Below are 40,875 nucleotides of genomic sequence, written 5' to 3'. Positions count from 1 at the left end.
GTCGGTGTGCTCCCAGGGCAGGTCGACGTCGGTGCGGCCGAAGTGGCCGTACGCGGCGGTCGGCGCGTAGATGGGGCGCAGCAGGTCGAGGTCGCGGATGATCGCGCCGGGGCGCAGATCGAAGACCTCGGTGATGGCCGTGGCGATGCGCGCCGGATCGGCCTTCTCGGTGCCGAAGGTTTCGACGAACAGGCCGACCGGTGCGGCCTTGCCGATGGCATAGGCGACCTGGACCTCGACCCGGTCGGCAAGTCCGGCCGCGACCACATTCTTGGCGACCCAGCGCATGGCGTAGGCGGCCGAGCGGTCCACCTTCGACGGATCCTTACCGGAGAACGCACCGCCACCGTGGCGCGCCATGCCGCCGTAGGTGTCGACGATGATCTTGCGGCCGGTCAGGCCGGCATCGCCCATCGGGCCACCGAGGACGAACTTGCCGGTGGGGTTCACCAGCAGGCGAATATCGGAAACATCCAGCGGCGCGGGCAGATCCAGATCTGCGAGCACCACATCGACGACCTTCTCGCGGATATCGGGTGCCAGCAAGTTGTCCAGGTCGATATCGGCGGCGTGCTGGGTGGAGATCACGACCGTATCCAGCCGGACCGGACGGTCGCCGTCGTATTCGATGGTGACCTGGGTCTTACCGTCGGGACGCAGGTACGGCAGCACGCCGGACTTGCGGACCTCGGTCAGCCGACGCGAAAGCCGGTGCGCGAGCGCGATCGGCAGCGGCATCAGCTCGGGAGTATCGGTGTTGGCGTAGCCGAACATCAGGCCCTGGTCACCGGCGCCCTGCCGCTCGATCTCGTCATCCGATCCGGCGGTGCGCGCCTCGTGCGAGGTGTCGACGCCCTGGGCGATATCCGGCGACTGTGCACCGATCGCGATATTCACACCGCAGGAATTACCGTCGAAACCCTTTGCCGACGAGTCGTATCCGATTTCCAGAACCTTTTCACGGACGATTTTCGGAATATCCGCATAAGCCGATGTGGTGACCTCACCCGCGACGTGGACTTGGCCAGTGGTAACGAGAGTTTCCACCGCGACCCGGCTGCGCGGATCGGCCGCGAGCAGTGCGTCGAGGATGGAATCGCTGATGGCGTCACAGATTTTGTCCGGATGACCTTCGGTCACGGACTCACTGGTGAAAAGGCGGCTGCCGGACGTGGGCACAGTTCTTCCCTCTCCCTCAACGGGTTACTCGTATCGGATTGCGACGGTAACGCGATGCGGCCACCGCACAACCCTTCATTCAGACTATTCCAAACCACCGACGCGACGGGGTTGACGACAGGCAACTGTCTCAGACTATTGAAATCCGTCGACATATCGGGCCGGGGCTCCAGCCTCCAACACATCGACCAGTCCGGGTTGCGGTCGACAACAGCCTAACCATCACTCGGCGGCGTATCCACCGGACACCCTCGGTGCCCAGCAAACCAAGCGCCGCAACGGGTCTCAGTGCAGCAGCGGACCGAGCGCGTCCAGCACCCGGCTCGCGAGCAATGCCTTCGATCCATGGTCGAGCGCCTGTTCGGTGCCGTCGGCACCGAGTAGCCAGCCGTCGTTGGTGTCGACCTCGAACGCCTTGCCCTCGCCGACCGCATTGACGACCAGCAGATCACAGCCCTTGCGCGCCAGTTTGGCCCGCGCGTGCGTGAGCACATCGCCGTGTTCGTCACCGGTTTCGGCGGCGAAGCCGACGATCGCGGTTCCCGGTAGCTGACCATCGCGCCGCGACTGGACCAGTCCGGCGAGAATATCGTCGGTTTTGGTCAACGGGATCACGTCGGGCTCGTGTGCGCCCTTCTTGATCTTGGCCGCGGCCACGGTGGTCGGCCGGAAGTCGGCGACCGCCGCGGCCATGATCACCGCGTCGGCACCGACCGCATGCTTCTCGACGGCGGTCTTGAGCTGTTCGGCGGTGGTGATGTGCACGAGGTCGACGGCGGCGGGTGCGGCCATCTCGATCGTATTGCCCGCGATCAACGTGACGTGGGCGCCGCGTTGCGCGGCGACTCTGGCCAATGCGTAGCCCTGCTTGCCGGAGCTGCGATTGCCGAGGAACCGCACCGGATCCAGCGGTTCCCTGGTGCCGCCCGCGGTGATCACCACGCGGCGGCCGACCAGATCACGCGGGATGGCATCGGCGCGTTCCAGCAGTAGCGTCGCCAGCCCGAAGATCTCCTCGGGCTCGGGCAACCGGCCGGGACCGGTGTCGGTGCCGGTCAAGCGGCCCGACGCGGGTTCCATGACGATCGCACCGTGCGCGCGCAGCGTCGCGACATTGGCGACGGTGGCCGGATGCTCCCACATCTCGGTATGCATAGCGGGCGCGAACAACACCGGACATCGGGCCGTCAACAACGTGGCGGTGAGTAGATCGTCGGCGCGGCCCTGTGCGGCGCGCGCCATCAGATCGGCGGTCGCCGGGGCGATGACCACGAGGTCCGCCTCCTGGCCCAACCGCACATGCGGCACCTCGGGCACATCGGTGAACACATCGGTGTGCACCGGGTTCCCGGACAGCGCCTCGAAGGTTGCCTTGCCGACGAACTGCAGCGCCGACTCGGTGGGGATCACCCGTACCTGATGCCCGGTCTCGGTGAACCGGCGCACGATCGAACAGGCCTTATAGGCGGCGATCCCTCCGCCGACGCCGACGACGATCCGTGTGGTCACTACGCCTCCGGCCTAGATGTGGTTGTTACTCGCCTTCGGAGTGCTCGAGCAGGTCGGAGTGGATCTCACGCATCGCGACCGACAGCGGCTTTTCCTGCAGGCCGGGCTCGACGAGCGGGCCGACGTATTCGAGAATGCCGTCGCCGAGCTGGTTGTAGTAGTCGTTGATCTGACGGGCCCGCTTGGCCGCGTAGATCACCAGCGCGTACTTGGACGAGGTGCGCTCGAGCAACTCGTCGATCGGCGGGTTGGTGAGGCCGACCGGAGTGTCGTATGCGGGCGCGGGCTTGATGTCCGTACTGCTCACTGAGAGGGCTCCTGCGGGGATCGGTTCTTCGGGCTGGGGGATTTTCCGAGAGTGCGAGTCACGAACTCGAATTTGTGCTAGCGAACAACGATACCAAGTGCTCACAGGCGCTGGTCACCTCGTCGTTCACTATGACGATGTCGAACTCGTCACAGGCCGCCAATTCCGTCCTGGCGGTCTCCAACCTGCGGGCGATCACCTCGGGTGATTCGGTGCCTCGCGCGGTCAGCCGGGAAACCAGTTCCTCCCAGCTCGGCGGGGCGAGAAATACCAGCAGCGCCTCCGGCATGGCCTTGCGCACCGACCGCGCGCCCTCGAGGTCCACCTCGACGAGCACCGGCAGCCCGGCCGCGAGTGCGGCACGCACCGGTGCGGCCGGAGTGCCCGAGCGCTGCAGTCCCCCGTGGATATCAGCCCACTCGAGGAGTTCACCCGCCGCGATCATGGCGTCGAACTCCTCCCGGGACACGAACCGGTAGTCGCGGCCGTCGACCTCCCCGGGCCGGGGGGCCCGGGTTGTCGCCGACACGCTGAAGACCAGTTGGGGAAGTCTCTCGCGGACGCAACGGACCACGGTCGACTTGCCCACGGCCGAGGGGCCGACCAGTACTACCAGTCGACCCTTCCGCGTGTGTTCGACCACCTTGGTGGTCAGGCGAAGTCGAATCGGGCGAGCAGCGCCTTGCGCTGCCGATCACCCAGTCCGCGCAAACGCCGGGTGGGGGCGATCTCCAGCTCGCTCATGATCTCCGCCGCCTTGACCTTGCCCACCTTGGGCAGGGCCTCCAGCAGCGCCGACACCTTCATCTTGCCGAGGATCTCGTCGGTTTCGGCGTCGGTGAGGACCTGCTTCAGGTCGGTGCCGCCACGCTTCAGGCGCTCCTTGAGCTCCGCCCGAGCACGGCGAGCGGCAGCCGCCTTCTCCAAAGCAGCGGCGCGCTGCTCGTCAGTCAGCTGGGGAAGGGCCACGGTTCCTCCGTCTCATCGTTCATTGCATCAACTCCTGCCGGTAACCCAGCAGTCTCAGCGACCGTACCCACGACGTTGCTCGATTGCGAACCCACCCCCCAGGTCAGCGCATGATTCGCCGATGTCGTAGGGGTGGGCCCGGCGGGATGCGCGCAGCGCGTCGATCGCTGCGGTGATCCTACCGCCGAAATCTCGAAATGCCCCGCTAGCAGGGCTTTTTCCGACCGAAAGCGGGTTAGCGAGATGGTTGCGGCGACATCCCGCATCGGACCAGCAACCGGTCACCTGTCCGACCTGGAATTTTCTAGGATTTTCCCGCGTGTCGCGTTGTTCTTGCGCGTGTCGGAGGTGGGAAATAACCGATTTCGGGCTCCGGCCATTCGCATCGACCGCAGCGCGACAAGTACGCACGGCACGCTGTGCCGGTCCAGTTGGCTCCGAGATCGATCAGGAAGCCGCCATGGCCATCGGGGTGCCGAATGGCAGGGAAATCGGCGCAGCGGGCCGCACAGCTGTTCGATATGACACGTCATGCCCGCTCAACGCGGCCTCCGGCCCGGAAATGCGAAATGGACCGACACCGAAGCGCCGGTCCACCGCAATCGTCACCGCGTCATCGCCGCAGGAACGCGAACTCCTCCTGCAGCGCGCTCACCTTGGCACGCAGTGCCGAGACGGACGGACCGGCGCCGAGCACCTCCCGCGAAACATTCGGCACCGCGGCGTGCAACAAATGCTCGGGCACCAGCTCACGCACGGTTTCCGGCCCGCCACCCTGGGCGCCGACGCCCGGCATCAGGATCGGGCCGTTGAGCTCGGCGAGATCCGGCGCCTCGGTGAGGGTGGCCCCGAGCACGATGCCGACCGAGCCGAATTCCTGGCCCGCATTGCACTGCGCCGCCGCGTCGACCATCGTCTGCGCGATCGTGCGACCGTTCGCCGTCTGTGCCCGCTGAACCTGTGCGCCTTCGGGATTCGAGGTCGCCGCGAGGACGAACAGACCCCGGCCGTTCGCCTCCGCGAGCGTCAAAGCCGGTGCGAGCGAACCGAATCCGAGATACGGCGAGACCGTCAGCGCGTCCGAGCCGAGCGGTCCGTCGCCGAGCCAGGCGCGGGCGTAGGCGTCCATGGTCGAGCCGATATCGCCGCGTTTCGCGTCGGCGAGCACAAGGGTGCCCGAGGCGCGCAGCACCTCGATGGTGCGCTCCAGTACCGCGATGCCACCGGAACCATAGGCCTCGAAGAAGGCGACCTGCGGTTTGATCAGCGCCACCCGGCCGTCGAAGGCCTCGACGCAGATCTCGGCGAATTTCTCGATACCGTCGACATCGTCGCTCAGGCCCCACGATTCGAGCAGGCCGGGATGCGGGTCGATGCCGACGCACAGTGGCCCGAAGTGCCGCATGGCGTGCTGCAGTCGGGCACCGAACGTCTTCATCGCTGCGTCTCCTCGGTCAGCCACGCAGCACCGAATGCAGTTCCTGCAGCGAGCGCACCCCGATGCCGCCGTTGATGCTCGCCTCGATGCCCTGCACGGCCGCGGCCGCACCCTGCACGGTGGTGATGCACGGGATGTTCACACCGACCGCCGCCGTGCGGATCTCGTAGCCGTCCACGCGCGGCCCGGAGTTGCCGTAGGGGGTGTTGAACACCATGTCGACCTCGCCGTCGCGGATCTGCTCCACGATGGTCGGCTGGTCAGCCGGACCCTGCTCGGAATGCTTGCGCACCTGTTCGCACGGAATTCCGTTGCGGCGCAGCATTTCCGCGGTGCCCTCGGTGGCCAGGATGCGGAAGCCGAGATCGTTGAGGCGCTTGACCGGGAACACCATGGCGCGCTTGTCGCGGTTGGCGATCGAGACGAAGACGGTGCCCTCGGTCGGCAGCGAACCATAGGCCGCGGCCTGACTCTTGGCGAAGGCGGTGCCGAAATCGGCGTCGATTCCCATGACCTCACCGGTGGACTTCATCTCCGGCGAGAGCAGCGAATCCACGCCGCTGCCGTCGGCCTTGCGGAACCGATGGAACGGCAGCACCGCCTCCTTCACCGCGACCGGTGCGTCGAGCGGCACATGGCCGCCGTCGCCCTCGGCGGGCAGCATGCCCTCCTTACGCAGTTCGGCGATGGTGGCGCCCATGGTGATCCGCGCGGCCGCCTTGGCCAGCGGCACCGCGGTGGCCTTCGAGACGAACGGAACCGTCCGGCTCGCCCGCGGATTGGCCTCGAGCACGTAGAGCACATCGTCCTTGAGCGCGTACTGCACATTGAGCAGGCCCTTGACGCCGATGCCCTTGGCCAGCGCGATCGTGGAGCGACGCACCGCTTCGATATCGCTGCGGCCCAGGGTGATCGGCGGCAGTGCGCAGGCGGAGTCACCGGAGTGGATGCCCGCCTCTTCGATGTGCTCCATCACACCGCCGAGGTAGACCTCGTCACCGTCGCAGAGCGCGTCCACGTCGATTTCGATGGCGTCTTCCAGGAAACGGTCGACCAGCACCGGATGTTCCGGGCTGAGTTCGGTGGCCCGGGAGATGTAGCCCTCCAGTGAGGCCTCGTCGTAGACGATCTCCATACCGCGCCCGCCCAGCACATAGGACGGGCGCACCAGCACCGGGTAGCCGATGCCCGCGGCAATCTTCTTCGCCTGCGCGAAAGTGGTGGCGGTGCCGTACTTCGGCGCGGGCAGACCGGCGGCGACCAGCACATCACCGAACTCACCGCGGTCCTCGGCCAGGTCGATGGCGGCGGCACTGGTGCCGACCACCGGCACACCGGCGTCGGTGAGGCGCTGTGCCAGACCCAGCGGAGTCTGGCCGCCGAGCTGCACGATCACACCGGCCACGGTGCCCGATTCGGTCTCCGCGTGGTAGACCTCGAGCACGTCCTCGAAGGTCAGCGGCTCGAAGTACAGCCGGTCGGCGGTGTCGTAGTCGGTGGAGACAGTCTCCGGATTGCAGTTGACCATCACGGTCTCGTATCCGGCCTGCGAAAGCGTCTGCGCCGCATGGACACACGAGTAGTCGAACTCGATGCCCTGGCCGATCCGGTTCGGGCCGGAACCCAGGATGATCACCTTGTCGCGTTCGCGCTGCGGCGAGACTTCCGACTCGGCAGCTGGGTCGAGCTCGTAGGTCGAGTAGTGATACGGGGTCTTGGCCTCGAACTCGGCAGCGCAGGTGTCGACGGTCTTGAACACCGGACGGATACCGAGCCGGTGCCGCAGTGCGCGCACGCCGGTCTCACCAGCCAATTCCGGTCGCAGCGCGGCGATCTGGCGATCGGAGAGGCCATAGTGCTTGGCGCGGCGCAGCAGCGGCTCGTCGAGCACGGGCGCGTCGATGACCTCTTGGCGCAGCTCGACCAGTCCGGCCACCTCGGCAACGAACCAGGGGTCGATGCCGGAGGCGGCCGCGACGTCCTCGATGCTCGCGCCCAGGCGCAGCGCCCGCTCGACCTGGTAGATGCGTCCCTCGGTCGGAGTGCGCAGGTCTGCCAGGATGGCCTCGGTATCGGTCCAGTTGCCGTCGTCCTGGGTCCAGAACCCCGCGGCCTTGGTCTCCAGCGAGCGCAGCACCTTGCCCAGCGCCTCCGCGAAGTTGCGGCCCAGCGACATCGCCTCGCCGACCGACTTCATCGTGGTGGTCAGCGTGGCGTCGGCGCCGGGGAATTTCTCGAAGGCGAAGCGCGGCGCCTTGACGACCACATAGTCCAGGGTCGGCTCGAAACAGGCCGGGGTTTCCTTGGTGATGTCGTTGACGATCTCGTCCAGGGTGTAGCCGATGGCCAACTTGGCCGCGATCTTGGCGATCGGGAAACCCGTTGCCTTGGAAGCCAATGCGGACGAGCGCGAAACGCGCGGGTTCATCTCGATGACGATCAGGCGGCCGTCACGCGGGTTCACCGCGAACTGGATATTGCAACCGCCGGTATCGACACCGACCTCGCGCAGGATGTCGATGCCAAGGTCACGCAGCCGCTGGTATTCCCGGTCGGTGAGGGTCATGGCGGGTGCGACGGTGACCGAATCACCGGTGTGCACACCCATCGGGTCCACATTCTCGATCGAGCAGACCACCACGACATTGTCGCGGCCGTCGCGCATCAGCTCGAGTTCGTATTCCTTCCAACCCAGGATGGATTCCTCGATCAGCACATTGGCCGTCGGCGAGGCGGCCAGACCGCCGCCCGCGATCCGATCCAGGTCCGCCTCGTTGTAGGCCATGCCCGAGCCGAGCCCGCCCATGGTGAACGACGGCCGCACGACCACCGGAAAGCCGAGTTCCGCAACGGTTTCGCGGACCTCGTCCATGGTGTGGCAAACCCTGGAGCGCGCGCTCTCGCCGCCGACCTTGGCGACGATGTCCTTGAACTTCTGCCGGTCCTCACCGCGCTGGATGGCCTCGAAATCGGCGCCGATCAGCTCGACATTGTATTTCTGCAGCACACCGCGCTCGTGCAAGGCGACCGCGGTGTTCAGCGCGGTCTGCCCGCCGAGCGTGGCGAGAATGGCGTCGGGACGCTCCTTTTCGATGACCTTCTCGACGAATTCCGGGGTAATCGGTTCCACATAGGTGGAATCGGCGAATTCCGGATCGGTCATGATGGTCGCCGGGTTGGAGTTCACCAGCGATACCCGCAGGCCCTCGGCCCGCAGCACCCGGCACGCCTGGGTGCCGGAATAGTCGAATTCGCACGCCTGGCCGATGACGATCGGGCCGGAGCCGATCACCAGGATGTGCTTCAGATCCTCGCGGCGAGGCATCAGGCTCCTTCCATGAGACCGGCGAAACGGTCGAAGAGATAGGCGGCGTCATGGGGTCCGGCGGCGGCCTCCGGGTGGTACTGCACCGAGAATGCGCGGCCGTCGACCAGGCGCACGCCCTCGACGGTGCCGTCATTGGCGCATACGTGGCTGACCTCGGCCTTGCCGAACGGGGTGTCGAACTGTTCGCCCTGTTCGCCCTCCAGCGCGAAGCCGTGGTTCTGCGCGGTGATCGAGATCCGGCCGGTTTCGTGTTCGACGACCGGGATATTGATGCCGCGGTGACCGAACTTCATCTTGTAGGTCTTGCGGCCGAAGGCGCGACCGAGGATCTGGTTGCCGAAGCAGATGCCGAACAGCGGCAGCCCCTTCTCCAGCACACCCTGGGTGATGGCGACCGCGCCGTCCTGGGTGGCCGGGTCGCCCGGACCGTTGGACAGGAAGACGCCGTCCGGCTTCAGCTCCAGGATCTGGTCCAGCGAGACGGTCGAGGGCACCACATGCACCCGCATGCCGCGCTGGGCGAACATGCGCGGGGTGTTGGTCTTGATGCCGAGGTCGACCGCGACGACAGTGAAGCGCGGGTCGCCGTTCGGTTCGATCGTGTACACCGCGTCGGTGCTGACCTCTTCGGCCAGATCCGCGCCGAGCATCGAGGGCTGACCGTTGACTCGGGCCAGCAGTTCGTCGGCGTCGGCGAGCGCCGAACCGGAGAAGATGCCCGCCTTCATCGAACCGCGGGTGCGCAGGTGGCGCACCAGCGCGCGGGTATCGATACCCGCGATGCCGACGATCTGCTGCCGATCCAGCTGGTCTTGCAGGGTGCCGGTCGAGCGCCAGTTCGACGCGACGCGCGCGGCGTCACGGACCGCGTATCCGGCGACCCAGATCTTGCCGGATTCGTCGTCCTCGTCGTTCCAGCCGGTGTTGCCGATCTGCGGTGCCGTTGCCACCACGATCTGCCGGTGGTAGCTGGGGTCGGTGAGGGTCTCCTGGTACCCGGTCATCGCGGTGCAGAACACCGCCTCACCGAGTGTTTCGCCGACGGCGCCGAAGGCCGTGCCGCGGAAAACCCGGCCGTCCTCCAACACCAACGCTGCTGCTTCTTGCATCATCCCTCGTCGTCTCCCGTCATAGCCCTGGCCCACGCCGGGTACACCGTCTTGTCGTCACCTCGGAAACCGGTATCTATCTCGGTTCCGGTCGGCAGCTTCCAGCGAATTACCAGCACACCACCTTCCGTCATCACCTTGCCCGCATGTCCGCGTTCGGTCCGCACGGCGGTAATGGATTCCTGCGGAATCCAGAGCACCGTCGCACCGTCGCGCTCGAGCAGGATCCCCCGTTCGAACCGCGTGAGTTCCGCCGTGGCCCGGAAACCCAAGTCGCCCACCGTGATCCGGTCCTGCCAGCTGGGTGCGATGGTGCTGCCTAGATACAGTCCGGTGGTCGGCTCCAGTACCTGGGCGCCGAGATCACCCGGCACATGCGGTAGTTCGCCGATCCGTGCCGCCTGCCGCGCGGCACGGTTCTGCCAGCCTCGGTACATCGACCAGACGCACAGAACGAACAGTGCGATCAGCCCGACCACCAACAGAACTCTCATTTACGAACCTCCCACCGCCGCGCCCTCACGGGCGGTTACCCGGCCTCGCAGCAACGTCATGGTCACCCGAGCCGGGAACGTCATGTCCTCGAACGGCGTGTTGTTCGAAATGCTGGCGAGTTCGGCGGCCCGCACCGTCCAGGTCGCATCCGGATCGACCAGCGTCAGGTTGGCCGGTTCGCCGACCTCGATCGGGCGGCCGTGGCCGTCGAGTCCGACGATTTCGGCGGGACGCTCGCTCATCACGCGGGCGACCCCGCGCCAGTCCAGCAGGCCGGGTTCGACCATGGTCTGGACGATGATCGACAGCGCGGTCTCCAGCCCGAGCATGCCGGGGCGGGCAGCGGCGAATTCGCAGCACTTGTCCTGTTCGGCATGCGGGGCATGGTCGGTGGCGACGCAGTCGAGGATGCCCTCGGCGAGTGCCTGCCGCAGCGCGATGGCGTCGGATACCTCGCGCAGCGGCGGATTCACCTTATTGACCGCGTCATAGGTCTCCAGGCGCGAGTCGTCGAGCAGCAGATGGTGCGGGGTGACCTCGGCGGTGATCGAAATGCCCTGCGCCTTGGCCCATTTCAGCAATTCGACGGTGCCCGCGGTGGATGCGTGGCAGATGTGCACGCGGGCACCCGCGTCGCGGGCCAACAGTGCGTCGCGGGCAACGATCGACTCCTCCGCGGCGCGCGGCCAACCGGCCAGGCCGAGGCGGGCCGCGGTCGGGCCTTCGTGTGCGACAGCACCTTTGGTCAGGCGCGGCTCCTCGGCGTGCTGGGCGATCAAGACGCCGAGGGAGTTCGAGTACTCCAGTGCACGGCGCATGAGCAGCGGATCGTAGACGCAGTGTCCGTCGTCGGAGAACATGCGTACCGCGCCGACACCGGCCGCCATGGTGCCCATTTCGGCGAGTTGCTTCCCCTCCAGGCCGACCGTGACCGCCCCCACCGGATACACATCGACCAGGCCGACCTCCTGACCGCGCCGCCACACGTGATCGGTGACGACCACCGAGTCGGCGACCGGGTTGGTATTGGCCATGGCGAAGACCGCGGTGTAACCGCCGAGTGCGGCCGCGGCGGAACCGGTTTCGATGGTCTCGGTGTCCTCGCGACCGGGCTCGCGCAGATGGGTGTGCAAATCGACGAAGCCGGGCAGCAGTATCTGGCCCTGCGCGTCGACGACCTCGGCGTCGATAATGCCGAGATCGGTTCCGATCGCGGCGATGACACCGTCGCGCACGAGTACGTCGACCGGCTCGCCCTCGCCGTACGGCCGAACACCCTTGAGCAGCAGACTCACGCGGCAGCCTCCTGGGTACCGACCAGCAGCCGGAACAGCACGGCCATCCGCATATGCACTCCGTTCGTCACCTGTTGCAGGATCGCCGCCTGCGGGGAATCGGCCACGGGCGAGGCGATTTCCATGCCGCGCAGCATCGGACCCGGATGCAGCACGACCGCGTTCTCGTCCAGTAGTGCGAGCCTGCGCTCGGAAAGCCCGTAGTTGACCGAATATTCGCGGGCCGACGGGAAGAAGCCGCCGTTCATCCGCTCCTGCTGCACCCGCAGCATCAGCACCGCATCGGCGCCGGGCAATTCGGCGTCCAGCGAAGGCGAGATCCGGGCGGGCCACAGGTCCGCGCCGACCGGCAGCAGCGTGCGCGGCGCGACCAGCACCACCTCGGCGCCAAGAGTATTGAGCAGGAAGACATTCGAGCGCGCGACCCGGCTGTGCAGGATATCGCCGACGATGACGATCCGCTTGCCCTCGATTTCGCCGAGGCGCTGACGCAGCGTCAGTGCGTCCAGCAGCGCCTGCGTCGGATGCTGGTGGGTACCGTCACCGGCATTGATGATGGCCGGGCCCTGCCGTCCCTCCGCGACCGCCCAGCTATCCATCCAGCGCGCGATCTGGTGCGCCGCACCGGAGGCCGGGTGCCGGACGATGAGTGCGTCGGCTCCCGCCGCGTGCAGAGTCAATGCGGTGTCGCGCAGTGATTCGCCCTTGGCGACCGAGGAGCTGCTCGCGCTGACATTGATCACATCGGCGCTCATCCACTTGCCCGCGACCTCGAACGACACCCGGGTACGGGTCGAGTTCTCGTAGAAGACCGTCATTACGGTGCGCCCGCGCAGCGTCGGCAGCTTCTTCACCTCGCGGCCGAGCAGCGCCTGTTCGAAGCGTTCGGCCTCGTCGAGCAGTTCGGTGGCGATGGCGCGATCGAGATCGGTCACCGTCAGCAGATGTCTCACGACCGCACCTCGCTGACACTCGCTCCGGCGAGCCGGTTCACTGCGCTTCCTCCTGGTGCAAATAGACGCCGTCGCGGCCGTCGTGTTCGGTGAGCAATACGGAGATGTCCTCGCTGCGGGAGGTCGGCACGTTCTTGCCGACGAAATCCGCGCGGATCGGGAGTTCGCGATGGCCGCGGTCGATGAGCACCGCGAGTTGGACGGCGCGAGGGCGGCCCAGATCGCGCAGGCCGTCCAGCGCGGAGCGCACCGTGCGGCCGGAGAAGAGCACGTCGTCGACCAGGACGACGAGTGCGTCCTCGATGCCACCCTCGGGCACCGAGGTGCGCTCGAGCGGGCGGTGCGGACGGCTGCGTAGATCGTCGCGATAGAGGGTGATGTCGAGCGAGCCGAGGGCCGGGCGGACGCCGGAGAATTCCTCGATCTTGTCGGTGAGTCGCGCGGCCAGGGTGGTGCCGCGGGTGGGAATGCCGATCAGCACCACCCGCGGTGCGTCCGACTCGCCCGCATCCAGTGCGGTCTTTTCGATGATCTGATGCGCGATACGCGCGATGGTCCGGCCGACGTCGGAGGGAGACAGCAACTCGCGTCCCGCGCTCACCCACTCCGGGGTGTGTCGCTGCGACGTTTCGGCAGCGCCGGACTTGGCGGCCCGTTCCTCGGGCACGGCCATGCCGACCTCCTTCCCCGCCTCACCGGACGGTCCGTTAAAGGATGTCTTTACGGCATGCAGCCTAGCAGCGCCGTTTGCACCGCTTTAACCAGGCGTATCCCGCTGTGAGCGGGGCCACGCGCGGTTCGGGCACTCCGGACATTCCGGGGAGCATTCCGGAAAGTTCACGGTTCGCGGACCGCGATGACGACTCCGATGTCCGGATCGTGCAAGGCGACGGGCCGGTCGAGGGCGGCGACCATATCGTCCCAGCTACGGAATTCGGTGTGCCAGCCGTGTTCGTCCAGCCAGGTTCGGGCATCGACGCCGAGGCCGGTGCGCGGACGGTCCGCGCCCACGCCCGCACCGACCAGGCGTTTGAGTTCGGCATAGGGCCGGGCATTTTCGTCGACGGCGAAGCGGCTGACGCCGAAACGGCTTCCCGGAGCGGATAATTCGGTCAGCGTGGTGACCACGTGCAGAGCGTGTTCGTGGGTCAGATAGCCGAGAACGCCCTCGTCCACCCAGTGCGTGGGCAGATCCGGCCGAAATCCGTGCTCCCCGAGCAACTTTGCCCAGTCCTCGCGCAAATCGATGGCGAGCACCGCGCGGCCGCAGCGGGGTTGCGCATGTGCCGCGGCCAGGACCGGTTCCTTGAATGCGAACAGCTCCGGCAGATCGATCTCGAACACTCGGACGTCGGCGGGTAGAGCCATGCGGAATGCCCTGGTATCCAAGCCCGCCCCGATCAGCACGATCTGGCGTATCCCCTGTTCGACCGCCTCGGCGACCCGGTCGTCGACGAGCCGGACGCCGACCGTGCGGCCTTCGAAGAACATATCCGCGACCTCCTCCAGCCGCGCCCAGCGCTCGATTCCGCCGTCGACCTCGCGGTATGCGCGGCGGGCAGCATCGACGAACAGCTGCGCGAACGGATCGTCATACAGGCGGTCGGTGCGCACGGATTCCTTCGCCCGGATGACCGCGACGCCGACCGCCGTCAGTGCGACGCCCGCCATCGGCGCCTTCGGATGCCTTTCGGTCACTGCCGCCTCCCCAATAGATAACTTGCCGCCCGGCTAGTAATTCGGGCTCAGCGAAGACGCTAGGCTTCCGCTAGCCGGTCGTCAAGCAAAAGAGAAGGACGCCATGGACGGACGCCGCAGCGATACGCGGGAGCGGATTCGTACTGTCGCAATGGAATTGTTCTCCGAACGGGGCTACGAGAAGACCTCCCTGCGCGAGATCGCCGACCGCCTCGGTGTCACCAAGGCCGCGCTGTACTACCACTTCCGCACCAAGGAAGACATCGTCGCGAGCCTCTCCGACGACCTGCGTCGCGGCATCGATGAGATTGTGACCTGGGCCGAAAGCGCACCGCCCGGACCGGAACGAGCCAACGAAATCCTCACTCGCTACGGCGCGCTACTGCACGGCATCGGCCGCAGCATGGTCCGCTTCTGGCACGAAAACCAGCCCGCCTTCCGCCAACTCGACTTCGGCTCCAGCATGCGCTACCAATTCCGCGTGCTCGCCGACCTGATGGCCGGACCGAACCACCCGCCGCTCGCCGTCTTCCGCGCGCGCGAGGCCCTGCTCGCCATCAGCTGGAGCACTGCCATGATGGGCGACCTCCCGCTCACCGACGACGAGTGCTACGCCGCTGCCGTCGATATCGCGCGCAACATTCTCGGCAAGGATTGAATGACCGTTTTTCGCTAGCACATATGTTCGATAAGGCGTAGATTCGGCGGCATGTCGACACCGCTGCAGGGATCATTGCTCGACGGCTTCGGGGACATCGAGGTGGGAGGGCTCGATGGCGTGCATCGGACGGAGTTGACTCGTGGCGCCTGGGTGGACGTGCTGCCCGGATGGTTGTCGGGGGCGGATGTGCTGTTCGAACGGTTGGTGGATGAGGTGCCGTGGCACGCCGAGCGGCGGCCGATGTACGACCGGGTGGTCGATGTGCCCCGGCTGCTGTGCTTCTACGAGGAGGGTGCGCAGTTGCCGGATCCGGCGCTGGACGAGGCACGGGAGGCACTGACCGCGCACTACCGCGAGGAACTCGGTGAACCGTTCCGCACGGCCGGATTGTGCTACTACCGCGACGGACGCGACAGCGTGGCCTGGCACGGCGATACCTTCGGGCGCGGGGCGACCGATGACACCATGGTCGCCATTGTTTCGATCGGCGCGCCGCGTGCACTCCTGCTGCGACCGCGCGGCGGCGGGGCGAGTCTGCGATTTCAGGTCGGACATGGGGATCTGCTGGTCATGGGCGGCTCATGCCAGCGCACCTGGGAACATGCCGTACCGAAGACCCGCAGGCCGACCGGTCCGCGAATCAGCATCCAATTTCGGCCGCGGGGCGTGCGCTGACGCGGAGACGGAAGCGACGACCAGTTGACCTCAACCATGGTTGAGATAAGAAGCTGATCTCCATGAGCGCAACGACAATTCAGCCCGTGGTCGCGGATACCACGGTCGATCACACCGACGACATCGCGGCGATCGAGCAGATCATCGCCAATGCGCAAACCGCGTACAACACCAACGATGCCGAACTCATGACCGCCGACTTCACAGCCAATGCCGCGGTGGTCAATGCGGTCGGAGCGCTCATGGTCGGGAAAGACGCACTGCTGGAGGCGAATCGGCGGGGGCTGGCGGGATTTCTGAAGGATCAGTATGTCCGCTACGAGGTCGTCGACATCGTATTCCTGCGGCCCGATATCGCGATCGCGCACAAACTCGCCCGGGCGACGACGGCCGAGGGTGAGCTGATCGATCTCGATCACGCGATGATCGCGCTGTACGTCCTGGTCAAAGAGAACGGTCGGTGGTGGACCGCGGCACGGCAGAACACACTGATCCCGCAGGCGCAATAGCCGTCAGTTCAGAGGCGTGGCGAGCCGTTCCTCGCGTGTCGGGTAGCGACGGCGGCGAACGGTCGCCCCGTGCGACCAGATGGCCCGCTGGACCTCCTCCGTCGAGGCATGTCCGTCGAACCGGACGAGCATTTCGGTGCGGGCCTGCCGTGCGATGTTCACCTTCCTGCGGTACTGCCGGAAGATCTGCACCTCACCGTTGCGATCCTTGTCCAGGTACTCGTAGTCCATGCCGTAGTAGGCGTAGGTCCCGAGTGTCGCGAGCGAGGTTGCCCAGGATCGCAGCTGATCACGCGCGCCGAAGATCGTGACCATGCCGCCGATGCGGTCGATCCGCTCCCAGCCGGTCGGCACGTCGACGAAATTCCAGTCGCGCTCCCCCGGCCCCTTCGCGCGCCACTCCTGCAGCTCGGCCACCGCGGCATCCAGACCGAACGTCTGCCAGCGCACTGTGCCCTGCGATCCCTCGCGGAACGGCAGTCGCCTCCGCAAAGCGACGGCGGCGGCCCGGGTGAAGACGGTCAGGTCCGCGGGCACCAGCACGATCGGATCCGACGGTGCGGCATCGAACGGGTTGGGATCCAGATGCGCCGGATCGATGACGACAAGCGTGCCCGGCCGCCGCTGATAGGCCAGACCCCACAGCAGCCGAGCCAGCATCCGCGCACCGCGCCAATCGGAAAGCACATGCCAGGTCTGGTGGAAATGGTTGGTGGCGAAGCGGAAATCGCTGCCGGGCCGCAGGCTCAGCACCGTATACACCCGCCCGTCGAGCACCATGGTGCGGCGATGCAGTTTCGCCATATTGTCGGTGGCCGAACCGGGGCGCGGCCGTTTGTTGTGCGTGGCCACATTCACCTCCAGTCCTGCCTCGCGTGCCTTTCAGGAGACCACGACGGCCACCGCGCGGCAACGGATTATTTTCGCGCAGTTGAACAGTGGTCCAGAGCACAGCGGTGAGCGGCCGCCCCCGATAGATTGGCTATATGAGCAATCCCGGGGCGGGGGTTTTGGCCGTGATGCCGCTGCATACGATCAGCGAGGTCTACGGCGAAAGCGGACTGCGCGAACGATTACTGCTGGAAATAGCCGAATTGTCCGACACCGAACGGCTCACCGAGGCATTGGATCTGGCTACCGAATTGCACCGCGACGATCGCTACGGCCGCGAACCCTATCTGAGTCATATACTGCGCGTTGCCATTCGGATCGTCAGCCACTACGAGGTGCGGGACCCGGACGTCGTCGCGGCCGGACTGCTGCACGATTCGGTCGAAGATCACCCGGTCGAACTGGCGGGCGCGCGTCCGGGTGCGCCGACCGATGCCGCCCTCGCCGAACTCTCGGCTCGATTCGGCGCCCGGGTCGCGGAGCTCGTCGCCGCCGTCACCAATCCGGAACCCGATCCGGATAGTGATCGGCTCGCGCAATACCGCGAACACGTGGCGGCCAATCTCGATCGCGCCCCGTGGGCGCGCATCGTCAAATTGTCCGACTTCACCGATAACGGCGTCGGCATCCTCTACGCCGACGGTCCGGCGATGCGCAAACTCGCCACCAAGTACCGCCCGCTCACCGATATCTACCGCGACCTCGTCACCCGCGCGGACACTCCGCTCGCGGAGCACGTCAAACGGCATATCCTGCACCAACTCGACAGCGCCGACGAACGTTTCGCCGCCATCCTCGCAAGGGACTAGGGCGCGCGCAGCACCGATTCGACGAGTTCACGAACCGCCGCAAGCAGCCGCTCGGTCTGCCCCGCACGCGCCAGTCGCGGCACCTGTTCGCCGCCCAGTGCGCCGAGCAGCAGCCTGCCGACCACCTCGGCATCCAGGTCGGGCCGAGCCTCGCGCAGCAGCGCGGTGATGTGGGCGTCCCAGAATTCGTGGATTTCGGCGGCGCGTGGATGCGGAGGACCCTGTAGGTAGGCGACCGTCACCTCGATGTTGTCGGTCATCATTCGCACGAAAGCGTCGAAGAAGGCCAGCAGTCGCTCACCGGCAGGTGCCCCTGGGCCCAGCGGCGGCGGTCCGCTCCGGACGGCGTCCATTACGGCGAAGGTGCTCTCGGCGATCATCTCGTGCAGTAATCCGGCGCGATTGCCGAAGCGATGGAAGATCGTGCCTTTGCCGACCCCGGCGGCGGCCGCGACCCGGTCCATGGTGAGCGCGTCGGCGCCGTGTTCGGCGAGCAGCGCGGCGGTCGCGGTCAGAATCGCCTGCCGGTTACGTGCGGCATCCGCCCTTTCCCTCGGGCGTTTGTCGGTCATTCCACCACCTTCATTGACAACTTGACCGACGGTCCATATGGTTCGAATCATCTGGACCGTCAGTCAAGTTATGGAGTCAGCAATGAAGGCAATCGTAATGACCGGCGTCGGCGGACCCGAGGTCCTGGTCGCCCAGGATGTCACCGTGCCGCACCCAGGCCCCGGCGAACTCGTGATCCGCGCCGAGGCTATTCCGGTGCTGTTCCCGGAGACCAAACTGCGTTCGGGCGAATTCCCGATGCCTGCGGAACCACCGGTTGTCTTCGGTTTTCAGGCCGCCGGAGTGGTCGTCGAGATCGGGGACGGGGTCGACACGGCACTGCTGGGTCGACGGGTCGCGGTGGCGACCATGGGTTTCGGCTCCTACGCCGAATTCGTCTGCGCACCAGCGGCCGCCGCGACCGCGATACCGGACGCCCTGTCGTCGGTCGACGCGGCCGCCGTCCTGATGGACGGGTCGGTGGCACTGCCGCTGCTCGCGACCGCGGCACTCACCGGCACCGAAACAGTCCTCATCGAAGCCGCCGCGACGGGAGTCGGCAGCGCGCTTACCCAACTCGCCAAGGAATTCGGCGCCGCGCGCGTCATCGCGACCGCTGGCGGCCCCGAAAAGTCGGCGCGTGCACTGGCATTGGGCGCGGACACGGTCATCGACCACAATGCGCCGGACTGGCCGAACCGGCTGCGCGAAAGCCTCGACGGCACAACTCTCGACGTAGTCTTCGATTCCATCGGCGGCACCACCGCCCGCGACCTACTGACGGCCATGACACCGGTGCGCGGCCGAATCCTCAGCTACGGCTGGCTCTCCGGAGCTCCGGCTCAGATCTCCACCACGGATCTACTCCCCAACGGCCTCACCCTCACCGCCTGCGCCGGTCCGGCTTGGCTCGCCGAAGTGTCCCGCTGCGGCACCGCCGCCCTAGACCGAGCCGCCACCGGAACCCTCGCTCCCCAAGTCGATTCCGTACTTTCCCTCGATGAGGCGGCCAATGCCCACCAACTCATCGAACAGCGCTCCCCCATCGGCAAAATCGTCCTGCGTCCCTGACGCAACGCACACCAAACCGCCACGACGCAAGGCATTCTCCCTCGGATTCCCCTCGAAAGCGCCCATCAGCGGAGCGATTCCGCGGAACGGGCGGAATCCCGCAGGACCGCGCCGCCTACCGGATTGGAATCCACTGTGGCCGTTGCTGTTTCCCGTGGACCATTCGATGCGCGGACTGCATCGTTGCACCGAGTGCATCCACTGAGTCAGCGACGAGCGAAAGCGGGCGCGTGTTCGGGGAGTATTCCTCGAGCAATCAGAAAAGGAGGGAAGGTGCGGAGGACGGGGATCCGGCGCAGGATGCGTAGCGGTAAGGGAGTCGTTGCGGCGTTGGCGATATTGATTCGGCCGGAGAGGGCGGGACGGATCACGGCGGCGTGCAGGATGCGTTGTAGACCCTGGGTGACGGCGGTTGGGAGGGCGCGGCGACGCTGTATCCTGGCCAGGTCGCGGGTGGTCAGGTTGCCCGAAGCCAAGACTGGCGCAAGGATTCTCGCGGTGGCGACGGCATCCTGGATGGCGAGGTTGATCCCGACACCACCGGCAGGGGACATGGCGTGGGCGGCGTCGCCGATGCAGAGCAGACCGTCGGTGTACCACTTGGTGAGGCGATCCAACTTCACGTTGAGCAGTTTCACCTCGTCCCAGTCCCGCAGCGCATCCTGCCGGTCACTGAGCCAGGGTGCGGAATCGGCCATGCTGCGCACGATTTCGGTGACCGGACCGCGGCGGGCTGCCGCATCGCTGCCCTTGGCGATGAGGGTCGCGACCTGCCAGTAGTCGCCGCGGTCGAACATGACCGCGGCGCGATTGGCGCTGAGCAGTGCGATCAAACCGGTAGGGTCGATTTCGGTGCGTGGCAGGCGGAACCACCACACATCCATCGGTGTCGGCCAACTGCGTGAGCCGAGGCCGACTTCGGCCCGCAGCACCGAATCGCGGCCATCGCAGGCAACGGTCAGGTCGGCGCGGATCTCGCCGGTTTCGCCGTCACTGGTCCGGTAGGCGACACCGGTGACCCGGCCGTCCTCCCGGATCACTCCTGTCGCTTCGGTATTCATGCGCAGCCGGAAGTTCGGCTCGCGATCGGCGGCCCCAGCCACGAGGTCCAGCAGATCCCACTGCGGCACCATCGCGATGTATTTGTGCGTACCCGGCAGGTGTTCCAGGGTGAACACGGTCTGCACCGAACCGCGGATCGGCAGCTGGATCTGTCGCAGTTTGCGCGCGGGCAGTTTCGCGAATTCCTCGCCGAGACCCAATTCGTCGAGCAGGTCCAAGGTTGTGGGATGTACTGTGTCGCCGCGGAAATCGCGCAGGAAATCCTTATGTTTCTCCAGGACAGTGACATCGATACCGCTGCGGGCAAGCAGCAATCCGAGCACCATGCCAGCCGGTCCCCCACCGACCACCAGACACGTCGTAGGTTCCATTGCCCGACCTCCCTCCGTGCGCACGCGCCGGACGGACCTTCCGCGGGCGCGGATGCATCGGCCTGTCCTGGGCCGACTCCAGGGGTATGCCCGGAAATCGAGCCCAGAACCAAACCGAAATAACCGGATCAGCGACGCAGAACGAAAAAGTACGGCTCGGTCATTCCCCGCATATCCATCACCCCGAGCAGCGTATCGATATCCACCCGACGGAAGTGATCGATGATCGGCAGATGGTCGTAAACCATCGCGGCACTGGCCACACGGCGGTATTCGATATCGCGCAAACGCGCGGCCGACCTGTGAGTTCGGATTGCCGGGCCGAGCACCGGCAGCAGCTTGCGCACCGCCCGCACGCCCGAGGGCGGTACCTTTCCGGCCAGACCGAGCGGTACCCGGCGCGGATCGACCGCGAAGATATTTCCCGGTTCGTCGGCAAACAGCAATGGATGCACCGACTCCGGGTCATCGAATTGCTTGCCGTACCAGCCCGAAGCGACCAACACCCCGGCGAACGGATGCCCGGTATCGAGTTCCTCGCCCCGCCACCGGCCGACAGTCACCTCCGCGACCCTGGCCGCGGGCAAACTGTCGAACAGCTTCCACGCCTGCTCGGTCGTGCACCTACCATCGAGCAAACCCGCCAGCTCGGACTGCGCACTCTCCTCGGCCATCACCGATCTCCTTACTGACGCAATGCTGTGAGAGTAAGGCTATCAATCTCTCATTTCGACCTGCTCAGAAGGGCGCGTCGGCCGCCAACTGCCGCACTTCCGGCAAGTAGGGATCGAGCTCGCCGGATTCGAACCGCGACATGCCGATGACATGCCAGAACTGCCCGGCGATATTGCCCTCGAATTTGTATCGACCATCCGGTGCGAGCGCCGCCCATCCTTCGGGCAGACCGAGCAGGATCGCACGGATCGATGGCGCGTCGTCGTCCGGCCGCGACCACAGCAGGATGTTGCCGTCATCACCGCCGCTGGCCAGCAGCTTGCCGGAGGGGTCGAAGCTCAGCGACCAGACTCGGCGCTTATGCCCTTCGAGGGTATGCAGATGACGTCCGGATGCCATGTCCCACAACCGAACAACCAGATCATCGCCCCCGGTCGCCAATGTGCCGGTTCCCGGGTCGACCGCAGCGGTCCAGAGCCTGCCGGTGTGCCTGGTCAGCGTATGCAGCACAGCGCCCGATTCGATATCCCAGATGCGGGCGGTGGTATCCCAGGACACGCTGGCAAGGCGGTCCTCGTGAAAGGCGACCGCGTACACCCGGTCGCGATGTCCGTGCAGTGCCCGCAGGAATCGTCCGGAGCGCACATCCCAGAGCCGAACCACTGAGTCGTCGCAGCCGGTGGCCATCAGCGCACCGTCGGCACTGAATGCGATCGAGCGCACCCGCCCGCGATGTTCGGCGCAGACGGCGTGCAGCGCGCCGGTGGTGCGCACCCAGATGATCACCGTGTCGTCGTCATTGGCGGTGGCCACATAGTCGCCGGTCGGGTCGAAGGCGGCGGCCCAGATCGGTGCCGATTCGACATTGATGTGCCGCTCGTACAGGTCGGCATCGAGGTTGAACAGACTGAGCCGCCCGTCGTTGACGACCAGACCGAGCTGATGGCGGCCGAGTTTGCTGAATATCGCCGATTCGAAGGTGAGCAAGCGGTCTTCGCTGCCGATCAGTCGGCGAACCAACCGCCCGGTCACCGGGTCCCACAGTCGAACCACACCGTCGTTGCCGACGCCGGAGAGCAGGGTGCCATCCGCATTGAAGCTGACCGTGCGGACCTGGCGGCCGTGGCCGGTGAGCGTGTGCTTGCAGGCGCCGGATACCGGATCCCAGAGCCGGGTGGTGAATTGGTCGTCGGTAATGGCCAATTGCGAACCGTCCGGGCGAAAGGCGAATGGCCAGATCGAACCGGTATGGGCGGTGAGCCGGTGTCGGAGTTCGCCGGTCTCGCTTTCGTGCAGACAGACGAGTCCGGCGCTGTCGCCGGAGGCGAGCAGATCACCCGCCGGATCGAAGGCGAGCCAGTAGATGGCCGCGGTGTGTTCGGTGAGCGACTGCCGTTCCACACCGGTCTCCGCATCCCACAGCCGCAACCCGCCATCGGTATCCCCGCTCGCCATGATCGGGAGGCTGGGATGGAAGGTCACCGTATAGACCCGCCCGGTATGCCCTGATAGATCGCGAACCTTCCGGCAACTCGATGGATCCCACAGCGCCAGCGTGCCGCCGACGCCACCGACCGCGAGCAATTCACCGGTCGGATTGAACACCACCCGGAACACCGAACCGGATGCCCCGCTGAATTCGCCACTCTGCCTGCCGCTTTCGATATCCCACAGCCGCACGGTGCCATCCCGATAGGAAGCGGCGACCAGCGGTCCGCGAATATCCAAGCTGTAGATGAGTTCCCGGCCGCCACCTGCCGGACGGCATTCGTGTCGCAGTTCGCCGCTCGGCAATGTCCACAGCCGCAGTACACCGTCGGCGTCTCCGGTGGCCAGCAGATCACCATCGGGACTCAGTACCACCGGCCACGGCCAGTTCTTGTGCCCCAACAGGATTCGGCGCAGCTCACCGGTGTCGGCATCCCAGATGCCGACGGTACCGTCGCCGGATCCGGTAACCAACACCGTATCGGTGAACGCGACCGCGAAGGTGCGGGCACGGTGGGTCTGCAAGGTACGCAGCGGTCTGCCGGTTTCGGCATCGCAGATGAGCACACCGCCGTCATCGCTGCCGATGGCCAGCGTGCCACCGTCCGGATTGTAGGCGACCGGTTGCGGCAGTCGGCCGTGTCTGGCATGGAAGCCGTGCCGGACTCCGATTGCGGCAGGCCCGAATTCGGTCTGCGCCGCCACCCCCGGCACCCAGGCCGCACCGCGCAGATCGGTGCCGGTGGGGGTGCCGGTGACCTCGATGAGCGCCGCACGCGACCAGCGGCTACCGCTGGCCCGCGATCCGGTCAGATCGGTGTGCACCAGGCGAGCGCGGGTGAGATCGGCCTCGCCCAGATCCGCACCGACCAGGCTGGCCTCGTCGAGTCGGGTGCCGACCAATCGTGCACCGCGCAGTACGGCGCGGTCGAGGTTCGTGCCGACCAACCGGGCGCCGCTGAGATCCGCTCCGGTGAGATCGACATCGCGCAGATCTCGATAGGACAGATCCTCCCCGGCCAAACTCGCACCGCGCAGATCCGCGGTCGGTGCGGTGCGCAGCCGGGTCGCCACCCGGATCGCATTGATGCGCGACATCTCGTCGGCCGCCTGGTCGGCGAGCACACCCTCGGCCCACGTGCGCAGCGCCCGGTTATCGGCGAGGTCACAGAGGAAGTCGATCGACAGTTGAGACAGCGGCGACTGGGTCAGTTGGGCGGGCACGGGGGTGCCGACTTCGAATTGTTCGGCAATGTGGTTGGCCACCAACCATTCCATCACCGAGGAATGGATGAAGCCGAACAGGTTGTCCTCGGTGCGCACCAGCAGGCTGCCGGAGCCGATGGCATGCGCCGACTGCTGCACCGACATCCGGCTCGATCCGGTCAGCTCCGCCAGATCCGCTGCCACCTCGGTCAATTCGGACAGTCGCAGATACGGCTCGCCGGTTTCCCAGACGCGTAGGGCGAATGCCGTGACACCGAGCCACAATTCGTGCAGGCGCAGCCCGGGTAGCGCACCGGCCACGCCCGCGGTCCGGTCGGCCTCATAGGTGAGCCAGGACTCCAGGATCTCCCGGTACAGCCCGGCCGGACCCACCGTCTGTTTCGCACCTGCCGCGGCCCGTAACCGCCGCTCGTCCAGATCGGCGATGAAGCCGAGCATCCTGGGATTCTGTGCCAGTCCGAGCAGATCCTCGATCCCGGTGATCAAGCCCATTCTGGCGTCGGCGCGGCGGATGTCGCCGCCGTAGCGGTTGGTCAGGAAGGCGTGGATCTGCGCGGGCGCGAAATCCTCGATGCTCACGATGCGCCGGTCCTGCAGCAGTCCGACGCGTTCGCCGAGAGCGGTGAGCACCTGGGCGCGGGATTCGAAGTGCTGGGTGCGGCTGGCCACGATGATCTTGGCCTTGCCGACAGCGGCCTGCAGCAGGGTTTCGAGGTGGTCGGCGGCGAAGTCGTAGCTGATCCGAGTGACGAGTTCGTCGAAGCCGTCGAACAGCAGCACCACCCGCCCCTCGCGCAGCATGTAGTGCAGCGCCTTCAGATCGATCCGGTCCTCGCCGTGATTGGCCAGATGTGCGGCGACCAGACCGTCCACCGAATGGGTTTTGTCCAAGGTCCGCAGGTCGATCAGGATCGGAATCAGCGCGGGCATGGTTTCGGTGATGCGACGGGCCAGCTCGCGCAGCGCGAAGGTTTTCCCGCGCCCGAAGTCACCGAGTATCAGGATGAATCGGCCGTGGTCGGCGGCGATCACCTTCATCAGTTCGCCGACCAGATCATCGCGGATCTGCTGGTCGCCGTGTTCGAGGATCCGGAAGCGCTGCGGCACATACAATTCCGGCGGATAGGTGCGATCCGCGCGCAACCGCGCCGCCTGGTGCGTGAGGTAGTCGTCCAGATCGAGCAGGCCCTGGAATTCGGTGAAGCTGCGCACCCGCAGCCCGTGGCTGGCCGCCTCCTCGCGCAGCGAACGCGGCGGCGCCGCACCGCGATACACGAGTTCGGAACCGTATTCCGGATCGTGGCCGAGGAAATCCTCCACCACCTGCCTGGTCATATCACCGACATGCACACCGACGCGCCACTGGGCGATGACCTCGTCGTCCTCCCTGGTGATCAACAGGTGTGGCGGCTCCACCTCGACCCGCCGGACTTTCGCGCCGGGATAACGGGTCTCGCACACCTCGGCGACGCGCTCGAGCAGACGCCCGTGCGGATCGACCGCCGGTGATTCGGCGGGGGGTTCGGCAAGCTCGGGCTCGTCCGATCCGAGGAGCTCGGGCTGCTTGTCCGTCGGCAGCGCCGCGGTCACCTTCAGCCAATCGAATTCGAGTTGTGCGGTGGACTCACCGCGTCCGGAGAAACGCGCCAGGCCAGCGGCGGTGAGCTGGATGATCTCATCGCGCCCCGGTGCGGCAGCGGGCAGCACGGGCAGTGCGTTGTCGAGCCGATCCAGATGCGGCCCACCGGGTCCCGGACCGTGCAGCAGCAGATTCAACCGGCCGCCGAGCAGCCGGGACAGCGTATCCGCATCGCGCAGCAGCTCCGGATCATGGGCGGGCGTGCCCGCGCCGGGCAGCGGATCGTGCCGGACAACGCCCAGTCGCAACCACCCGTTCTCCTCGAACGGGCGCAACCGCTCGGCGAACCAGGACGCCTGCGGTTCGCCGATTCGGCCGTAATCGTCCTCGGGCAGATGGGTCGCGGCCATGGTGGAATTGAGTCCGGCGACCACCATCCGCAATTCGGGAATCGGGAACAGCGTCCACGGCTGACCGACATCGAAGACGAGATGGTCCAGGCCCTGGTACAGCGCGCCGAACATCCGCGCGAACTGCTCGAGCTTGGGAAAGTACGGCGGCTGCGGTTTGCGGTCGCGGGCCTCACAGCTCAGGAAGTACGCGTGGCAGGCCGGTTTGGAGACATCGTGATTGCCGGGCACCACAATCAGCCGCTCCGGACCGAGGCCGAGCAGCGTGCGCAGTCCGCTCAGAAATGTCAGCGCCTCCTCGACCTCGCGGGGACGGCCGGATTCGGTCATATCCCCGGACACCACGATCAAATCCGGTTTGGCCACGCCCTGATTCACCAGGTGGGTGACATTGGCGTGGATGCGTGCCTGCAATTCGGCCGCGGTGCTCGGCTCGTCCGGCGCGAGCAGCCCACGACCGAAGCGCGGACCAGCCACATGCAGCACCGAGACGCTGGTGCGCGGCTCGTCATGATCGGTGGCACCCGGAAATGCCGGGGCCGCAACCGGTGTGCGGCGCGGGAGTGCGGATACGGGTGTGTCCGTGAGGGTTTCGACGGCGAAGCGGTCCGGCCCCTCGTGCGGGAACCCCGGCTCCGAAGGTGGCTTCGCCCGCCCCGCGAGCAGATGTCCGACCCGCTCCAAAACGATTCGCCGCGCCTGTTCAGCGGTGGACACCCGCACCAGGTCGACATAGGTGATGGTGGCGAGCAGACCCTCGAGCGTGCATTCGGCGATGCGTACCGGCATGAGCTTGCCCGGATCGGTGCGGTAGGCCGCCTGCCATTCCATGGTTCCGTAGTAGGAACCGAGATAGTTCTCCGACAGCACTACCAGCACCACCGCCGAATCGCGCACGCCGCGATCCATGAAATCGATGAAGTTGGTGCCCGGCACGAAATCCCAGGCCTGGATGAGGGTGCTGTAGCCCGCGGTCTCCAACTGCCATGCCAACCATGTGGCCCATCGCTCGTCGGCCGGTGAATAGCTGATGAAGAAGTCCCGCCGCCCGCCCGAAGTCACAGCATCAGTATGCCCCGGTGGCTGGCCACGCCAAACGGCAGAAGATCATTACGACGCGGACCGAAGGCGGAAGTGGCCCAGCCGATATGCTGCATGATGGGCATGTGTCCGAACAACAGGTCGATTCCGCCGCGGAGAACCCGCCGTCGAGTGCCCTGGTGTCCGCGCCGCCGAGACGGGCGCTGAGCACGCTGGATTGGGTCCGGCTCGGGCTGTTCGCGGCCGGACTGCTGTGCGTGGCGACCGGATTGCTGCCGCGCGCCGAGGCCGCGGACAATATGCGCCGGATCGGTCCGCTGCTGCTGTTCCTGTGCAGTGTGATCATTCTCGCGGAGCTGACGCGGCAGGCCAAGGTGTTCGATGTGATCGCACACCGGCTTGCCATCCTCGGGCGCGGCTACTATCCGGCGCTGTTCCTGCTCTGTGTGCTTTTCGCGTCGGCGACAACGATTCTGCTCAATCTCGATACCACTGCCGTCCTGCTGACTCCGATCATGCTCGCGCTGGCGGTACCGGCCCGGATTCCATCGCTGCCGCTGGCGATGACCACGCTCTGGCTGGCCAATACCGCGAGTCTGCTGCTGCCGGTCTCGAATCTCACCAATCTGCTCGCCGCCGATCGGGTTGCCTTGCGCGCCACGGATTTCGCGGCGCGGATGTGGGCGCCGCAGCTGGTGTCGATCACGGCGACCATGGTGTGCCTATGGGTCTGGTATTGGCGGCGCGGTCGACGTGAAACCGACCGATATACGCCGCCGGAACCGATTCGTCCGGCTGATGCCAGGGAACGCACACTGTTCTACACGACGGCAGGCGCGTGTCTGCTGTTCATTCTGGCGATCCCGTTCGTGGGTGACCGGATCGGTATCGCCGCCACCCTCGCCGCCGCCATCGCGGTGATCGCCTTCGCGATCTTCGACCGATCCTCGCTGCGACTATCGCTGATCCCGTGGCAGTTGCTGGTTTTCGTGATCGGGTTGTTCCTGGTGGTGCCGACACTCAGCAGGTTCGGACTCGCCGACGTCATGCAAGCGCTGATCGGGCACGACTCCGGAGTAGTCGGGGCATACCGGGCGGCGGGCGCGGGCGCCGGATTGTCCAATGTGGCCAATAATCTTCCGGCTTACACCGCGGGTGAGGCAGTGGTGCCCGCGGAGAATCGAAATCAGTTGCTGGCCTTGCTCATCGGCACCAATGTCGGGCCGATCGTGACGCCATGGGCGTCGCTGGCGACGCTGCTGTGTCTGGAGTTCTGCCGGACCCACGGGGTTCGGGTGCCGATGCGGCGGTTCGTGCTCACCGGACTCGGACTCGCCATCGTCGCTACGACCGGTGCCGTGGCTACGCTGCTGGCGACGGGTTAGCTCACCGCCCGTTCAGCCCGGCAGCCCAGTCACACTCACCTCGGCGGCGGCCTTCACCAGCAAAGCCAGCTCGGGCAGCATCTCGGCACTGGCGGCAATGAAGTTCACTTCGCCGCCCGGGAGGTCGAGATGGTCGTCGAGCGGTGCGCCGTCGAAATCGGTGATGTGGATGCCGGATTCGCGGGCCAGCAGGGTGCCTGCGGGCAAGTCGACCAAACCCGCTCGGTAACCGACGAATCCGTCGATATCGCCGCGGCTCAACATGACCCAGCACAGCAGCGGAGACCACAGTTGGATCAGGCGACGGGAGCCGGATTCCAGGGCCAGGCGCAGGGCACGTGCCGTGGTGTCGGTGCGGGCCACCGGATAGCCCTGCAGCCAGGCCAGGGTCGGGGCGGATTCGCTGGGACGGTGCGGCGGTCGCCAGAGCGGGCCGTCCGGACCCGTCGCGCCGGAACCGCGCACGGCGGACCAGGTGCGGTCGGCCAGAGGTTCGTGGACGATGCCGAGTACCGGAACTCCGTTGTGGCACAGTGCGATACCGATGGTGCATACCGGCAGGCCGATGGCGATGTTATTGGTGCCGTCCAGCGGATCGACGACCCAGCACCAGGAATCGTCGACCCCATGCAGCCCGGATTCCTCGGCGAGGATGCGATGGTGCGGGAAGACCCGGCGGATATGGCCGACGATGATATGTTCGGCACGCAGGTCCAGATCGGTGACCAGATCACCGCTGGCGTCCTTCGTGCGGACCGTGAGCGATCCGGCCAGACCCTCCCGAATCGCGCGCCCGGCCTCGATCGCCGCCTCCCTGGCAACCTCGGCAGCGGTGAGCAGAACGGTGTCCAGCCGGTCGAAGGGGCTGATCGGATCCGGATCGGCCAGCGTCGGATCATCCAGTGGCAGCATCAGGTTCGCTATGTCGCCTGCTCGCATCGGTCCTCCAGTTGTTCCGGCAGGGTGGGTTCCTGCAGGTGGTCCAGCACCGTTTGCGCGGCGCGCCGGGTTTCGGTGCGGGTGCAACTGGTCCGGTGCACCCAGTGGTCTTCGGTGGCGAGGGTGCCCAGCGATCGGTCCGGTCGGCCGCGGCGAACCTCGCCGAGCACCACGGTGGCCGCCTCACCCCGCACGTCGGAGAGGTGAAATACCCCGTGTGGCAGGGTGTATACCTCGCCCGCACGGAAATGTTCGCTGGATCGGGTGCGATAGCGGACCAGACGCTCGGTCGCCCGCACCACGTCACCGTCGGCGCCACTGTGGATTTCGAAGATGCGATGGGTCGCCCCGTCCGCAGCACTGTCCACTTCGAGTATCTCGTTACCGACCTCGCCGTACAAGACGACGCTGAGCAGATCCCAGCTGTGCGCGTGCATCGCCGAGGTCGTCGGATGCGAGCGCAGCCCATCGGTCCAGACGTGCACGCAGACGCCGAGTCCGCCATCGCGCCACGCGGGAAAACACAAAAAACCCAATGGATGTCGGATCGCACCGACCTCGGCGCGACCGTCGAGCACCGCGGTCATGAAATCACGCGCCCAGCCGCGCACCGCGGGAGCCGCCGCATCGGAGCCGATCAGCTTTTGTAGTCGCGCGTAATCGTTCATTCAGTACGGATTCCTCGGCTGCAGTGCGCGTCGCACGATATCGGCGACATCGCGATCGGTATAGGAAGCCGGTAGTGCGAGACCGAGGAGATCGAATAGCGCACGAGTCTGATCGACCGACGGCTCATCGGCGAGCGGGAGTTCCTCGCTCCGGCTCAGCGGCACCTGTCTGGCCTGCTTGAAACTGGCCACGAGTTCGCGGTTGAAGTCCCGGTAGTAGGGCTTGTCCCGCTCGAACATCAGGGCCGGAGTATTCGGGTTGTCCTGCGTGACAATGACGCAACTCGACGAGAGGTCCCAGCGGAAGGTCGTCATCACGGTCGAGAGCCCGACATCGATGGTCAGGAAGGTGAACCGCTGCCGGTACCAGCAGGCCGCCAGCACCGTCGCGAAGGACTCCTTGCGGGTGCGTTCGGTGGTCCACAGTTCGCCGGTGCGGTCGGCCTCGGGCACGAGCGAGGAGCGGAACTGCGCGTAGGTCTTGCACAGCTGTTCATTGGTCGGATCGAGCACCTCGATCTGGATCCGCAGCGGACGCTGTTCGCGACGCGCGTTCTCCACGCACTCCCGCAGCGTCACCGCGCGCAGGTAGGTTCCGGTGCCGCCCTTGAAAAGCCACTGTTCGGTGCCGCGCCGGGCCAGTGTATGCGCATGTCCGATCTCGGGGCCGTAGAGCAATTGCACCGAAGTCGTATCGCGAATTGCCTTGGCCGACAAGTGCCGATCGCGCAGCAGCGTGGTGGCCAGCAGGCCGAGTACCAGCAGAATGACCGCGTTGATCAGATCCGAATCGAACAGTCCGATATCGATCAGCGATATCACGCCGAAAATCACCGCGAGCACCAACGCGACGAGACCGTCGATATTGTTGCGCAGCCAGATCAGAACCCGTCCCATACGTTTTCGGCCTCCCCAAGGGTTTCTCCCCAGGATAGGTGCACCCGGCTACGACGGCGTATCGATTGGTGAGTCCATCACAACCCGTGACCAGCCAGGTGGTGCGGATCACATCGGCTTGACCTCGAGTGCGGTTGAGGAACCAGTATCGGGAAGGTGTCACGGTTCGGGATGCGGTATCTCGCTGCGGATCCGGCACACCCGAATCCGCGAGACCGTCGCAGTGGTCGGCTCGCGGTCCGCTCCCGCTGGGCCCGTACACCCACCGGCGGGAGCGCGGACGGGTACCGAAATACGAACAGCCGCACACCAATCGAGGCGTGCGGCTGTTCGGTTCGCGGGTCAGGCGGAGACCGCGATCTCCCACTCGTACACGGTGAGAGCCGAGGAACCGGTGGTATGCACCGGGTCGGTGAACGCGATTTCCCTTGCGGCTTCGAGACTTTCGGCGCGAATCACGTACGCACCGCCGGTGCCGTCGGTGAACCGACCGCTCTCCACCAATTGCCCGCGCTGCAACAGCTCGTTCAGGAACTGTCGGTGCGGTTCGATGACAGCGGGATCGAACGACGGCTTGCGCATAGCCATGACCAAGTACTTGTTGATCACGCCTGCGACTCCGGACGCGGTGCCCTGGTCGCCGCGGCGGCCGCGCGCACCTGCGGGGCAACCAGCACGACCTGACCGAGCACACCGTTGACGAATCCGGGCGAATCGTCGGTGGACAGCTCCTTGGCCAACTCCACCGCCTCGTCGACCGCGACGACCGGCGGAACATCGTTGGCGTGGAACAACTCCCACACCGCGATCCGCAGGATGGCCCGGTCGACCGCGGGCAGCCGGGACAGCTCCCAATCCTTGAGGTAGGACTCGATGGTGCCGTCGACCCGATCCAGATCGTCGGCGACGCCCTCGACCAGGGTGCGGGTGTAAGCGGGCAGCGGGGCGACCGCTTGATCCTGGGTGGCCAGCTCGGCCCGCTCGGTGAGCAGGTCGGCCGCGTCCACATCGCGAGCCTCGGCCTCGAACAGCAGATCGACCGCCCGGCGGCGGGCCTTGTGTCGCGCGCCGAGCTTCTTGAACGTGGACTTCTTGTCTCCGGGCTGTTCCGCCACAGCAGTCATTATCCCTGTTCGCCTGGACGGGCGATCAGGCGTTCACGCGGCCGAGGTAGCTGCCGTCACGCGAATCGATGCGCAGCTTGTCACCGGTGTTGATGAACAGCGGAACCTGCACCTCGGCGCCGGTCTCCAGGGTGGCGGGCTTGGTGCCACCGGTGGAGCGGTCGCCCTGCAGACCGATATCGGTGTGCTGCACCTCGAGCTCGACGGTGACCGGCAGCTCGACGTAGAGCGGCGCGCCCTCGTGCGTGGCGACCTGCACGACCATGTTCTCCAGCAGGAAACGGGCGCCAGGGCCGATGGTGTCCTCGGAGATGGAGATCTGGTCGAAGGTCTCGCCGTCCATGAAGACGTAATCCGAGCCGTCGTGGTACAGGTAGGTCATATCGCGACGGTCGACGGTGGCGGTCTCCACCTTGACGCCCGCGTTGAAGGTCTTGTCGACGACCTTGCCGGACAGCACGTTCTTCAGCTTGGTCCGCACGAAGGCAGGGCCCTTACCCGGCTTGACGTGCTGGAATTCCACGATCTGCTGGAGCTGACCGTCGATCTTCAGCACGAGGCCGTTCTTGAAGTCGCTGGTGTCCGCCACTGTTCTCGGATCTCCTAGTTCTGGATATGCGGTCTCGGTGACCGGCGTCATTCGACGACGGTCAGGTCTTTGCTGGTGTTGGTGAGCAGATCCGGGCCCCCCTCGCGCACCACGAGCGTGTCCTCGATCCGGACGCCGCCGCGGCCGGGGAAGTACACACCTGGTTCGACGGTCACCGCCACGCCAGACAGAAGTGTACCGGTTCCGGTTTTGGCGATTCCCGGTGCTTCGTGGATCTGCAGTCCGACACCGTGTCCGAGACCGTGCACGAACAACTTCCCGTGCCCGGCCTCCTCGATCACCGCACGCGCCGCCGCATCCACATCGGTGACCTGCGCGCCGGGCTTCAGCGCCGCGCACCCGGCTCGCTGCGCCGCCTCGACCAGCGCGTACACCTCACGGTGCCAGTCGGAGGCGGTGCCGAGCACGAAGGTGCGGGTCATATCGGAGTGGTAGCCGCCGACTACGGCACCGAAGTCGATCTTGACGAAATCGCCGGTGGCCAGGACCGCCCCGGTGGGCCGGTGATGCGGGATGGCGGAGTTAGGCCCCGTCGCCACGATGGTCTCGAAGGCGACCGCATCGGCGCCGTGTTCGAACATCGCCCACTCCAGATCCCTGGCGACCTGACGTTCGGTACGACCGGGGCGCAGGCCGCCGCGTTCCAGCAGGGTCGCCAGCCCGGCGTCACCCGCGGCGCAGGCGGCACGCAACTGTTCGATCTCGTAGGCGTCCTTCACCATCCGCAACTGTTCGACCAGCCCCGGCGTGGCGACGAATTCCAAACCGGTCTTCTGTTCGATGAATCCGCGATGCTGGTCGACGGTGACGATATGGCTCTCGTAGCCGACCCGGCCGAGCTGCCACTCCCCCGCGAGTTCCACGATTCGTCGGGCAGTGGCCCTGGCGATTTCGGCGCGCAGGTCGGGCACCTGCTCGACGACCTGGCTCAGATAGCGCCCGTCGGTGCCGATCACGGTGCGCTCCTCGGAATTACGCGTATCCCAGGAGGTCACCAGCACCGCGGCATTGGACCCGGTGAAGCCGGTCAGGTACCTGATGTTCACCAGATCGGTGACCAACAGCGCGTCGACCTCGTTCTCCACCAGCAGACTGCGCAGTGCGCCACGGCGCGCCGCGTAGTCGGGCCCAGGGCCCACGTGATCAGCAGACATATCTCAAAACTACCGCCGACACGCCGTAGATCCCGCATAAAACACCGGTCTAGCGGTATTCGAGCGAGGCGATCGATGTTCACATCTGCGTCGGTTATCCCCAATCCAGAATCGGGGGCTGCATACGCGACCGGGGCGGACGAGGCTGAAAGCCATGTCCCCCATCACTTTTGCCCTGCTGGCGGCTTGGTGCTCGATGCTCACCGTCTTCGATATCCGACAGCGTCGACTGCCCAACGCGCTCACCGCCTCCGGTGCGCTGATCATCTTCGGATATGCGCTGTTCACAACGCAATTCATAGCCGCCGTGCTCGGTTCGGTCCTATTGGCGATGCCATATTTATTGGTGCACTTGATCGCACCGGCCACACTCGGGGCTGGCGATGTGAAACTGGCCGTCGGACTCGGCGCGGTCGCTGCACTCGGCGGCGCGCAGGTGTGGGTACGCGCGGCACTCGTCGCACCGATTCTGACCGCGGCGTTCGGGCTCGCCGTATTGGCCCACTGGCGGATTCGATCCGGTGCCGATCGGGCCGGACCGCATGCGCTACCGCACGGGCCGGCCATGTGCCTCGCGACGATGCTGAGCCTCGCGGCGGCGTACGGCCAGCCGATGCCGTGACGCGACCGTGCCGGTGATCACGGCGGGCCGCGTGCCGGAGCACCCGCGCCGACATGGGAAGATGGACGACGTGTTGCGCTGGATAACTGCCGGAGAATCCCATGGTCCCGCTCTTGTCACCATCCTCGAGGGGATGGTGGCCGGTGTCGAGGTGACATCCGACGAGATCTCCGCACAATTGGCGCGCCGTCGGCTCGGGTACGGGCGCGGCGCCCGGATGAAGTTCGAGGCCGACAAGGTCACCGTCATCGGCGGGGTGCGGCACGGACGCACCATGGGCGGTCCGGTGGCCATCGAGGTCGCGAACTCCGAATGGCCGAAGTGGACCACGGTCATGTCCGCGGATCCGGTGGACGAGAGCGAACTCGCCGATATGGCCCGCAATGCACCGCTGACCCGACCGCGGCCCGGCCATGCCGACTACTCGGGCATGCTCAAGTACAACTTCGACGACGCGCGCAATGTGTTGGAACGGGCCAGCGCCCGCGAGACCGCCGCGCGGGTCGCGGCGGGCACGGTCGCCAGGAACTTCCTGCGCCAGGCCTTCGGCGTCGAGGTCGTCTCGCATGTGGTCTCGATCGGCACTGCCGCCAACACCACCGGCGTCGTGCCGACGGCCGCCGACCTGGCGGCGATCGATGAGAGTCCGGTGCGTGCGTTCGACAAGGATGCCGAGGCCGCGATGATCGCCGAAATCGAGGCCGCCAAGAAGGACGGCGACACCCTCGGCGGTGTGGTCGAGGTGGTCGTGGACGGGCTACCGGTCGGATTGGGTTCGTTCATCAGCGGCGCGGACCGGTTGGATTCGCGGCTCGCGGGCGCGCTCATGGGGATTCAGGCGATCAAGGGCGTCGAGGTCGGCGATGGGTTCGAAACCGCGCGCCGCCGCGGCAGCCAGGCACATGACGAGATGAAGCCGGGGCCGGACGGTGTGCTGCGCTCGACCAACCGTGCCGGTGGGCTCGAGGGCGGTATGACCAATGGCGAGCCGCTGCGCGTGCGCGCCGCGATGAAGCCGATCTCGACGGTGCCGCGCGCGCTGGCAACGGTCGATATGACCACCGGCGAGGAAGCCGTCGCCATCCACCAGCGCTCGGATGTCTGTGCCGTGCCCGCCGCGGGTGTCGTCGCCGAGACCATGGTCGCGCTGGTCGTCGCACAGGCCGCGCTGGAGAAGTTCGGCGGCGATTCGCTGGTCGAAACCGTCGACAACATCACCAGCTACGTCAAGCGCATCGGCACCCGACCACACGTGCCGCAATGATCGTGCAGTCCGATCCGCGCGCACCGCGCGTAGTGCTGGTCGGACCGCCGGGGGCGGGGAAGTCGACGATCGGCCGCAAGCTCGCCAGGGAACTCGGTGTCGAGCTCTACGACACCGATGCCGCAATCGAGCGCGAGACCGGACGCACCATCCCGGAGATCTTCACCGAGGACGGCGAACCGGAATTCCGCCGGATCGAGGAGCAGGTGGTGCGCCGCGCCATCCTCGCCGAACGCGGTGTGGTCTCGCTCGGTGGCGGAGCCGTGCTGTCCAAGGACACCAGGGCACTGCTGCGCGATCGCACCGTGGTATATCTGGAAATCAGTGTGGCCGAAGGGCTTCGGCGCACCGGCGCGAGTACGCAGCGGCCACTGCTCAACGGTGCGGATCCCGGTGCGAAATATCGGGAGCTGATGCGCAAGCGCAGGTCGCTGTACCGCGAGGTCGCGACGGTGCGGGTGCGCACCGACGGTCGCAGCCCGGGCCGAGTGGTGCGGATGATCATGGCGAAGTTGGGCATGGAATCGGTACTGCCGCAAGAATCGGAGCCCGATTCAAGCGGTCCCTCATCGGGTGTCGTAGCGCCGAAACCACAGGGCAGCAATAGATCCCGCGCCCGCCGCGCTGCCAGGGCCCGTGCGGCCGCGCGTCGCCGGGCCGCCGCCGCGCAGGCGGATGGCACCGAATCCGCGACGACCGAGCGGGTCAAATCCACCGGCAAGGTCACCGCGGCCAATCGAATCACGACCGATTCCGCGACAGCCGACCGGCCGAAGCCCACCGGCAAAATCGCCAATGGTCGCGCCGGTTCCGAGGGATCCGGTGACCCGGCGACACCCGGAAGCCGGTCCCGCCGCACCCGGGCTCGGCGCGCTCGCGCGCGAGCGCTCAAACAAACAGCACGCACAGAATCGGAGCCGAGTAAACATGAGTGAGCGAAGCGAGCGGCCTACCGGCCCGGCTGAGCAGCAGCCTATCGAGCCGAGTCGCATCGAGGTTCGCACCGCCGATCCGTATCCGGTGATCATCGGCCGCGGCCTGCTCGGCGAGCTCGTCGAGTCGGTCGTCGGCGCGACCACCGGAGTGCGCACCGTCGCGATCTTCCATCAGCCGCCGCTGGCCGAAACCGCCGAAGTGGTGCGCAAGGCATTGGCCGACAAGGGTATCGACGCGCACCGCGTCGAAATCCCGGATGCCGAGGCTGGCAAGGATCTGGCCGTGGCGGGCTTCTGCTGGGAGGTGCTCGGCCGCATCGGCCTTACCCGCAATGATGTCGTGGTATCCCTCGGCGGCGGTGCCGCGACCGATCTCGCCGGATTCGTCGCCGCCACGTGGATGCGCGGAGTGCATATCGTGCATGTGCCGACCACGCTGCTGGCCATGGTCGACGCGGCCGTCGGCGGTAAGACCGGTATCAATACCGAAGCGGGTAAGAATCTCGTCGGCAGCTTCCACGAACCGGCCGCCGTGCTGGTGGATCTGGCGACCCTGGAAACAGTGCCCCGCAATGAGATCGTCGCGGGTATGGCCGAGATCATCAAGGCCGGTTTCATCGCTGACCCGGTGATCCTGGAGTTGGTGGAGCGTGATCCGGAGGCCGCGCTCGACCCGACCGGCGATGTGCTGCCCGAACTGATCCGTCGCGCGATCCAGGTGAAGGCCGATGTCGTCGCCGCCGATCTCAAGGAGGCCAGCCTGCGCGAGATCCTCAACTACGGTCACACCCTCGGTCACGCCATCGAGCGCCGCGAACGCTACCGCTGGCGGCACGGTGCGGCCGTCTCGGTCGGTCTGGTCTTCGCCGCCGAACTCGGCCGCCTCGCCGGTCGGCTCGACGATGCCACCGCCAATCGCCATCGCACCGTCCTGGCCAGCGTCGGCCTACCGACCAGCTACGACGCCGACGCCCTTCCACAACTCCTCGACGCCATGCAGACCGATAAGAAGACCCGCTCGGGCGTGCTGCGCTTCGTTGTCCTCGACGGCCTCGCCAAACCCGGTCGCCTCGAAGGCCCCGACCCCACTCTGCTGGCTGCCGCCTACTCGGCCATCGCCCGCGAGGACAGCGCCAGCAGCGGCGCAATTCTGCTGTAGTCGCGAGCATCGAAGCGGCGCATCCGATTCGGTCGGTTGCGCCGCTTTGCTTCATGAGCGCGGGCCGCAGGCAAACTGCCGACGGCATCCGCCCACCCGCTGCATGGGCGACCCGGGCTACTACCAGATGTCCAGGAAGCGGGCCGTTGAACCCCGCCTGCCACCCCAGACGCGAACAGGACTGCGGCCCATCCGCAAAAAAGCGAAGGCGACCCTCCGGCCGTATCGGCCGATGAGAGTCGCCTCCAGTCGAATTCGTGCGCGGCTACGCGGGAGTCGCGGCGGCGCCCGGTGCCTGCGGCGTAGGCCGATCAGCGGACTTGTTGATCTGGCGATCGGCGATGATGCGGCCGATACCGATGCCGATAAGACCAGGGATGAAGACCAGCAGGACGATGAAGGACGCCCCCGCGGTCAACTCGAAGAGCAGGCCGTTATCGCCGAGATCGAACCGGGGCAGCCAGTCGAGCAGCCACGAGACCGCGCCACTGCCCAGACCCGCGGCAATCGCGGCCTTCAGCCACAAGATGGTGAGGTCGGAGCCGTGCTCCGGATCCGGATGGACCTCACGGTCCTTGCGGCCATCCAGCACACCCCAGAACACGACCGCGGCGATCAGCACCACCAGGCACAGCGGTCGCATCCAGCTGCCCTGGGTGGGCCAGTACACCATCGCGAATCCCAGCGCGGCACGCAGGAAAACGACCAGCGCACCGAGCCCTATGGCCCGCAACACCCAACCATTCATGGTCAACACCATAGCCTCGAGTCGGCCGGATCCAAATGAGAACCGGTTACAGATTTATCGCCGCGGCCATTTCCGCGCGCGGAGCGGGGCGGCCGGTGAACTGTTCGACCTGCCCGTAGGCCTGATTCAGCAGCATCTCCAGTCCACCGACCACGGTGTGCCCCGCCCGTGCGACCGCAACGGCCAGCGGCGTCGGCCACGGGTCGTAGATCGCGTCGAGCACCACCGGGGCCGCCGCCACCGCCTCGGCGACGACCGCGGCCGCCTCGGCCGGGATCGTGCTGACCACGGCACCCGCATCCGCGCATGCCGCGCGCAACGCGTCTTTGTCGAAGCCGATCACGGCGGTGGTCATGCCGAGCCGGTCCGCGAGATCCACCGCGTTGCGTGCCCTTGCGGCATCGCGGGCGACCACGGTCACCGTCTTCGCACCGAGTTCGGACAGCGCGAGCAGCGCCGGACGCGCGGTCCCGCCCGCACCCAGTACGACGGCCTCGGCCAACTCGCCGACACCACCACCCCGCAATGCCCCGAGCACCCCGTCGACGTCGGTGCAGTCGGCGCGCCAACCCTGCGAACCGATCCGAACCAAGGTGTTCGCCGAGCCCACCAGCACCGCACGCTCCGTGCGCTCGCTCGCGTACGCCAGCGCTGCTTCTTTACCCGGCATCGTCACCGAAAGCCCGACCCACTCCGGCCCGAGTCCATCGACCAGCCCGGGCAACTCCTCGGCCGAACATTCGATCCGTTCATAGGTCCAGTCGAGCCCGAGCGCACGGTAGGCCGCCAGATGCAGCTGTGGCGACCGCGAATGGGCGACCGGCTTGCCGAGCACGGCCGCCTTGCGCGTTGTCGGCATCGCCTCACCTCCCACTGTCGAGAATTCCGCTCTGCCTGGCCTTTTCGATATTGCGCAGATGTTCGCTGTAGCTCTCGGTGAACAAGGTGGTCCCCTGTTTGTCGACGGTCACGAAGTACAACCACGTCCCCGCCTCCGGATTCTCCACCGCGCGCAACGCATTCAACGACGGTGCGGAGATGGGGGTCGCGGGCAACCCTGGCATGGCGTAGGTGTTCCACGGCGTGCGCTTGGCACGGTCGGCGTCGGTGGTCGCGACCTCGGTGCGGTCCAGCGCGTAGTTCACCGTCGAGTCGAACTGCAGCGGCTGGTTGGCCGCGAGCCGGTTCACGATCACCCGTGCCACCTTTCCCATATCCTGCGGCAGCGCTTCGCGTTCCACCAGCGAGGCGGCGATCAGGGCCTGGTACGGATTCAGCTTCGTCTCCGCGCCCGACTGCACCAGACCGGTCGACTCGTAGCTGCGCGCACTCGCACTCACCAGCTGTTTCAGGATCTGCTCCGGCGTACCACTTGGATCGAAGTCCCAGGTGCCCGCGGCGATCAGACCCTCCAGCTGCCTGCTGCGGTCGGGCACGTCACGCACCCGCTGCTCGGCCCAATTCGGCACACCGAGTGCGGTCAGATCGGCCCCCGCCCCGGCGGCATCGAGCTGGTCGTAGGTAATGCACTTCTGATTCGTACCGGTGCCGACGCAGCTGGCGTCGGCGATCTTGCGGTAGATGCCGTCCTTGCGCGAACCGGTATTCACATCCTGCTGATCGTGCAGCTGCCGTCCCTCGGAGACGACCAGATTGCCGACCCGCGAACTCTTGGCGAGCAGCGCCGTCACCGCCTGTGTGGACGGGCTGTGACTCGGGATGGCGTAGTAGCCGGGCTGCACCGAATTCATATTCGAATTCCGCACGGCCGCTTGGAAGAAGGCCTCGCTGCTCGCGACGATGCCCTTCTTCTGCATTTCCTCCGCGATCTGGTTGGAGGTGTCGCCGGGATGCACCTGCACCACTACCAGCGGCCCGACCGGACCCGCGAAATCCTCGGGCGCGCCGAACATCTTGACCACTTTCAACCCCGCGAATACCGCGGCACCGGCGAAAAGCACCACGAACAGCGCGCCGATCAGCCACAGATTCCGGCGACGCTTCTTGCGCTCGGCGGCCTTGCGTGAGGCCACCCGGGACCGTCGGCCGCGCGAGGGCCCACCGCGCTG

37 protein-coding genes and 1 pseudogene are annotated in these 40,875 nt (G+C 66.4%); 10 read left to right on the top strand and 28 right to left on the bottom strand.

Annotation, left to right across the window (positions count from 1 at the left end):
- The 13 genes from metK to NA5_RS35880 form a co-directional block, all read right to left on the bottom strand.
- Positions 1-1,179 (bottom strand): methionine adenosyltransferase (gene metK / locus NA5_RS35940; RefSeq protein WP_084484680.1); only part of this gene is annotated, 1,179 nt, incomplete at its 3' end.
- A gap of 285 nt (positions 1,180-1,464) precedes the next feature.
- Positions 1,465-2,688 (bottom strand): bifunctional phosphopantothenoylcysteine decarboxylase/phosphopantothenate--cysteine ligase CoaBC, encoded by a 1,224-nt coding sequence (coaBC, locus tag NA5_RS35935; RefSeq protein WP_062993491.1) that lies wholly within the window; start codon positions 2,686-2,688, stop codon positions 1,465-1,467.
- A 25-nt stretch (positions 2,689-2,713) separates the two neighbouring features.
- Complete coding sequence (gene rpoZ / locus NA5_RS35930) at positions 2,714-2,995, bottom strand: DNA-directed RNA polymerase subunit omega (protein ID WP_040692158.1); 282 nt, start codon at positions 2,993-2,995, stop codon at positions 2,714-2,716.
- Between the two features lie 58 nt (positions 2,996-3,053).
- Positions 3,054-3,638 (bottom strand): guanylate kinase, encoded by a 585-nt coding sequence (gene gmk / locus NA5_RS35925; RefSeq protein WP_062993490.1) that lies wholly within the window; start codon positions 3,636-3,638, stop codon positions 3,054-3,056.
- Positions 3,639-3,646: 8 nt separating this feature from the next.
- Entirely contained in the window at positions 3,647-3,964 is a 318-nt protein-coding gene (gene mihF / locus NA5_RS35920) for an integration host factor, actinobacterial type (protein ID WP_062993489.1), read from the bottom strand.
- Between the two features lie 613 nt (positions 3,965-4,577).
- Positions 4,578-5,402: an orotidine-5'-phosphate decarboxylase gene (gene pyrF / locus NA5_RS35915; protein WP_062993488.1), complete on the bottom strand. Its 825-nt coding sequence runs from the start codon at positions 5,400-5,402 to the stop codon at positions 4,578-4,580.
- Positions 5,403-5,418: 16 nt separating this feature from the next.
- A complete protein-coding gene (gene carB, locus NA5_RS35910; protein WP_062993487.1) occupies positions 5,419-8,727 on the bottom strand; it encodes a carbamoyl-phosphate synthase large subunit in 3,309 nt (1,102 codons plus the stop codon).
- Complete coding sequence (gene carA, locus NA5_RS35905; protein ID WP_062993486.1) at positions 8,727-9,842, bottom strand: glutamine-hydrolyzing carbamoyl-phosphate synthase small subunit; 1,116 nt, start codon at positions 9,840-9,842, stop codon at positions 8,727-8,729. Before carA ends, carB begins: the two co-directional genes overlap by 1 nt.
- The gene (locus tag NA5_RS35900) at positions 9,839-10,333 is read right to left on the bottom strand and encodes a PH-like domain-containing protein (protein WP_062993485.1); all 495 of its coding nucleotides are present in this window, start codon (positions 10,331-10,333) and stop codon (positions 9,839-9,841) included. Before NA5_RS35900 ends, carA begins: the two co-directional genes overlap by 4 nt.
- Positions 10,334-11,629: a dihydroorotase gene (locus NA5_RS35895; protein WP_062993484.1), complete on the bottom strand. Its 1,296-nt coding sequence runs from the start codon at positions 11,627-11,629 to the stop codon at positions 10,334-10,336. It lies immediately after the preceding gene.
- Entirely contained in the window at positions 11,626-12,582 is a 957-nt protein-coding gene (locus NA5_RS35890) for an aspartate carbamoyltransferase catalytic subunit (protein WP_062993483.1), read from the bottom strand. Before NA5_RS35890 ends, NA5_RS35895 begins: the two co-directional genes overlap by 4 nt.
- 37 nt (positions 12,583-12,619) lie before the next feature.
- Positions 12,620-13,255 (bottom strand): bifunctional pyr operon transcriptional regulator/uracil phosphoribosyltransferase PyrR, encoded by a 636-nt coding sequence (pyrR, locus tag NA5_RS35885; RefSeq protein ID WP_062993482.1) that lies wholly within the window; start codon positions 13,253-13,255, stop codon positions 12,620-12,622.
- A 164-nt stretch (positions 13,256-13,419) separates the two neighbouring features.
- Positions 13,420-14,280 (bottom strand): SAM-dependent methyltransferase, encoded by an 861-nt coding sequence (locus tag NA5_RS35880; RefSeq protein ID WP_245672606.1) that lies wholly within the window; start codon positions 14,278-14,280, stop codon positions 13,420-13,422.
- 103 nt (positions 14,281-14,383) lie between these two features.
- On the opposite strand from NA5_RS35880, the gene NA5_RS35875 reads away from it, so the two are divergent.
- From NA5_RS35875 to NA5_RS35865, 3 genes are all read left to right on the top strand, one after another.
- Positions 14,384-14,938 (top strand): TetR/AcrR family transcriptional regulator, encoded by a 555-nt coding sequence (locus NA5_RS35875; protein ID WP_063813792.1) that lies wholly within the window; start codon positions 14,384-14,386, stop codon positions 14,936-14,938.
- A gap of 51 nt (positions 14,939-14,989) precedes the next feature.
- Positions 14,990-15,616, top strand: a complete 627-nt coding sequence (locus NA5_RS35870) for an alpha-ketoglutarate-dependent dioxygenase AlkB (protein WP_062993479.1) — start codon at positions 14,990-14,992, stop codon at positions 15,614-15,616.
- Positions 15,617-15,678: 62 nt separating this feature from the next.
- Positions 15,679-16,125, top strand: coding sequence for an SgcJ/EcaC family oxidoreductase (locus tag NA5_RS35865; protein ID WP_062993478.1), 447 nt, complete (start codon positions 15,679-15,681; stop codon positions 16,123-16,125).
- A 3-nt stretch (positions 16,126-16,128) separates the two neighbouring features.
- Here the strand turns inward: NA5_RS35865 and NA5_RS35860 are convergent, their stop codons facing one another.
- Positions 16,129-16,977: a hypothetical protein gene (locus tag NA5_RS35860; protein WP_063813794.1), complete on the bottom strand. Its 849-nt coding sequence runs from the start codon at positions 16,975-16,977 to the stop codon at positions 16,129-16,131.
- A 134-nt stretch (positions 16,978-17,111) separates the two neighbouring features.
- Between NA5_RS35860 and NA5_RS35855 the strand changes: the two genes are divergently transcribed.
- Positions 17,112-17,825 carry an HD domain-containing protein gene (locus NA5_RS35855; protein WP_062993477.1) on the top strand — a complete coding sequence of 238 codons (714 nt, stop codon included), beginning with the start codon at positions 17,112-17,114 and terminating at the stop codon, positions 17,823-17,825.
- Here the strand turns inward: NA5_RS35855 and NA5_RS35850 are convergent.
- On the bottom strand, positions 17,822-18,397 hold the full coding sequence (locus NA5_RS35850) for a TetR/AcrR family transcriptional regulator (protein WP_062993476.1): 576 nt from the start codon (positions 18,395-18,397) through the stop codon (positions 17,822-17,824). The genes NA5_RS35855 and NA5_RS35850 overlap by 4 nt on opposite strands.
- An 82-nt stretch (positions 18,398-18,479) precedes the next feature.
- Here NA5_RS35850 and NA5_RS35845 point away from each other — a divergent pair, with 82 nt between their 5' ends.
- Positions 18,480-19,448 (top strand): quinone oxidoreductase family protein, encoded by a 969-nt coding sequence (locus tag NA5_RS35845; protein WP_062993498.1) that lies wholly within the window; start codon positions 18,480-18,482, stop codon positions 19,446-19,448.
- 206 nt (positions 19,449-19,654) lie between these two features.
- Here NA5_RS35845 and NA5_RS35840 read toward each other — a convergent pair whose 3' ends face one another.
- The 3 genes from NA5_RS35840 to NA5_RS42950 all read right to left on the bottom strand — a co-directional run bounded on the left by NA5_RS35840 (position 19,655) and on the right by NA5_RS42950 (position 27,322).
- Positions 19,655-20,881 carry an FAD-dependent oxidoreductase gene (locus NA5_RS35840; RefSeq protein WP_084484678.1) on the bottom strand — a complete coding sequence of 409 codons (1,227 nt, stop codon included), beginning with the start codon at positions 20,879-20,881 and terminating at the stop codon, positions 19,655-19,657.
- Between the two features lie 128 nt (positions 20,882-21,009).
- Positions 21,010-21,555, bottom strand: coding sequence for a DUF4334 domain-containing protein (locus tag NA5_RS35835; RefSeq protein WP_062993474.1), 546 nt, complete (start codon positions 21,553-21,555; stop codon positions 21,010-21,012).
- 64 nt (positions 21,556-21,619) lie between these two features.
- Positions 21,620-27,322: a WD40 domain-containing protein gene (locus tag NA5_RS42950; protein ID WP_062993473.1), complete on the bottom strand. Its 5,703-nt coding sequence runs from the start codon at positions 27,320-27,322 to the stop codon at positions 21,620-21,622.
- Between the two features lie 104 nt (positions 27,323-27,426).
- Here NA5_RS42950 and NA5_RS35825 point away from each other — a divergent pair, with 104 nt between their 5' ends.
- Positions 27,427-28,686: an ArsB/NhaD family transporter gene (locus tag NA5_RS35825; RefSeq protein ID WP_245672604.1), complete on the top strand. Its 1,260-nt coding sequence runs from the start codon at positions 27,427-27,429 to the stop codon at positions 28,684-28,686.
- Between the two features lie 12 nt (positions 28,687-28,698).
- On the opposite strand, the gene NA5_RS35820 is transcribed toward NA5_RS35825, so the two are convergent.
- The 7 genes from NA5_RS35820 to NA5_RS35790 all read right to left on the bottom strand — a co-directional run bounded on the left by NA5_RS35820 (position 28,699) and on the right by NA5_RS35790 (position 34,078).
- Positions 28,699-29,598, bottom strand: a complete 900-nt coding sequence (locus NA5_RS35820) for an inositol monophosphatase family protein (RefSeq protein WP_084484677.1) — start codon at positions 29,596-29,598, stop codon at positions 28,699-28,701.
- An 8-nt stretch (positions 29,599-29,606) separates the two neighbouring features.
- Positions 29,607-30,293: a hypothetical protein gene (locus NA5_RS35815; RefSeq protein ID WP_062993471.1), complete on the bottom strand. Its 687-nt coding sequence runs from the start codon at positions 30,291-30,293 to the stop codon at positions 29,607-29,609.
- A complete protein-coding gene (locus NA5_RS35810; RefSeq protein WP_062993470.1) occupies positions 30,294-31,190 on the bottom strand; it encodes a hypothetical protein in 897 nt (298 codons plus the stop codon).
- 342 nt (positions 31,191-31,532) lie between these two features.
- A complete protein-coding gene (locus tag NA5_RS35805; RefSeq protein WP_245672602.1) occupies positions 31,533-31,799 on the bottom strand; it encodes a YciI family protein in 267 nt (88 codons plus the stop codon).
- Positions 31,796-32,305 carry a transcription antitermination factor NusB gene (gene nusB / locus NA5_RS35800; protein ID WP_084484676.1) on the bottom strand — a complete coding sequence of 170 codons (510 nt, stop codon included), beginning with the start codon at positions 32,303-32,305 and terminating at the stop codon, positions 31,796-31,798. The genes NA5_RS35805 and nusB overlap by 4 nt, the downstream gene beginning before the upstream one ends.
- 34 nt (positions 32,306-32,339) lie before the next feature.
- Positions 32,340-32,903, bottom strand: coding sequence for an elongation factor P (efp, locus tag NA5_RS35795; protein ID WP_062993495.1), 564 nt, complete (start codon positions 32,901-32,903; stop codon positions 32,340-32,342).
- 47 nt (positions 32,904-32,950) lie between these two features.
- The gene (locus tag NA5_RS35790) at positions 32,951-34,078 is read right to left on the bottom strand and encodes a M24 family metallopeptidase (protein ID WP_062993468.1); all 1,128 of its coding nucleotides are present in this window, start codon (positions 34,076-34,078) and stop codon (positions 32,951-32,953) included.
- A 154-nt stretch (positions 34,079-34,232) separates the two neighbouring features.
- Here NA5_RS35790 and NA5_RS35785 point away from each other — a divergent pair, with 154 nt between their 5' ends.
- The 4 genes and pseudogenes from NA5_RS35785 (at position 34,233) to aroB (ending at position 38,058) form a co-directional block, all read left to right on the top strand.
- Positions 34,233-34,700, top strand: coding sequence for a prepilin peptidase (locus NA5_RS35785; protein WP_062993467.1), 468 nt, complete (start codon positions 34,233-34,235; stop codon positions 34,698-34,700).
- Between the two features lie 70 nt (positions 34,701-34,770).
- Positions 34,771-35,964: a chorismate synthase gene (gene aroC, locus NA5_RS35780; RefSeq protein WP_062993494.1), complete on the top strand. Its 1,194-nt coding sequence runs from the start codon at positions 34,771-34,773 to the stop codon at positions 35,962-35,964.
- A pseudogene (locus NA5_RS42655) lies at positions 35,961-36,479 on the top strand (shikimate kinase); the annotation flags it as partial. The gene aroC and the pseudogene NA5_RS42655, both read left to right, overlap by 4 nt.
- A gap of 412 nt (positions 36,480-36,891) precedes the next feature.
- On the top strand, positions 36,892-38,058 hold the full coding sequence (gene aroB / locus NA5_RS35770; RefSeq protein WP_062993465.1) for a 3-dehydroquinate synthase: 1,167 nt from the start codon (positions 36,892-36,894) through the stop codon (positions 38,056-38,058).
- Between the two features lie 265 nt (positions 38,059-38,323).
- On the opposite strand, the gene NA5_RS35765 is transcribed toward aroB, so the two are convergent.
- The 3 genes from NA5_RS35765 to mltG form a co-directional block, all read right to left on the bottom strand.
- Complete coding sequence (locus tag NA5_RS35765) at positions 38,324-38,806, bottom strand: B-4DMT family transporter (RefSeq protein ID WP_245672600.1); 483 nt, start codon at positions 38,804-38,806, stop codon at positions 38,324-38,326.
- Positions 38,807-38,852: 46 nt separating this feature from the next.
- Positions 38,853-39,665, bottom strand: coding sequence for a shikimate dehydrogenase (locus NA5_RS35760; RefSeq protein WP_062993492.1), 813 nt, complete (start codon positions 39,663-39,665; stop codon positions 38,853-38,855).
- A gap of 4 nt (positions 39,666-39,669) precedes the next feature.
- The coding region (mltG, locus tag NA5_RS35755; protein ID WP_062993493.1) for an endolytic transglycosylase MltG at positions 39,670-40,875 on the bottom strand (1,206 nt) is incomplete at its 5' end.

It is taken from the genome of Nocardia anaemiae NBRC 100462 (assembly GCF_001612725.1).
Classification (GTDB): Bacteria; Actinomycetota; Actinomycetes; order Mycobacteriales; family Mycobacteriaceae; genus Nocardia; species Nocardia anaemiae.
This window is presented reverse-complemented; position numbering and strand designations above follow the sequence as displayed.

Bases quoted from the DNA above. Each gene is read 5' to 3' on its own strand.
- pyrF (WP_062993488.1), bottom strand. From the start codon at position 5,402: ATGAAGACGTTCGGTGCCCGACTGCAGCACGCCATGCGGCACTTCGGG.
- carB (WP_062993487.1), bottom strand. From the start codon at position 8,727: ATGCCTCGCCGCGAGGATCTGAAGCACATCCTGGTGATCGGCTCCGGC.
- carA (WP_062993486.1), bottom strand. From the start codon at position 9,842: ATGATGCAAGAAGCAGCAGCGTTGGTGTTGGAGGACGGCCGGGTTTTC.
- NA5_RS35900 (WP_062993485.1), bottom strand. From the start codon at position 10,333: ATGAGAGTTCTGTTGGTGGTCGGGCTGATCGCACTGTTCGTTCTGTGC.
- pyrR (WP_062993482.1), bottom strand. From the start codon at position 13,255: ATGGCCGTGCCCGAGGAACGGGCCGCCAAGTCCGGCGCTGCCGAAACG.
- NA5_RS35875 (WP_063813792.1), top strand. From the start codon at position 14,384: ATGGACGGACGCCGCAGCGATACGCGGGAGCGGATTCGTACTGTCGCA.
- NA5_RS35870 (WP_062993479.1), top strand. From the start codon at position 14,990: ATGTCGACACCGCTGCAGGGATCATTGCTCGACGGCTTCGGGGACATC.
- NA5_RS35865 (WP_062993478.1), top strand. From the start codon at position 15,679: ATGAGCGCAACGACAATTCAGCCCGTGGTCGCGGATACCACGGTCGAT.
- NA5_RS35855 (WP_062993477.1), top strand. From the start codon at position 17,112: ATGAGCAATCCCGGGGCGGGGGTTTTGGCCGTGATGCCGCTGCATACG.
- NA5_RS35850 (WP_062993476.1), bottom strand. From the start codon at position 18,397: ATGACCGACAAACGCCCGAGGGAAAGGGCGGATGCCGCACGTAACCGG.
- NA5_RS35845 (WP_062993498.1), top strand. From the start codon at position 18,480: ATGAAGGCAATCGTAATGACCGGCGTCGGCGGACCCGAGGTCCTGGTC.
- NA5_RS35840 (WP_084484678.1), bottom strand. From the start codon at position 20,881: ATGGAACCTACGACGTGTCTGGTGGTCGGTGGGGGACCGGCTGGCATG.
- NA5_RS35835 (WP_062993474.1), bottom strand. From the start codon at position 21,555: ATGGCCGAGGAGAGTGCGCAGTCCGAGCTGGCGGGTTTGCTCGATGGT.
- NA5_RS35820 (WP_084484677.1), bottom strand. From the start codon at position 29,598: ATGCTGCCACTGGATGATCCGACGCTGGCCGATCCGGATCCGATCAGC.
- NA5_RS35815 (WP_062993471.1), bottom strand. From the start codon at position 30,293: ATGAACGATTACGCGCGACTACAAAAGCTGATCGGCTCCGATGCGGCG.
- NA5_RS35810 (WP_062993470.1), bottom strand. From the start codon at position 31,190: ATGGGACGGGTTCTGATCTGGCTGCGCAACAATATCGACGGTCTCGTC.
- NA5_RS35790 (WP_062993468.1), bottom strand. From the start codon at position 34,078: ATGTCTGCTGATCACGTGGGCCCTGGGCCCGACTACGCGGCGCGCCGT.
- NA5_RS35785 (WP_062993467.1), top strand. From the start codon at position 34,233: ATGTCCCCCATCACTTTTGCCCTGCTGGCGGCTTGGTGCTCGATGCTC.
- aroB (WP_062993465.1), top strand. From the start codon at position 36,892: ATGAGTGAGCGAAGCGAGCGGCCTACCGGCCCGGCTGAGCAGCAGCCT.
- NA5_RS35765 (WP_245672600.1), bottom strand. From the start codon at position 38,806: ATGAATGGTTGGGTGTTGCGGGCCATAGGGCTCGGTGCGCTGGTCGTT.
- NA5_RS35760 (WP_062993492.1), bottom strand. From the start codon at position 39,665: ATGCCGACAACGCGCAAGGCGGCCGTGCTCGGCAAGCCGGTCGCCCAT.